Annotated in this window: 50 protein-coding genes, 7 tRNA genes and 1 pseudogene (2 of these 58 only partly in view); 15 read left to right on the forward strand and 43 right to left on the reverse strand. The window is 71.7% G+C overall.

The window, feature by feature from the left end; translation table 11 throughout:
• The 3 genes in view from alaS to ACVV2G_RS13680 are tightly spaced (at most 7 nt apart) and all read right to left on the reverse strand, a layout consistent with a single transcriptional unit that may run on beyond the window.
• Positions 1 to 2,146, reverse strand: the 5' portion of a protein-coding gene (alaS, locus tag ACVV2G_RS13670; RefSeq protein WP_453842948.1) for an alanine--tRNA ligase. Its footprint begins 527 nt before the window's first position; 2,146 of the gene's 2,673 nt are visible here — the first part of the coding sequence; the start codon lies at positions 2,144 to 2,146; the stop codon falls past the left edge of the window.
• Positions 2,146 to 2,502 (reverse strand): hypothetical protein, encoded by a 357-nt coding sequence (locus ACVV2G_RS13675; RefSeq protein WP_453842949.1) that lies wholly within the window; start codon positions 2,500 to 2,502, stop codon positions 2,146 to 2,148. Before ACVV2G_RS13675 ends, alaS begins: the two co-directional genes overlap by 1 nt.
• A gap of 7 nt (positions 2,503 to 2,509) precedes the next feature.
• Positions 2,510 to 2,953, reverse strand: coding sequence for a DUF948 domain-containing protein (locus ACVV2G_RS13680; protein WP_453842950.1), 444 nt, complete (start codon positions 2,951 to 2,953; stop codon positions 2,510 to 2,512).
• 172 nt (positions 2,954 to 3,125) lie between these two features.
• On the opposite strand from ACVV2G_RS13680, the gene ACVV2G_RS13685 reads away from it, so the two are divergent.
• Positions 3,126 to 5,312, forward strand: coding sequence for an ATP-binding protein (locus ACVV2G_RS13685; RefSeq protein ID WP_453842951.1), 2,187 nt, complete (start codon positions 3,126 to 3,128; stop codon positions 5,310 to 5,312).
• A 32-nt stretch (positions 5,313 to 5,344) separates the two neighbouring features.
• On the opposite strand, the gene rpsD is transcribed toward ACVV2G_RS13685, so the two are convergent.
• The 5 genes from rpsD to ACVV2G_RS13710 all read right to left on the reverse strand — a co-directional run bounded on the left by rpsD (position 5,345) and on the right by ACVV2G_RS13710 (position 10,534).
• Entirely contained in the window at positions 5,345 to 5,959 is a 615-nt protein-coding gene (gene rpsD / locus ACVV2G_RS13690; protein ID WP_030185023.1) for a 30S ribosomal protein S4, read from the reverse strand.
• Positions 5,960 to 6,253: 294 nt separating this feature from the next.
• Positions 6,254 to 7,609, reverse strand: a complete 1,356-nt coding sequence (locus ACVV2G_RS13695) for a replication-associated recombination protein A (protein ID WP_453842952.1) — start codon at positions 7,607 to 7,609, stop codon at positions 6,254 to 6,256.
• A gap of 81 nt (positions 7,610 to 7,690) precedes the next feature.
• Positions 7,691 to 8,353, reverse strand: coding sequence for a vitamin K epoxide reductase family protein (locus tag ACVV2G_RS13700; RefSeq protein ID WP_453842953.1), 663 nt, complete (start codon positions 8,351 to 8,353; stop codon positions 7,691 to 7,693).
• A gap of 197 nt (positions 8,354 to 8,550) precedes the next feature.
• Positions 8,551 to 9,813, reverse strand: a complete 1,263-nt coding sequence (gene hisS, locus ACVV2G_RS13705; protein ID WP_453842954.1) for a histidine--tRNA ligase — start codon at positions 9,811 to 9,813, stop codon at positions 8,551 to 8,553.
• A gap of 13 nt (positions 9,814 to 9,826) precedes the next feature.
• Positions 9,827 to 10,534, reverse strand: coding sequence for an MBL fold metallo-hydrolase (locus tag ACVV2G_RS13710; RefSeq protein WP_453842955.1), 708 nt, complete (start codon positions 10,532 to 10,534; stop codon positions 9,827 to 9,829).
• Between the two features lie 183 nt (positions 10,535 to 10,717).
• Here ACVV2G_RS13710 and ACVV2G_RS13715 point away from each other — a divergent pair, with 183 nt between their 5' ends.
• Both ACVV2G_RS13715 and ACVV2G_RS13720 read left to right on the forward strand, forming a co-directional pair.
• The gene (locus ACVV2G_RS13715; protein ID WP_453842956.1) at positions 10,718 to 11,569 is read left to right on the forward strand and encodes a peptidylprolyl isomerase; all 852 of its coding nucleotides are present in this window, start codon (positions 10,718 to 10,720) and stop codon (positions 11,567 to 11,569) included.
• A gap of 135 nt (positions 11,570 to 11,704) precedes the next feature.
• The gene (locus ACVV2G_RS13720) at positions 11,705 to 12,934 is read left to right on the forward strand and encodes a DUF349 domain-containing protein (RefSeq protein WP_453842957.1); all 1,230 of its coding nucleotides are present in this window, start codon (positions 11,705 to 11,707) and stop codon (positions 12,932 to 12,934) included.
• A gap of 125 nt (positions 12,935 to 13,059) precedes the next feature.
• On the opposite strand, the gene relA is transcribed toward ACVV2G_RS13720, so the two are convergent.
• The 15 genes from relA to pgsA form a co-directional block, all read right to left on the reverse strand.
• A complete protein-coding gene (gene relA / locus ACVV2G_RS13725) occupies positions 13,060 to 15,603 on the reverse strand; it encodes a GTP pyrophosphokinase (RefSeq protein ID WP_453842958.1) in 2,544 nt (847 codons plus the stop codon).
• Positions 15,604 to 15,773: 170 nt separating this feature from the next.
• Complete coding sequence (locus ACVV2G_RS13730) at positions 15,774 to 16,322, reverse strand: adenine phosphoribosyltransferase (RefSeq protein WP_453842959.1); 549 nt, start codon at positions 16,320 to 16,322, stop codon at positions 15,774 to 15,776.
• Positions 16,319 to 17,449 (reverse strand): protein translocase subunit SecF, encoded by a 1,131-nt coding sequence (secF, locus tag ACVV2G_RS13735; protein ID WP_453842960.1) that lies wholly within the window; start codon positions 17,447 to 17,449, stop codon positions 16,319 to 16,321. The genes ACVV2G_RS13730 and secF overlap by 4 nt, the downstream gene beginning before the upstream one ends.
• A 1-nt stretch (position 17,450) precedes the next feature.
• Entirely contained in the window at positions 17,451 to 19,262 is a 1,812-nt protein-coding gene (gene secD, locus ACVV2G_RS13740; RefSeq protein ID WP_453842961.1) for a protein translocase subunit SecD, read from the reverse strand.
• Between the two features lie 132 nt (positions 19,263 to 19,394).
• A complete protein-coding gene (gene yajC / locus ACVV2G_RS13745) occupies positions 19,395 to 19,895 on the reverse strand; it encodes a preprotein translocase subunit YajC (protein ID WP_453842962.1) in 501 nt (166 codons plus the stop codon).
• Positions 19,896 to 20,070: 175 nt separating this feature from the next.
• Positions 20,071 to 21,144 (reverse strand): Holliday junction branch migration DNA helicase RuvB, encoded by a 1,074-nt coding sequence (gene ruvB / locus ACVV2G_RS13750; protein WP_453842963.1) that lies wholly within the window; start codon positions 21,142 to 21,144, stop codon positions 20,071 to 20,073.
• Between the two features lie 34 nt (positions 21,145 to 21,178).
• Entirely contained in the window at positions 21,179 to 21,784 is a 606-nt protein-coding gene (gene ruvA, locus ACVV2G_RS13755; protein ID WP_453842964.1) for a Holliday junction branch migration protein RuvA, read from the reverse strand.
• On the reverse strand, positions 21,781 to 22,428 hold the full coding sequence (gene ruvC, locus ACVV2G_RS13760) for a crossover junction endodeoxyribonuclease RuvC (protein ID WP_453842965.1): 648 nt from the start codon (positions 22,426 to 22,428) through the stop codon (positions 21,781 to 21,783). Before ruvC ends, ruvA begins: the two co-directional genes overlap by 4 nt.
• Positions 22,429 to 22,544: 116 nt before the next feature.
• The gene (locus ACVV2G_RS13765; RefSeq protein WP_453842966.1) at positions 22,545 to 23,297 is read right to left on the reverse strand and encodes a YebC/PmpR family DNA-binding transcriptional regulator; all 753 of its coding nucleotides are present in this window, start codon (positions 23,295 to 23,297) and stop codon (positions 22,545 to 22,547) included.
• Between the two features lie 48 nt (positions 23,298 to 23,345).
• Positions 23,346 to 23,954, reverse strand: a complete 609-nt coding sequence (pdxT, locus tag ACVV2G_RS13770) for a pyridoxal 5'-phosphate synthase glutaminase subunit PdxT (protein WP_453842967.1) — start codon at positions 23,952 to 23,954, stop codon at positions 23,346 to 23,348.
• Positions 23,955 to 23,966: 12 nt separating this feature from the next.
• Positions 23,967 to 24,815 carry a pyridoxal 5'-phosphate synthase lyase subunit PdxS gene (gene pdxS, locus ACVV2G_RS13775; RefSeq protein ID WP_453843089.1) on the reverse strand — a complete coding sequence of 283 codons (849 nt, stop codon included), beginning with the start codon at positions 24,813 to 24,815 and terminating at the stop codon, positions 23,967 to 23,969.
• 374 nt (positions 24,816 to 25,189) lie between these two features.
• The gene (locus ACVV2G_RS13780; protein ID WP_453842968.1) at positions 25,190 to 25,732 is read right to left on the reverse strand and encodes a LemA family protein; all 543 of its coding nucleotides are present in this window, start codon (positions 25,730 to 25,732) and stop codon (positions 25,190 to 25,192) included.
• Between the two features lie 351 nt (positions 25,733 to 26,083).
• Positions 26,084 to 27,247 (reverse strand): glycosyltransferase family 4 protein, encoded by a 1,164-nt coding sequence (locus tag ACVV2G_RS13785; RefSeq protein ID WP_453842969.1) that lies wholly within the window; start codon positions 27,245 to 27,247, stop codon positions 26,084 to 26,086.
• Positions 27,244 to 28,173, reverse strand: coding sequence for a phosphatidylinositol mannoside acyltransferase (locus ACVV2G_RS13790; protein WP_453842970.1), 930 nt, complete (start codon positions 28,171 to 28,173; stop codon positions 27,244 to 27,246). The genes ACVV2G_RS13785 and ACVV2G_RS13790 overlap by 4 nt, the downstream gene beginning before the upstream one ends.
• Positions 28,170 to 28,838 carry a phosphatidylinositol phosphate synthase gene (gene pgsA / locus ACVV2G_RS13795; RefSeq protein ID WP_453842971.1) on the reverse strand — a complete coding sequence of 223 codons (669 nt, stop codon included), beginning with the start codon at positions 28,836 to 28,838 and terminating at the stop codon, positions 28,170 to 28,172. The genes ACVV2G_RS13790 and pgsA overlap by 4 nt, the downstream gene beginning before the upstream one ends.
• 254 nt (positions 28,839 to 29,092) lie before the next feature.
• Here pgsA and ACVV2G_RS13800 point away from each other — a divergent pair, with 254 nt between their 5' ends.
• Positions 29,093 to 31,291 carry an elongation factor G-like protein EF-G2 gene (locus ACVV2G_RS13800; RefSeq protein WP_453842972.1) on the forward strand — a complete coding sequence of 733 codons (2,199 nt, stop codon included), beginning with the start codon at positions 29,093 to 29,095 and terminating at the stop codon, positions 31,289 to 31,291.
• A gap of 218 nt (positions 31,292 to 31,509) precedes the next feature.
• Complete coding sequence (locus ACVV2G_RS13805) at positions 31,510 to 33,171, forward strand: hypothetical protein (protein WP_453842973.1); 1,662 nt, start codon at positions 31,510 to 31,512, stop codon at positions 33,169 to 33,171.
• A gap of 129 nt (positions 33,172 to 33,300) precedes the next feature.
• Here ACVV2G_RS13805 and ACVV2G_RS13810 read toward each other — a convergent pair whose 3' ends face one another.
• The 3 genes and pseudogenes from ACVV2G_RS13810 to ACVV2G_RS13820 all read right to left on the reverse strand — a co-directional run.
• Positions 33,301 to 33,849: an HIT family protein gene (locus tag ACVV2G_RS13810; protein ID WP_453842974.1), complete on the reverse strand. Its 549-nt coding sequence runs from the start codon at positions 33,847 to 33,849 to the stop codon at positions 33,301 to 33,303.
• A gap of 78 nt (positions 33,850 to 33,927) precedes the next feature.
• Positions 33,928 to 35,907: a threonine--tRNA ligase gene (gene thrS / locus ACVV2G_RS13815; RefSeq protein ID WP_453842975.1), complete on the reverse strand. Its 1,980-nt coding sequence runs from the start codon at positions 35,905 to 35,907 to the stop codon at positions 33,928 to 33,930.
• 353 nt (positions 35,908 to 36,260) lie between these two features.
• A pseudogene (locus ACVV2G_RS13820) lies at positions 36,261 to 36,410 on the reverse strand (DUF4365 domain-containing protein); the annotation flags it as partial.
• A 159-nt stretch (positions 36,411 to 36,569) separates the two neighbouring features.
• On the opposite strand from ACVV2G_RS13820, the gene ACVV2G_RS13825 reads away from it, so the two are divergent.
• Positions 36,570 to 37,295, forward strand: coding sequence for a 3'-5' exonuclease (locus ACVV2G_RS13825; RefSeq protein WP_453842976.1), 726 nt, complete (start codon positions 36,570 to 36,572; stop codon positions 37,293 to 37,295).
• A gap of 55 nt (positions 37,296 to 37,350) precedes the next feature.
• Here ACVV2G_RS13825 and ACVV2G_RS13830 read toward each other — a convergent pair.
• The 9 genes from ACVV2G_RS13830 to ACVV2G_RS13870 form a co-directional block, all read right to left on the reverse strand.
• Positions 37,351 to 37,422, reverse strand: a tRNA-Val gene (locus ACVV2G_RS13830).
• A gap of 39 nt (positions 37,423 to 37,461) precedes the next feature.
• Positions 37,462 to 37,920, reverse strand: a complete 459-nt coding sequence (locus ACVV2G_RS13835) for an SRPBCC family protein (protein ID WP_453842977.1) — start codon at positions 37,918 to 37,920, stop codon at positions 37,462 to 37,464.
• 40 nt (positions 37,921 to 37,960) lie between these two features.
• A complete protein-coding gene (locus ACVV2G_RS13840; protein ID WP_453842978.1) occupies positions 37,961 to 40,696 on the reverse strand; it encodes an exo-rhamnogalacturonan lyase family protein in 2,736 nt (911 codons plus the stop codon).
• Positions 40,697 to 40,796: 100 nt separating this feature from the next.
• A complete protein-coding gene (locus ACVV2G_RS13845; RefSeq protein WP_453842979.1) occupies positions 40,797 to 41,396 on the reverse strand; it encodes a hypothetical protein in 600 nt (199 codons plus the stop codon).
• 12 nt (positions 41,397 to 41,408) lie between these two features.
• On the reverse strand, positions 41,409 to 42,299 hold the full coding sequence (locus ACVV2G_RS13850) for a carbohydrate ABC transporter permease (RefSeq protein WP_453842980.1): 891 nt from the start codon (positions 42,297 to 42,299) through the stop codon (positions 41,409 to 41,411).
• Positions 42,296 to 43,297 carry a carbohydrate ABC transporter permease gene (locus ACVV2G_RS13855; protein ID WP_453842981.1) on the reverse strand — a complete coding sequence of 334 codons (1,002 nt, stop codon included), beginning with the start codon at positions 43,295 to 43,297 and terminating at the stop codon, positions 42,296 to 42,298. The genes ACVV2G_RS13850 and ACVV2G_RS13855 overlap by 4 nt, the downstream gene beginning before the upstream one ends.
• Positions 43,297 to 44,586, reverse strand: a complete 1,290-nt coding sequence (locus ACVV2G_RS13860) for an ABC transporter substrate-binding protein (RefSeq protein WP_453842982.1) — start codon at positions 44,584 to 44,586, stop codon at positions 43,297 to 43,299. Before ACVV2G_RS13860 ends, ACVV2G_RS13855 begins: the two co-directional genes overlap by 1 nt.
• A 494-nt stretch (positions 44,587 to 45,080) precedes the next feature.
• A tRNA-Val gene (locus tag ACVV2G_RS13865) sits at positions 45,081 to 45,152 on the reverse strand.
• Positions 45,153 to 45,230: 78 nt separating this feature from the next.
• On the reverse strand, positions 45,231 to 45,686 hold the full coding sequence (locus ACVV2G_RS13870) for a TIGR02611 family protein (RefSeq protein WP_453842983.1): 456 nt from the start codon (positions 45,684 to 45,686) through the stop codon (positions 45,231 to 45,233).
• A 191-nt stretch (positions 45,687 to 45,877) separates the two neighbouring features.
• On the opposite strand from ACVV2G_RS13870, the gene ACVV2G_RS13875 reads away from it, so the two are divergent.
• Both ACVV2G_RS13875 and ACVV2G_RS13880 read left to right on the forward strand, forming a co-directional pair.
• Positions 45,878 to 46,291 (forward strand): SsgA family sporulation/cell division regulator, encoded by a 414-nt coding sequence (locus ACVV2G_RS13875; protein ID WP_004002642.1) that lies wholly within the window; start codon positions 45,878 to 45,880, stop codon positions 46,289 to 46,291.
• A 513-nt stretch (positions 46,292 to 46,804) separates the two neighbouring features.
• A complete protein-coding gene (locus ACVV2G_RS13880) occupies positions 46,805 to 47,365 on the forward strand; it encodes a CGNR zinc finger domain-containing protein (protein ID WP_453842984.1) in 561 nt (186 codons plus the stop codon).
• Between the two features lie 93 nt (positions 47,366 to 47,458).
• On the opposite strand, the gene ACVV2G_RS13885 is transcribed toward ACVV2G_RS13880, so the two are convergent.
• Complete coding sequence (locus tag ACVV2G_RS13885) at positions 47,459 to 47,638, reverse strand: hypothetical protein (protein ID WP_356605766.1); 180 nt, start codon at positions 47,636 to 47,638, stop codon at positions 47,459 to 47,461.
• A 181-nt stretch (positions 47,639 to 47,819) separates the two neighbouring features.
• Complete coding sequence (locus ACVV2G_RS13890) at positions 47,820 to 48,272, reverse strand: hypothetical protein (protein ID WP_453843090.1); 453 nt, start codon at positions 48,270 to 48,272, stop codon at positions 47,820 to 47,822.
• A gap of 201 nt (positions 48,273 to 48,473) precedes the next feature.
• Between ACVV2G_RS13890 and ACVV2G_RS13895 the strand changes: the two genes are divergently transcribed.
• Positions 48,474 to 48,998, forward strand: coding sequence for a DsbA family protein (locus ACVV2G_RS13895; RefSeq protein ID WP_453842985.1), 525 nt, complete (start codon positions 48,474 to 48,476; stop codon positions 48,996 to 48,998).
• Between the two features lie 38 nt (positions 48,999 to 49,036).
• On the opposite strand, the gene ACVV2G_RS13900 is transcribed toward ACVV2G_RS13895, so the two are convergent.
• The 3 genes from ACVV2G_RS13900 to ACVV2G_RS13910 all read right to left on the reverse strand — a co-directional run bounded on the left by ACVV2G_RS13900 (position 49,037) and on the right by ACVV2G_RS13910 (position 51,801).
• Positions 49,037 to 49,864 (reverse strand): GNAT family N-acetyltransferase, encoded by an 828-nt coding sequence (locus ACVV2G_RS13900; RefSeq protein ID WP_453842986.1) that lies wholly within the window; start codon positions 49,862 to 49,864, stop codon positions 49,037 to 49,039.
• Positions 49,865 to 49,936: 72 nt separating this feature from the next.
• Positions 49,937 to 50,758, reverse strand: a complete 822-nt coding sequence (locus ACVV2G_RS13905) for an aminotransferase class IV (protein WP_453842987.1) — start codon at positions 50,756 to 50,758, stop codon at positions 49,937 to 49,939.
• Entirely contained in the window at positions 50,755 to 51,801 is a 1,047-nt protein-coding gene (locus ACVV2G_RS13910) for a chorismate-binding protein (protein WP_453842988.1), read from the reverse strand. The genes ACVV2G_RS13905 and ACVV2G_RS13910 overlap by 4 nt, the downstream gene beginning before the upstream one ends.
• Positions 51,802 to 51,978: 177 nt before the next feature.
• On the opposite strand from ACVV2G_RS13910, the gene ACVV2G_RS13915 reads away from it, so the two are divergent.
• The 5 genes from ACVV2G_RS13915 to ACVV2G_RS13935 all read left to right on the forward strand — a co-directional run bounded on the left by ACVV2G_RS13915 (position 51,979) and on the right by ACVV2G_RS13935 (position 52,442).
• Positions 51,979 to 52,051, forward strand: a tRNA-Gly gene (locus ACVV2G_RS13915).
• Positions 52,052 to 52,089: 38 nt separating this feature from the next.
• Positions 52,090 to 52,163, forward strand: a tRNA-Cys gene (locus ACVV2G_RS13920).
• Position 52,164: 1 nt separating this feature from the next.
• Positions 52,165 to 52,236 (forward strand) — tRNA-Val (locus tag ACVV2G_RS13925).
• A 49-nt stretch (positions 52,237 to 52,285) separates the two neighbouring features.
• Positions 52,286 to 52,357 (forward strand) — tRNA-Val (locus ACVV2G_RS13930).
• 13 nt (positions 52,358 to 52,370) lie between these two features.
• A tRNA-Val gene (locus tag ACVV2G_RS13935) sits at positions 52,371 to 52,442 on the forward strand.
• Positions 52,443 to 52,498: 56 nt separating this feature from the next.
• Here the strand turns inward: ACVV2G_RS13935 and ACVV2G_RS13940 are convergent.
• The 3 genes from ACVV2G_RS13940 to ACVV2G_RS13950 form a co-directional block, all read right to left on the reverse strand.
• Positions 52,499 to 52,786, reverse strand: a complete 288-nt coding sequence (locus ACVV2G_RS13940; RefSeq protein ID WP_453842989.1) for a TFIIB-type zinc ribbon-containing protein — start codon at positions 52,784 to 52,786, stop codon at positions 52,499 to 52,501.
• Positions 52,787 to 52,887: 101 nt separating this feature from the next.
• Positions 52,888 to 53,832 carry a phosphotransferase gene (locus ACVV2G_RS13945; protein WP_453842990.1) on the reverse strand — a complete coding sequence of 315 codons (945 nt, stop codon included), beginning with the start codon at positions 53,830 to 53,832 and terminating at the stop codon, positions 52,888 to 52,890.
• 173 nt (positions 53,833 to 54,005) lie between these two features.
• Positions 54,006 to 54,188 (reverse strand): hypothetical protein, encoded by a 183-nt coding sequence (locus tag ACVV2G_RS13950; protein ID WP_453842991.1) that lies wholly within the window; start codon positions 54,186 to 54,188, stop codon positions 54,006 to 54,008.
• 585 nt (positions 54,189 to 54,773) lie between these two features.
• On the opposite strand from ACVV2G_RS13950, the gene ACVV2G_RS13955 reads away from it, so the two are divergent.
• On the forward strand, positions 54,774 to 56,189 hold the 5' portion of the coding sequence (locus ACVV2G_RS13955) for a serine/threonine-protein kinase (protein ID WP_453842992.1). Its footprint extends 30 nt past the window's final position; 1,416 of the gene's 1,446 nt are visible here — the first part of the coding sequence; the start codon lies at positions 54,774 to 54,776; the stop codon falls past the right edge of the window.

Here is a 56,189-nt window from a genome sequence, read left to right on the forward strand (position 1 = left end):
GGAAGTGGTAGGCGTCCACGCCGACCAGGGCCTCGATGCGGCGCACACCGGAACCGATGGAGGACTCGCCGAGCAGCTTGACCAGGCCGAGCTGGGCGGTGTTGTGCACGTGGGTGCCGCCGCACAGCTCCTTGGAGAAGTCGCCGATGGTCACGACGCGAACGCGCTCGCCGTACTTCTCGCCGAACTCGGCGATGGCGCCCTGCTTCCTGGCCTCGTCGATGCCCATGACGTCGGCCCGCACGTCCAGGTCGCGGGCGAGCACCTCGTTGATCTTCTGCTCGACGTCGGTCATCACGGCCGTCGGAACGGCGGACGGCGAACCGAAGTCGAAGCGGAAGCGGCCGGGCTGGTTCTCCGAACCGGCCTGGGCGGCCGTCGGACCGAGGGCGTCGCGCAGGGCCTGGTGGGTGAGGTGGGTGGCCGAGTGGGCGCGGGCGATGGCCTTGCGGCGCCGGTCGTCGATGGAGGCCTGGGCCTTGGCGCCGACGGTGACCTCGCCGACCTGGACGACGCCCTTGTGGACGTACACGCCCGGGACCGGCTTCTGGCAGTCGCGGATCTCGATGACGGCCCCGGTGTCGACCTTGATCCGGCCGGTGTCGCCGATCTGACCGCCGCCCTCGGCGTAGAACGGGGTGCGGTCGAGGACGATCTCTACCTCGTCGCCCTCGGTGGCGGCCGGCGAGGAGGCGCCGTCGACGAGGATGCCGACGATCGTGGACTCGCTCTCGGTGTCGGTGTAGCCGATGAAGTCGGTGGCACCGGCCTGGTCGGCGATCTCGCGGTAGGCGCCGGTGCCGGCGTGGCCGGTCTTCTTGGCCTGGGCGTCGGCCTTGGCGCGCTCCCGCTGCTCCTTCATCAGGCGGCGGAAGCCGTCCTCGTCCACGGACAGGCCCTGCTCGGCGGCCATCTCCAGGGTGAGGTCGATCGGGAAGCCCCAGGTGTCGTGGAGCAGGAAGGCCTTGTCGCCGGCGAGGACGCTGCCGCCGGCGGCCTTGGTGTCGGTGACGGCGGTGTCGAGGATGTTGGTGCCGGCCTTCAGCGTCTTGAGGAAGGCGTTCTCCTCGGCGAGGGCGACCTTCTCGATCCGCTCGCGGTCGGTGATCAGTTCGGGGTACTGCTGCCCCATCATCCCGATCACGACGTCGATCAGGTCCTTGACGACCGGACCGGTGGCGCCGAGCAGGCGCATGTTGCGGATGGCCCGGCGCATGATGCGGCGCAGGACGTAGCCGCGGCCCTCGTTGCCGGGGGTGACGCCGTCGCCGATGAGCATCACGGAGGTGCGCATGTGGTCGGTGACCACGCGCAGGGAGACGTCCGAGGCGTGGGCGTCGCCGTAGGCCACACCGGTCAGCTCGGTGGCCTTCTTGATGACCGCCATGGAGGTGTCGATCTCGTACATGTTCTGCACGCCCTGCAGAATCATGGCGAGCCGCTCCAGGCCGAGCCCGGTGTCGATGTTCCGGCTCGGCAGGTCCCCGAGGATCTCGAAGTCCTCCTTGCCGATGCCCTCGCCCCGCTCGTACTGCATGAAGACGAGGTTCCAGATCTCCACGTACCGCTCGTCGTTGACGGCGGGACCGCCCTCGGCGCCGAACTCGGGGCCTCGGTCGTAGTTGATCTCGGAGCAGGGGCCGCAGGGTCCGGGGACGCCCATGGACCAGTAGTTGTCCTTCTTGCCCAGGCGCTGGATGCGCTCGGAGGGAACGCCGACGACGTCGCGCCAGATGCGCTCGGCCTCGTCGTCGTCCTGGTAGACGGTGATCCACAGGCGCTCGGGATCGAGGCCGTAACCGCCCTTGTCCTGGGGGCTGGTGAGCAGCTCCCAGGCGTACGTGACGGCGCCTTCCTTGAAGTAGTCGCCGAAGGAGAAGTTGCCGCACATCTGGAAGAACGTGCCGTGGCGCGTGGTCTTGCCGACCTCTTCGATGTCCGGCGTGCGCACGCACTTCTGCACGCTCGTGGCGCGGTCGAAGGGCGGCTTGACCTCACCCAGGAAGTACGGCTTGAAGGGCACCATGCCGGCCGGGACCAGCAGCAGAGTCGGGTCGTCCGCGATGAGCGACGCCGAAGGGACGACGGTGTGACCGCGCTCCTCGAAGAAGCTCAACCAGCGGCGACGAATCTCGGCCGACTCCATCAGTGGTCCTCATTCCGGTTGTACGAGTACGTCGTCCTGACGTCGGCGACGGACTTCGGGTTGCTGCGGTTCTCGATGGCGGTGTACCGCCGGGGTGCGGGGAGTTCGCCGTCGACGGGGGCCTTCAGGCCCAGCGCGTCGTCCAGTTCGGCCTCCCGCTGGGCCATGTTCTCGCGGACGTCGAGCGCGAAGCCCACCGCACGGTCCTTGAGCCGGGTGCCCGCGTCGAGCGCCTTGTTCGCCGCGGTCGCGGCGAGGCTCTCGGGGGTCAGCTGCCTGAGCTTCCGGTTGACCTTGGTGGTGGCCCACACACCGGCGGCGACACCGGTGCCGAACCAGAACGTACGGCGGAACATCGCTGGATCAGTCCTTCTTCCGCTTCGTCCGCCGCGCCACCGGGATCGTACGGCCGACGATCACGGTGCGCCGCGGCTGCTTGGCCGGGCCCGCGGGCACGTCCTCCTTGCGACCGCCGAGTGCCCTGCGCACGCCGTACCCGAACGCGGCGACCTTGACCAGGGGTCCGCCGAAGGTGGAGGCCACGGTGGTGGACAGCGCCGAGGCGTTCGACGTGACCTCCTGGACGTCCGAGGCGATCGCGTCGACCCGGTCGATCTGGGTCTGCGCGGAGCGCACCGCCGACGAGGCGTCGGCCAGCAGGGGGACGGCCTGGTCGGTCACGTCCGCCACCAGCTTGGTGGTCGCCCTGAGCGTCTGGGCCAGCCTCGCCAGTGCCACGGCGAGGAAGGAGACCAGGATCGCCCAGAAGACGGCCACCAGGATCCCGGCCACCTCGCCACCGGACACTGCGCACCCGCTCCCTGAAAGACGTGCCTGAACATCGGGAAAGTCGTGCACCGAGCCTATCGCGCCGGGTGCGGGGCTCCGTACCGGATTACCGCCCGCGTCCGGTCGCGTGCGGTGCGGCCCCCCGGGGCGATTGTACGGAGTGAATACGGCTCAGTACGCTCTGTGTTCCATGCGAGACCATCGACACGCCGGCCTCCCGCACGGCAATCTCCCGCTCGAACTCGACGCCTTCGTGGGGAGGACGGCGGAACTCGCCGAGCTGGCCGGTGCGCTGGAGGGCGGCCGACTGGTGACGTTGACCGGGACCGGCGGGGTCGGGAAGTCGCGGCTGGCGGCCAGGGCGGCCGCGCGGTGCGCGCCCCGGGACGGGGTGTGGCGGGTGGAGCTGGCGCCGGTGCGCGACGAGGAGTTCGTCGACTACGCCGTCGTGGAGGCGCTGGGCCTGACCGACCACACGACCCGGCTGCCGCGCGAGACACTTCTCGCGCACCTCGCCGAACGGGACCTGCTGCTGGTCCTGGACGGTGTCGAGCACTTGGTGGACGCCTGCGCCGCGCTGACGGCCGACCTGCTGGGCCGGGCTCCGGGACTGCGGATCCTCGCGGTGGGCCGCAGGCCGCTGGGCGTGCCCGGGGAGCGGCTGGTTCCGCTGGCGCCGCTGCGTCCCGGGGAGGCGGTGGAGCTGTTGACGGTCCGCGCCGGGCAGCGGCACCTGCCGCGCGGGTACGACGCCGGCCGGGACGAGGGCGGGCGGGAGGTGCGCGAGCTGTGCCGGCGCCTGGACGGGATCCCGCTCGCGATCGAGCTGGCGGCGGGACGGCTGGGCGCGCTGTCGCCCGGGCAGGTGCTGCGGCGACTGGACGACCGCTTCCGCCTGCTGACCGGCGGCGACCGCACCGCGCTGCCCCGGCACCGGACGCTGCGCACGGCCATCGGCTGGAGCCACGAGCTGTGCACACCGCGGGAACGGCTGCTGTGGGCGCGTCTGTCGGTTTTCGCGGGTCCGTTCGACCTGGAAGCGGCCGAGTACGTGTGCGGCGGCGAGGGGCTGGCCGCCGCCGACGTGCTGGACGTGCTCTGCGCGCTGCTCGCGCAGTCCGTGCTGACCCGCGAGGAGACCCGGGCCGGGGTGCGCTACCGGATGCTCGACACGGTGCGGGCGTACGGCGCCGACTGGCTGGAGGCCACCGGTGACGCCGCCCGGCTGCGCAGGCGGCACCGGGACTGGTACGTGGGCCTGGCGACCTGGTGCGAGCTGGAGTGGTTCTCACCGCGCCAGCGGGAGGTCGCCGCGCGGGTGGACGCGGAACTGCCGAATCTGCGCGGCGCCCTGGAACACTGCCTCACCGAGCCGGACGAGGCGCACCTGGGCCAGTACCTGGCGGGTGCCCTGTGGTTCCACTGGGTGGGCTGCGGGCGGCTGTCGGAGGGACGGCGCTGGCTGGAGCAGGCGGTACGGCTGGACGCGGAGGGCACCGCGGGCGAGCAGCCCCGGCTGAAGGCGCTGTGGGTGCTCGGCCACGTGGCGATCCTGCAGGGCGACACGGTGCCCGCGCTGGCGGCGCTGCAGGAGTGCCGGGAGGAGGCCGAGCGGTCGGCGAACCCGACGGCGGTGGCGTACGCGGAGCACCGCACCGGCTGCCTGGCGCTGGTCTCGGACGACATGCCGCGGGCGGAAGCGCTGCTGCGCTCCGCGCTGGAGCGTTATCGGGAGATCGGCGAGCTCAACAGCAACGTGCTGATGGGCCAGGTGGAGCTGGCGATGACCCGGGCCTTCCAGGGCGACCTGCCGGACGCCGTGCGGTTGTGCGAGGACGTGCGCCGGGTGTGCGAGGACCACGGCGAACTCTGGGCCCGGGGCTACGCCCTGTACGTGCTGGCCTACGCGGCCTGGAGCGACGGCGATCCGGCACGCGCCCGTGAGCTGCTGGCCGACTGCCTGAACGGCGCCCACCGCTTCCGCGACCAGCTGGGCTCGGTGCTGGCGGTGGAGCTGCTGGCCCTGGTCACCCTGGCACAGGGCGACGCGGCGGAGGCCGCGGTGCTGCAGGGTGCGGCGGCGCGGATGTGGCCGTCGGTGGGGCTGCCGCTGTTCGGCTCGGCGCACTACAACGCGCCGCACGAGCTGTGCGAGGCGGCGGCGCGGGAGCAGCTGGGCGACGAGCGGTACGAGGAGCGCGTGCGGCACGGGGCGCGGCTCGGCCGCCGGGAGGCGGTGTCGCGGGCGCTGCGGCGGCCCGGCGTACCGGTCTCGCCGCCGGTGCCGGGCGGGGCGGGGCGGCGTGCCGCGGCGGGAGCACGTACGGCGAAGCCCGCCGCCCCGCCCACCCTGGAGGGCGGGGAGACGGCGGGCTGAGGTACCTCTGGGGTACTGCGCCGGGGCTGGGGTCAGCGGGCGTAGTACTCGACGACGAGCTGCTCGTCGCAGATCACCGGGATCTCCTTGCGGTTCGGCTCACGGTCCAGGCGGAACGCCAGGGCCTTGAGGTTCACCTGGAGGTAGCGCGGGGTCTCGCCGTCGGGGGCGAAGCCACCCTCACGGGCGATCGTGAAGAGGGTCTTCTCCTTGGAGCGCTCGCGCACCTGCACGACGTCGTCCGGGCGGACACGGAAGGACGGCTTGTCGACCTTCTGGCCGTTGACCTGGATGTGGCCGTGGACGACCATCTGGCGGGCCTGGTAGATCGTGCGGGCGATGCCCGAACGCAGGACCAGCGCGTCGAGACGGCGCTCGAGCTCGATGACCAGGGCCTCGCCGGTCTTCATGTTGGTCTTGGAGGCACGCTCGTAGGCGCGGACGAGCTGGCGCTCGCTGAGGTCGTACTGCGCGCGCAGACGCTGCTTCTCGAGCAGACGGACCTTGTAGTCCGAGTTCTGCTTGCGGCCGCGGCCGTGCTCACCCGGCGGGTAGGGGCGGGCCTCGAAGTACTTGACGGCCTTCGGCGTCAGTGCGATGCCGAGGGCACGCGACTTCTTGACCTTGGGGCGGGACTGGTTCGCCACTGTCTGTGTCTCTTCTCTGGTTTCCGGCTTGTCAGGGGTTGAGGGAGGTCGCATCCGCAGCCGGGGAAACCCGGCTGGTCCGCGGGGGACCTGCCGGGCAGCCGCTCCCTGGTCTGGGCACATACGTGCAGCACGCGAGTGGCCCACCGACCGCTCCCGGGACTCCGGGTGGTGGTGGGCTGCCCGCGACACCTGTCGACGGTGCGCGACGCTCCTGGAACCCCGAGGGGTTCCGGCCGGTTGTCCCGTTCTGACTGCACGGGGCTCGGCACTTCGGGCGATTCTACAGGCTGCTCAGGACCGCCTGCGACCCAGGTGTCCTCGGGTCCACTCCACCGCGTCCGCGTATCTGGCCTCGGCGCCGTGCCGGGTCGGGGTGTAGTAGGTGCGGTCCTTCAGCTCGTCCGGGGCGTACTGCTGGGCGGCGATGCCCTCGGGCAGGTCGTGCGGGTAGACGTATCCCTGCCCGTGTCCGAGCTTGCCCGCCCCCTTGTAGTGGCTGTCCCGCAGGTGCGAGGGCACCGGCCCGGCGAACCCCTTGCGCACGTCGTCCAGGGCGGCGCCGATGGCGGTGGTCGCGGCGTTGGACTTGGGCGCGAGGGCGAGGGCGATGGTGGCGTGGCTCAGGGTGAGCGCGGCCTCCGGGAAGCCGATCATGGCGACGGCCTGGGCGGCGGCGACGGCGGTCGGCAGGGCGTTGGGGTCGGCGAGGCCGATGTCCTCGCTGGCGGAGATCATCAGGCGGCGGGCGATGAAGCGGGGGTCCTCGCCGGCCTCGATCATCCGGGCCAGGTAGTGCAGGGCGGCGTCCACGTCGGAGCCGCGGATGGACTTGATCAGGGCGCTGGCGACGTCGTAGTGCTGGTCGCCGTCGCGGTCGTACTTCACCGCGGCCCGGTCGACCGTCTCCTCCAGCGTGGTCAGGCCGATCTCCGTCTCGCCCTTGTCCAGTGCGGCCCCGGCGGCGGCCTCCAGCGCGGTCAGCGCACGGCGGGCGTCGCCGCCGGCGATGCGCAGCAGGTGGTCCTCGGTGTCCTCGGGGAGCGCCACGGCCTCCCCCAGTCCGCGCTCGTCGGTGAGGGCCCGGCGCAGGAGGTCTCTGACGTCGTCGTCGGTGAGGGGTTCGAGGGTGAGGAGGAGGGAGCGGGAGAGCAGGGGGGAGATCACCGAGAAGTACGGGTTCTCGGTGGTGGCGGCGATCAGGGTGACCCAGCGGTTCTCGACGGCCGGGAGCAGGGAGTCCTGCTGGGCCTTGCTGAAGCGGTGGATCTCGTCGAGGAAGAGGACGGTCTCCTTGCCGTACCCGCCGACCGCACGGCGGGCACCGTCGATGACCGCGCGGACCTCCTTGACGCCCGCGGTGATCGCCGACAGTTCCACGAAGCGCTTGTTGGTCGCCTTGGAGACGACGTACGCCAGGGTGGTCTTGCCGGTACCCGGCGGGCCCCAGAGGATGACCGAGGAGGGCCCGGCGGGGCCGGAGGCGCCCTCGCCGACCAGGCGGCGCAGGGGGGATCCGGGCTTGAGCAGGTGCTGCTGCCCGACGACCTCGTCGAGGGTGCGCGGGCGCATCCGCACGGCGAGGGGGCTGCCGGTCGGGTCCTTCTCCTGGCGTTCTTCTGCTGCGGCGGTGAACAGGTCGGGCTCCACGCCTTGAACCCTAAATCACCGCACCGACAACGCGGCGGGCGCCGGCCTCCCGGGCCGCCGGGCCCGCCCGCCGGGAGGCCGTCAGCTGGTCCAGAAGTCCCACCAGCGGGTCAGGATCATCATGCCGATGATGCCGATGTGCAGCACCGGGAGGACCCAGGTGAACTCGCCGAAGAAACCCTTGAGCCAGTTCGGTGCGGGCAGGAAGCCCTTGCGGACGTTGAAGGACGTCACGTACCAGAACATGATGATCGTGGCGACCCAGGCCAGACAGCACCACAGGCACAGCGCGTTGATCCGGTACAGGGACTGGAACTGCAGCCAGGTGCAGAAGCCGACACCGAAGAGCATGCCCGCGTTCAGGGTGAGCCAGTACCAGCGCGGGAAGCGGGCCCCGGCGAGCAGGCTCATGCCGACGCAGACGACGATGCCGTAGGCGACCAGGCCGAGCATCGGGTTCGGGAAGCCGAAGACGGCGGCCTGGTCGCTCTCCATGACGCTGCCGCAGGAGACGACGGGATTGAGGCTGCACCCGGGCGTGAAGGTCGTGCCCGCCACCTTCGCCTCGAGCAGCTTGAACTTGTCCAGGGTGATGACCCAGGCGGCGAGCACCCCGGCCGCGCCCGTGATCACGAGCAGCAGGGCCAGGGCACGGCTGCCGCCCTGGGTCCGCGGTGCTCCGGTGGTGGGTTCCGGCGCGGGCTCCGCCACGGTGGAGACGTCCTTCACTGTCGTCTTGCTCATCACGCCGATTCCGTCACTTGAGTCGGACCTGCTTCGGGCAGGGCCATTGTGCCGCACGCCCCTGTAGGGCCACTGTTCGATGACCATAAGAACCCACCGGTGATCGCCCCGGAGAGTTGCGTTCCGGCCGATTCCCGTTCCCCGGGGGCACACGCGAACGAACACGCGCCCCCGGAGGCCTCAGGGCGTACCGGCCGCTAGCCGAGCCGCGACTCCAGCTCCGCCACGATCTCGTTGACACCGATCGCGGTCTGCTCGCCGGACTCCATGTCCTTGAGCTGGACGACGCCTTCGGCGAGGTCGCGTTCGCCGAGGACCAGCGCGTAGCGCGCGCCCGAGCGGTTGGCCGCCTTCATGGCGGCCTTCAGGCCCTTGCCACCGTAGGAGAAGTCGGCGGCGACGCCGTTCTTGCGCAGCTCGGTGACCTTCGAGAAGAGGACCCGGCGGGCCTCCTCGCCGAGCGGGACGGCGAAGACGGAGGTGGCGGACGAGATGTCCAGTTCGATGCCCTCCGCCTCCAGGGCGAGGACGGTGCGGTCGACGCCGAGGGCCCAGCCCACGGACGGCAGGGCCGGTCCGCCGATCATCTCGGACAGCCCGTCGTAGCGGCCGCCGCCGCCCACCGCGGACTGGGAGCCCAGCCCGTCGTGGACGAACTCGAAGGTCGTGCGCGTGTAGTAGTCCAGGCCGCGCACCAGCTTCGGGTCGTCCTCGAAGACCACGCCCGCCGCCGTGATCAGCTCGCGCACCTCCTCGTGGTACGCCTTGCAGGCGTCGCACAGGTAGTCGCGCAGCAGCGGGGCGTCGGCGAGCTGCTTCTGCACCTCGGGGCGCTTGTCGTCGAGGACGCGCAGCGGGTTGATGTCGGCGCGCCGCAGCGTCTCCTCGTCCAGGTCCAGGCCGCGCAGGAAGTCCTGGAGCGCGGCGCGGTAGACCGGGCGGCACTCCTTGTCGCCCAGGGAGTTGAGGAGGATGCGGAAGTCCTGCAGGCCCAGCGCGCGGTACGACTGGTCGGCCAGGATGATCAGTTCGGCGTCCAGCGCCGGGTCCTCGGCGCCGATGGCCTCGGCGCCGACCTGGGAGAAGTGGCGGTAACGGCCCTTCTGGGGGCGCTCGTAGCGGTACTGCGAGCCCGAGTACCAGACCTTGACCGGGAGGTTGCCCGCCTTGTGCAGGTTGGCCTCCAGGACGGCGCGCAGCACGGGTGCGGTGGTCTCCGGACGCAGGGCGAGCCTGTCGCCGCCCCGGGTCTCGAAGACGTACATCTCCTTGGTCACGATGTCGGTCGACTCACCGACGCCGCGCGCGAAGAGCTCGACGTTCTCGAAGCCGGGCGTCTCGATGTAGCCGTAGCCCGAGTTGCGCAGCGGGGCGGCGATCGCCTCGCGGACGGCCAGGAACTTCGCGGAGTCCGGCGGCAGCAGGTCGTACGTGCCCTTGGGGGCCTTGAAGGTGCTCACGGAAGGTCTCTCGTCACATTCCTCGTCGGGGCGCCTCGGGAGCGCCCTGGCCGGCCGCCACCTGCCGCAGATACGGGTTGGTGGCGCGTTCCTGGCCGATGGTCGTCTGGGGGCCGTGCCCGGAGAGCACCACGGTCGAGTCGTCGAGCGGCAGGCACACGCGTGCCAGGGACTCGAGCATGTCGTCCATGGAGCCACCGGGGAGGTCGGTGCGTCCGATGGAGCCGGCGAACAGCAGGTCGCCCGAGAACATGACCGGCGGGATGTCCGCCGTCCCGGGCAGGCCGAAGGTCACCGACCCCTTGGTATGGCCCGGCGCGTGCGCGACCGTCAGGTCCATGCCCGCCAGTTCCAGCTTCGTGCCGTCGGTCAGTTCCTTGACGTCGTCCGGCTCCCCGACGGTCAGTTCGCCCATGAGCGGCATGCCGATGGTGCGGCCGATCCCCTTCTCGGGGTCGCTCATCATGTAGCGGTCGTCGGGGTGGATCCACGCGGGCACGTCGTGCGCTCCGCACACCGGGACGACCGAGGCGACGTGGTCGATGTGCCCGTGGGTGAGGACGACGGCGACGGGCTTGAGCCGATGCCTGGCGAGGGCTTCCTCGACTCCCTGGGCGGCCTGGTGGCCGGGGTCGATGATCACGCACTCCTCACCGGCGGCGGGGGCGACGAGATAGCAGTTCGTCCCCCAGGCCCCGGCGGGGAACCCGGCAATGAGCACGATCGTCCTTCGTTTGTGTCGGTTCGGGTGGGCTTGCGAACGGTCCGCGCCCATGGTCAGAGCCTACCGGCGGTGCCGTTTCCTCAGCGAACCCATATACGGTACGGGGCTACACGCCCACGGTCGGCTCATCGCACCCACGCGTACCGGTCGGCACACGAAGACGCACGAGGAGAGAACCCGGTGGTCACCCAGGAGCAGCGGCGGCGTCAGCTCGCCCGGGAGAAGTTCTTGCGGCAGCAGCAGCGACGCACCTCGGCGCGGCGCAGGGCGCGGATGCGCAACGCCGCGATCGCGTCGGTGCTCGGCGTGATCCTGATCGGCAGTGTCGCGCTGTACACGACCGGGGTGGTCCTGGACGACGACGACACCAGGACGAACGCGAACGCGGAGGCCACCCCGAGCGCCTCGGCGAGCAGCAAGGCGCCGGACCCGTGCGACAAGCCGGCCGGGGGCGAGGTCAAGACGCAGACCTGGGAGAAGGAACCTGCGATGACCATCGACAAGTCGGCGAAGTACACGATGAGTCTGGCCACGACCTGCGGCGACATAGACATCGACCTGAAGGCGTCGGCGGCGCCGCACACCGTCAACTCGTTCAGCTTCCTGGCCTCGAAGGGCTACTTCGACCACACCAAGTGCCACCGGCTGACCGACAGCGGCATCTTCGTCCTGCAGTGCGGTGACCCGCAGGGCACCGGCGCGGGCGGCCCCGGCTACACCATTCCCGACGAGAACCTGAAGGACAAGAGCCTCGAGGGCGACGTCTATCCGGCCGGCACGGTCGCGATGGCCAACCAGTACAACCCGCAGACGCAGGAGGGGCGCGACTCGGGAGGCAGCCAGTTCTTCCTGGTCTACCAGGACAGCCAGCTGCCGCCCGACTACACGCCGTTCGGCACCGTGTCCGAGGCGGGGATGAAGGTGCTCGAGAAGATCGCGGCCGCCGGGGCTCAGGCGCCCGACCCCACGACGGGGAACACCGCGCCCAACGCGACGGTCGTGATCGACAAGGCGACCGTCACGAAATCCTGACCCTGATCAGCGGAAGTTCGGTCGCGCGGGATGCGGACAGGCCGCCCGCCGGTCGCCTATGTTGGCCGTGACGAAACTGTGGACGATGCCCGGGGGCAGCGAAGCCCTCCGCCGGCATCATGTGGAGGAGGCGCTGTGAGCAGCGACCCGTGGGGCCGCGTCGACGAGACGGGGACCGTGTACGTGCGTACAGCCGACGGCGAGAAGGTCGTCGGTTCCTGGCAGGCGGGCTCCCCCGAGGAGGCGCTGGCCTATTTCGAGCGCAAGTACGAAGGCCTGGTTGTGGAGATCGGCCTCCTCGAGAAGCGCGTGAAGACCACCGACCTGTCGGCGAAGGACGCCCAGGCGGCCGTCGACCATCTGCGGGAGCAGGTCGACGCACATCACGCGGTGGGCGACCTGGAGGCGCTGCGGGGCCGTCTGGACAAGCTCGTCGCCCTGGTGGAGACGCGGCGCGAGGAGCGCAAGGCGCAGCGGGCGAAGCAGTCCGACGAGGCGCGCTCCGCCAAGGAGGCGCTGGTCGCCGAGGCCGAGGAGCTGGCCCGGTCCGACCAGTGGCGGGCGGCCGGAGAGCGGCTGCGTTCGCTGGTGGACACCTGGAAGGGGCTGCCGCGGCTGGACCGCAAGTCCGACGACGAGCTGTGGCACCGCTTCTCGCACGCGCGCTCGGCGTTCTCCAAGCGCCGCAAGCAGCACTTCGCGCAGCTGGACGCGCAGCGCGAGGAGGCCCGCCGGACCAAGGAGCGGCTGGTCGGCGAGGCCGAGGCACTGTCGAACTCGACGGACTGGGGGCCGACGGCCGCCCGCTACCGCGACCTGATGTCCGAGTGGAAGGCCGCCGGCCGCGCACAGCGCGAGCACGAGGACGACCTGTGGAACCGCTTCCGCGGCGCCCAGGACGTGTTCTTCGCCGCCCGCAGCTCGGTCTTCGCCGAGCGGGACGCCGAGCAGGCGGAGAACCTCAAGCTCAAGGAGGAGCTGGCCGGGGAGGCCGAGAAGCTCCTGCCGGTGACCGACCTGAAGGCGGCCCGCGCCGCGTTCCGCTCGGTGAACGAGCGCTGGGAGGCCGTCGGGCACGTGCCGCGCGACGCCCGGCCGAAGGTCGAGGGCCGGATGCACGCGGTCGAGCGGGCGCTGCAGGAGGCCGAGGAGACCGAGTGGCGCCGGACGAACCCGGAGGCACGCGCGCGGGCCGAGGGCCTGACCGGTCAGCTCCAGGCCGCCGTGGACAAGCTGCGCGCGCAGATCGAGCAGGCGCGCGCCCAGGGCAACGACGCCAGGGCCGACAAGCTCGCGCGCGAGCTGGAGGGCCGGCAGGCGCTGCTGGACCAGGCGCTGAAGGGGCTGCACGAGTTCGGCGGCTGACAGCCGCGGGCCCCGGCGAGGGGCCGGTGCGCGAGGGGCCGGTGGTCCCACCCGGCTTTCACTCGAAAGGGGGCTCCCCGTACGTTCCGTACGGGGAGCCCCCTTTCGAGTGCGCTGTGCGGGTGCTAGGAGGGCCTGCGCGCCGACGTCACCCGGTAGACGTCGTAGACGCCCTCCACGCCCCGTACGGCCTTCAGGACGTGCCCGAGGTGCTTCGGGTCGCCCATCTCGAAGGTGAAGCGGGAGGTGGCGACGCGGTCGCGGGAGGTCTGCACGGCCGCGGAGAGGATGTTGACGTGCTGGTCGGACAGCACCCGAGTGACGTCCGACAGCAGCCGGGAGCGGTCCAGTGCCTCGACCTGGATGGCGACCAGGAAGACGGAGGACTGGCTGGGAGCCCACTCGACCTCGAGGATGCGCTCGGGCTCCCGGGAGAGCGAGTCCACGTTCACACAGTCACTGCGGTGAACGGACACGCCGCTGCCGCGGGTGACGAAACCGATGATGGGGTCCCCGGGGACGGGCGTACAGCAGCGGGCCAGCTTGATCCACACGTCCTCGACGCCCTTGACCACGACGCCCGGGTCGGCGTTGGTCCGGCGTTTGCGGCCGCGACCGTGGGACGGCGGGACCGACTCGTCGATCTCCTCGGTGGCGGCCTCCTCGCCGCCGAGCGCCTGCACCAGCTTCTGCACGATGTTCTGCGCGGAGACGTGGCCCTCGCCGATCGCCGCGTACAGCGCGGAGATGTCCGAGTAGCGCATCTCGTGCGCCAGGGTGACCAGGGAGTCGCCGGTCAGGATGCGCTGGATCGGCAGGTTCTGCTTGCGCATGGCGCGGACGATGGCGTCCTTGCCCTGCTCGATCGCCTCGTCGCGGCGCTCCTTGGAGAACCAGGCACGGATCTTGTTCCGGGCGCGCGGCGACTTCACGAAGCCGAGCCAGTCGCGGGAGGGGCCCGCGCCGGCCGCCTTGGACGTGAAGACCTCCACCAGGTCGCCGTTGTCCAGGGTGGACTCCAGCGGGACGAGGCGGCCGTTGACCCGTGCCCCTATGGTGCGGTGGCCGACCTCCGTGTGCACCGCGTACGCGAAGTCCACGGGAGTGGCACTCGCGGGCAGCGCTATGACGTCGCCCTTGGGAGTGAAGACGAAGACCTCGTTGCGGGAGAGGTCGAAGCGCAGGGACTCCAGGAACTCGCCGGGGTCCTCGGTCTCCTTCTGCCAGTCCAGCAGCTGCCGCAGCCAGGCCATGTCGTTGAGGTGGTCGTCCTTGCCCTTGCCGGACGACCTGGGCGCGTCGGTGCGGACCTTGGACGCGCCGGCCACGGCCTCCTGCTTGTACTTCCAGTGCGCGGCGATGCCGTACTCGGCGCGGCGGTGCATGTCGAAGGTGCGGATCTGCAGCTCGACCGGCTTGCCGTTGGGCCCGATGACCGTCGTGTGCAGCGACTGGTACATGTTGAACTTGGGCATCGCGATGTAGTCCTTGAACCGCCCCGGAACCGGGTTCCAGCGGGCGTGGACCGTACCGAGCGCCGCGTAGCAGTCGCGGACCGTGTCCACCAGGACGCGGATGCCCACCAGGTCGTAGATCTCCGCGAAGTCACGGCCGCGGACGATCATCTTCTGGTAAACGCTGTAGTAGTGCTTGGGGCGCCCGGTGACGGTGGCCTTGATGCGGGCCGCGCGCAGGTCCTGCTGCACCTCGTCGGTGACGACGGCGAGGTACTCGTCGCGCTTGGGGGCGCGCTCGGCGACCAGGCGGACGATCTCGTCGTACATCTTGGGGTAGAGGATCGCGAAGGCGAGGTCCTCCAGCTCCCACTTGATGGTGTTCATGCCCAGGCGGTGGGCGAGCGGCGCGTAGATCTCCAGGGTCTCGCGCGCCTTCTTCTCCTGCTTCTCGCGCTTGAGGTAGCGCATGGTGCGCATGTTGTGCAGGCGGTCGGCGAGCTTGATGACGAGGACGCGTGGGTCCTTCGCCATCGCGACGACCATCTTGCGCACGGTCTCGGCCTGCGCGGCCTCGCCGAACTTGACCTTGTCGAGCTTGGTGACGCCGTCGACGAGGAGGGTGACCACGTCGCCGAAGTCGCGGCGCAGGTCCTCCAGGCCGTACTCGGTGTCCTCGACGGTGTCGTGCAGCAGTCCCGCCATCAGCGTGGCCGGGTCCATGCCCAGCTCGGCGAGGATGGTGGTGACGGCGAGCGGGTGCGTGATGTACGGGTCGCCGCTCTTGCGCTTCTGGCCGCGGTGCCAGCGTTCGGCGACCTGGTAGGCGCGCTCGATCTGGCGCAGCGTCGCCGTCTCGATCTTGGGATCGTTGCTGCGCACTATCCGCAGCAGCGGTTCGAGGACCGGGTTGTACGGGTTGGCGCGCTGCACCCCGAGCCGGGCGAGGCGGGCCCGTACACGGTTGGAGGAGCCGGAGCGGGCCGGCTGCCCGACGGGCGCGCGGACCACCGGTGCGTTCCGGTCGCGCTCGGGCGGGATCGGTTTGGGGCTGGGCTGCTGGTCGGCCGGCTTGTCCACGGGCGCCGAGGGGGCGTGCTGGATCGGCCCGTGCGTGTCGTTCTTCGCCTGCGGCGCGCTCGGTACGGGCTTCGCCGCGGGCGCCGAGGCGGACTCGGGCTTTGCGGCGGTCAGTGGCTGGGCCTCGTCTGGCAAGAGGACTCCTCGTGCGCGGTCCGGGTCCCCCGGTCAGGCTCCGGAATCCCCATGGTAGCGATCCTGCACTCCAGGATCGCCTTCAGGCCACCGTGAGGGCCGTCGGCCCGGCGCACCCGAGGCGGGCGCCGGATTCCTCCGGGCCCGCCTCGGGTGTGCGGTGCGAGCTGTCAGACCGTGAGCAGCGCCTTGAGCGGTGCCCCGGACAGGGCCGGCTCCAGTCGGGCCCGTCCGCCGAGGAAGCCCAGCTCCATCAGGACGGCGAGGCCGGCGACCTGCGCGCCCGCTCGGCGGATGAGCTCCAGTGAGGCCTCGGCGGTGCCGCCGGTGGCGAGGACGTCGTCGACGACCAGCACACGGTCGTCGGCACCGAGGTCCTCGGCGTGCACCTCGATCTCGGCCGACCCGTACTCCAGGTCGTACGCCTGGCTGAGGGTGGCTCCGGGGAGCTTGCCCGCCTTGCGCACGGGGACGAAGCCGAGGCCGGCCCGCAGGGCCACCGGGGCGCCCAGAATGAACCCGCGGGCCTCCAGACCGACGACCTTGGTGGCACGGGTGCGCTCGGCGACCTCGGCGAGCGCGTCGGTCAGCGCGGTGAAGGCCGCCGGGTCGGCCAGGAGCGGGGTGATGTCCTTGAACACCACACCCGGCTCCGGATGGTCGGCCACGTCCCGGATACGGCTGAGCAGCAGCTCGGTGATGTCGGTGGTCCCGGTCATCGGCGCTTCCCCGAGGGCCGGCCACGGCCCCTGACGCGGGAGGCCGGCTGGTTGCGGGGACCGACGACCGCGGCGGCCGCGTCCCCGGGCTCGTCGTCGTCGGCGGCGTCGTACCGCTCCTCGTCGACGGCGTTCTCCGCCGGCTCGCCCTTGGCCGCGGCCTGGGCGCGCTTGGCGAGGACGCGCTTCTTGAGCGCCTTCATCTGCGGCTCGGCCTCCTTGAGGTCGGCGACGAGCGGCGTGGCGATGAAGATCGACGAGTACGCGCCCGCGGCGAGACCGACGAACAGCGACAGCGAGATGTCGTTGAGCATGCCGGCGCCGAGGACACCGCCGCCGATGAACAGCAGCCCCGCCACCGGCAGCAGCGCGACCACGGTGGTGTTGACGGAGCGGACCAGGGTGCTGTTGATCGAGCGGTTGGCGATCTCGCCGTAGGTCCAGCGGGTCTGTTTGGTGATGTCTCTCGTCTGTTCCTTGAGACTGTCGAAGACCACGACCGTGTCGTAGAGCGAGTAACCGAGGATCGTGAGCAGACCGATCACCGTGCCCGGCGTGACCTCGAAGCCCACGAGGGCGTAGATGCCGACCGTGATGGTGATGTCGTGGATCAGCGCGACGAACGCGGCGAGTGCCATGCGCCACTCGAAAGCGATCGCCAGGTAGATCACCACCAGGACCATGAAGATCCAGAGGCCCTGCCACGCCTTGTTGGCGATCTGGTCACCCCAGCTGGGGCCGACCAGGTCGGCGTTGATCTTCTCCGCCGGGACGTCCAGCTCCTTGGAGAGCTCGCCCTTGATCCGGTCGGACGCCCCGGTGTCGGTGCCCGCGATCTGGATGCGCAGGCTGCCGTCGCCGAGCTTCTGGACGATCGCGTCGTGGCCGGAGGCCTCTTCGGCGTAGGTCTCGGCCTGGGAGACCGAGACGCTCATGTTCTTCGGGGTGGTGAAGACCGCGCCGCCCTGGAACTCGATTCCCATGTGCAGGCCGCGCACCGCCAGGCCGACGATGGCCGTGATGGTGATGAGGATGGAGATGCCGTACCAGAGCTTGCGGTTCTTGACGAAGTCGTAGCCGATCTCGCCATGGTGCAGTCGGGCGCCGAGGTTGCCGAGCTTTCCCATCTCACGCCTCCTTCGGGTCGACGGGGCCTGCGGCGGGACGCGCGGGACGGCGGGTGCGGCGCAGCGGCGGCTTGGCACCCAGGCTCTTCGGGTCGAGGCCGGACCACTTGTGGCCGCTCGCGAAGAACCTGCGCCGGGCCATCAGCGTCAGCAGCGGCTTGGTGAAGAGGAACACCACCACCACGTCGAGCAGCGTGGTCAGACCCAGGGTGAACGCGAAGCCCTGCACCTTGCCGACGGTGACGATGAAGAGCACCGCTGCGGCGAGGAAGGACACGAAGTCGGAGACCAGGATGGTGCGCCGGGCGCGCGGCCAGGCCCGCTCGACGGCGGGGCGCAGCGTGCGTCCTTCCCGGATCTCGTCGCGGACGCGTTCGAAGTACACGATGAACGAGTCCGCCGTGATGCCGATGGCGACGATGGCACCGCAGACGGCCGGCAGGTTCAGCGCGAAGCCGATGGCCGGGCCGAGCAGCGACATGATCACGTACGTGAGGGCCGCGGAGATCAGCAGCGAGGCGACGGCGATGAACGACAGGCCGCGGTAGTAGACGAGCAGGTAGAGAATGACCAGGGCGAGGCCGATCGCGCCGGCGATCAGACCGGCTTCGAGCTGCTCACCGCCGAGCGCGGCGGTGACGGTGGTGACGCTGTCCTCCTTGAAGGTCAGCGGCAGCGCGCCGTAGGACAGCATGTTGGCGAGGCCCTGGGCCTCCTCCTGGTCGAAGGTGCCGGAGATCTCCGCGCTGCCGCCGGTGAGCGCCTGGCTGACGTAGGGGTCGGAGACGACCTCGTTGTCCAGGACGATGGCGAACTGGTTCTGCGGGGACGGGTTCTGCGCCAGCTCGCCGGTGATGTCGGCGAACTTCTTGGCGCCGCCGTCCGTGAACTTCATCGTCACGGTCCAGCCGGCGGCGGTCTGCGTGTTGAAGACGGCCTCGGACTTGTCGACGTCGGTGCCGTCGACCGCTGCCGGGCCGAGGATGTACTTCTGCCACTGGCCCTGCGAGTTCTGGCCGCAGGCCACCATCGAGTCGCCCTGCTTGGCGCCGTCGCCCGCCTTGGCCCGGGCCGCCGCGTCGGTGCAGTCCAGTGCCGCGTACTTCTCCTGCAGCGCGGCGGTGGCGTCGTCTCCGGAGGCGTCGGCACTCGGGGAGGCGCTGGCGCTCGGGGAGGCTCCGTCGGAGGCCTCGGCGGACGGGCTGGCGTCGGCCTTCAGGGCGTCGCTGGCCGCGCGGCCCTGCGGACTGGAGCCGGCCGAGGCGGAGCCGGACGGCGCGTCGCTCGCCGTGTCCCCTTCGGTGGCCTCGTCCTGGTCGGCCGCGCCGTCGGTCGCCTCGTCGGTCGCCTCGTCCGAGGCGTTGCCGGTGGCGCTCGGCGAGGGGCTGCCGGTCACTCCCGCGCCGGACAGCTCGGTGGCGAGGACCGGGCGGAAGTAGAGCTTGGCGGTGGTGCCGACCTGCTCCCGGGCTTCCTCCGAGTTCGTGCCCTTGGGGATGTTGACGATGATGTTCCGGTCGCCCTGGGTCTGCACCTCGGCCTCGGAGACACCCAGACCATTGACACGGCGCTCCATGATCTCGACCGCGGTGTCCATGTTGGTCTTGTTGATCGCGGACTCCTGGCCCGCCTCCGGCACCGCGCGGAGCGTGATGCTGGTGCCGCCTGCCAGGTCGATGCCGAGACGCGGAGTCGTGTGGCCGGAGGCGAACATGCCGCCGGTGAGCGCCACGATGGCGATCAGAATCAGGGCCAGCGAGCGCCCGGGCCTACTCGGAGCGCTCGCGGCTCTTCCCTTTTTAGGTGCTACCACCTTTGCGTACTCCCTCTCGGGCCGCTCGCGCCGGGTAGGCGTCGCCGGCGGCCATCACATGGTGTCGGGATCCGTGCGAGCCGCGCGTCACACGGGAGCGCACGGGAACGGCCCGCACGCCCCGGAGCACGGCTACTTCGCCTCGGAACCGCCGTCGGACTTCTTCGCCTGCTCGTCCGTCTTCGCCTCGGCGGGCGCGGTGTCGGCCGTCGGCTCGTCGGCCGCGTCCTTCTTGCCGAGGTCGACGGGCTTGTCGTCGGAAGCGGCGGCGCCGTCGGCGGAGGCGTCGGTCTCGGTGAGGGAGGAGGCATCGTCCGGGACGATGTCGGCGTCGGACTTCAGGTCGTGCTCGATGCCGTGGACGATGCGGTTGTACTCGTCGTCGGTGAGGACGGCACCGATGCTGTTCTTGGCGAAGAGCAGCTCGACACCGGGGCCGGCGTCGAGGAGGACCGTGTCCTCGTTGACCTCCTTGACCGTGGCGTACATGCCCCCGATGGTGCGGACGCCGGAACCGGGCTGCATCTGGTTCCGCATGTCGACGGCCTGCTGCTGCTTCTTCTTCGCCGACCGGGTCATCAGGAACATGGCCCCGATGAGCACGATGAACGGGAGGAGGGTCACGAGACTCACGGGTCGGTACTTCCTTCACACGACCGCGATGGTGAGCGGCCTGATGGTTGGGGGTGTGTGCGCCACCGACATGGGCGGCATCGGCGGAGTCTAAGCGAGTCCGCGCGCATGGAACAACGCTCAGCATGGCACCGGGGTTCCTGCCCGGGCGAATGTCCTCCTCGTGACCGGGTCGTCACGCCCCGAACAGGTTCTGTTGTCCGTTTCCGGAATTCTGCGAACGCGGCGGGGTGAGGCCGAGATGCGCCCATGCCGCCGGAGTCGCGACCCGTCCGCGCGGGGTGCGGGCCAGCAGGCCCTCCCGCACGAGGAACGGTTCGGCCACCTCCTCCACGGTCTCACGCTCCTCCCCCACGGCGACGGCGAGCGTGGACAGGCCGACCGGGCCGCCGCCGAACAGCTTGAGCAGGGCTTCGAGCACGGCCCGGTCCAGACGGTCCAGTCCGCGGGCGTCGACCTCGTAGACCGCGAGGGCGGCGGCGGCGATCTCCTGGGTGATCAGGCCGTCGGCCTTCACCTGGGCGTAGTCGCGGACACGGCGCAGCAGGCGGTTGGCGATGCGGGGCGTGCCGCGGGAGCGGCCCGCGATCTCGGCGGCGCCGACGGTGTCGATCTCGACGTCGAGCAGGCCGGCCGAGCGGTGGATGACACGTTCCAGCTCGGCCGGGCCGTAGAACTCCATGTGCGCGGTGAAGCCGAAGCGGTCGCGCAGCGGGGGCGGCAGCAGCCCCGCGCGCGTGGTGGCACCGACCAGGGTGAAGGGCGGGAGCTCCAGGGGGATGGCGGTGGCGCCCGGCCCCTTGCCGACGATGACGTCGACGCGGAAGTCCTCCATCGCCATGTAGAGCATCTCCTCGGCGGGCCGCGACATGCGGTGGATCTCGTCGAGGAAGAGCACCTCGCCCTCCTGCAGGGAGGAGAGGATCGCCGCGAGGTCGCCGGCGTGCTGGATGGCGGGGCCGGAGGTGATGCGGATCGGGGCCGCCATCTCGGCCGCGATGATCATTGACAGGGTGGTCTTGCCGAGTCCGGGCGCGCCGGAGAGCAGCACGTGGTCGGCGGTCGCCCCCCGCGCGCGTGCGGCCCGCAGTACGAGGTCCAGCTGCTCGCGGACCTTCTCCTGGCCGATGAACTCGCCCAGGTCCTTGGGGCGCAGGGCGGCCTCCACCGCCTGGTCCTCCCCGTCGGCGGACGCACCGACGAGCCGATCGGCGGTGGCGTCGGGGTCGGTCGTGTCGTCCCAGTTCATGTCGGTGTGTGCCTCGGGGGTCGGGGGTGGCGGTTCAGCGGGCGCGGTTCAGGGTCTGCAGTGCCGCCTTCAGCAGCTGTCCCACCTGGGGTGCGCCCTCGGCGGCCTCGGCCTGGGGCGTCACGGCCGACACGGCCTCGTCGGCCTCGCGGGTGGCGTACCCGAGGCCGATCAGGGCCGCGTGCAGCTGGTCGCGCCAGCCGGTGGTGACCGGGGCTCCGACGGCGGGGGCGCCGACGGGCTCGCCCAGGCGGTCCCTCAGCTCCAGGAGCAGTTTCTGCGCGCCCTTCCTGCCGATGCCGGGGACGGCGGTGAGCGCCTTCTCGTCGCCGGTGGAGACGGCTCGGCGCAGGGCGTCGGGGCTGTGCACGGCGAGCATCGCCTGGGCCAGGCGGGGGCCGACGCCGCTGGCCGTCTGGAGCAGCCCGAAGACCTGGCGCTCGTCGTCGTCGGCGAAGCCGTACAGGGTGAGCGAGTCCTCACGGACGACGAGTGAGGTGGCGAGCTTGGCGGGCTTGCCGACACGGAGGGTGGAGAGCGTGTTCGGCGAGCACTGGACGGCCATGCCGACGCCACCGACCTCGATCACCGCGGCGTCGGGAGCGAGGGCGGCGACGGTACCGCTGAGGAAGGCGATCATGCGGTGCGGCCTTTCGGTGCGTGCGGGGCGGTCGGGGGCTGCTGGACGAGCGCGGGCCGCTCGGGCCGTGCGGCCCGCCGGGCGTCCGTGTCCGGCCGGGCGATGGCCGCCTGACGGGCCGGTGAGGTCCGCGAGGCGTGCCGGGCCACGGCCTGCTGGAGCCGGTTCTGCGCGGGGGCGCGCCAGATGTGGCAGATGGCGAGGGCGAGGGCGTCGGCGGCGTCGGCCGGTTTCGGGGGCGCGGCGAGCCGCAGCAGGCGGGTGACCATGGCGCCGACCTGTGCCTTGTCGGCGCGTCCGCTGCCGGTGACGGCGGCCTTGACCTCGCTCGGGGTGTGCAGGGCGACCGGGATGCCCCGGCGGGAGGCGCACAGGATGGCCACGGCGCTGGCCTGGGCGGTGCCCATGACCGTACGGACGTTGTGCTGGCTGAAGACGCGCTCCACCGCGACGTACTCCGGCCGGTGTTCGTCCAGCCACTGCTCGATGCCCTGCTCGACGGCGACGAGGCGGTGGCCGAGATCGGCGTCCGCGGACGTGCGGACGACACCGACGCCGACCATGGTGAGCGGTCGGCCCGCGACGCCCTCCACGACACCGACCCCGCATCGGGTCAGTCCCGGGTCCACCCCCAGTACGCGCACGTGCCCTCCCGTTCGATCGCCTGTTTGTGCAGGCTATCGGGTGCCACCGACAACGGCGGCGGGCCGGGGGGACGTGTCCCTCCGGCCCGCCGGAACCGTTCGTGCGCGCGGTGGCGCTACGCGTCGACCTTCTCCATGACCTCGTCGCTCACGTCGAAGTTGGCGAAGACGTTCTGCACGTCGTCGCTGTCCTCCAGGGCGTCGATGAGCTTGAAGATCTTCCGGGCGCCCTCCTCGTCCAGCTCGACCTGCATGGTCGGGACGAAGTTGGCGTCGGCGGACTCGTAGTCGATGCCCGCGTCCTGCAGGGCCGTGCGGACGGCGACCAGGTCGGTGGCCTCGCTGAGCACCTCGAAGGTCTCGCCGAGGTCGTTGACCTCCTCGGCGCCCGCCTCCAGGACGGCGGCGAGGACGTCGTCCTCGCCCAGGTCGCCCTTGGGGACGATGACGACGCCCTTGCGGTGGAACAGGTACGACACCGAGCCCGGGTCCGCCATGGAGCCGCCGTTGCGGGTCATGGCGACGCGGACGTCCGAGGCGGCGCGGTTGCGGTTGTCGGTGAGGCACTCGATGAGCACCGCGACACCGTTCGGGCCGTAACCCTCGTACATGATCGTCTCGTAGTCGGCGCCGCCGGCCTCGAGGCCACCGCCCCGCTTGACCGCGGAGTCGATGTTCTTGTTCGGGACCGACTGCTTCTTCGCCTTCTGGATGGCGTCGTAGAGCGTCGGGTTGCCGTCGACGTCGACGCCGCCCATGCGCGCCGCGACCTCGATGTTCTTGATCAGCTTCGCGAAGAGCTTGCCGCGCTTGGCGTCGATCACGGCCTTCTTGTGCTTCGTCGTAGCCCATTTAGAGTGGCCGGACATCTGCCTGTCTCCTTCGCGTAACCCATCTCTGCAACGAACGCAGGAATCCTACAAGGACCGAGCCGCGCGGTTCGCGCGCACCATGTCCGCGAAGAGCCGGTGCACGCGGTGGTCGCCGGTCAGCTCCGGGTGGAACGACGTGGCCAGCGCGTTGCCCTGGCGGACCGCGACGATGTGGCCGTCGTGCTCGGCGAGCACCTCGGCGGCCCCGCCCACGGACTCCACCCAGGGAGCGCGGATGAAGACGCCTTCCACGGGGTCGCCCTCGACGCCCCTGATGCCGACGGCCGCCTCGAAGGACTCGTTCTGCCGTCCGAAGGCGTTGCGGCGCACGATCATGTCGATGCCGCCGACCGTCTCCTGCCCGGAGCGCGGGTCGAGGATCTTGTCGGCCAGCATGATCATGCCGGCGCAGGTGCCGTAGACGGGCATGCCGTCCCGCACACGCGCGCGCAGGGGCTCCATCACTCCGAAGAGGACGGCCAGCTTGGAGATGGTGGTGGACTCGCCGCCGGGGATGACCAGGCCGTCGACCTCGGCGAGTTCTTCGGGGCGCCGCACCGGCCCGGCCGCGGCGCCGGCCGCGGCCAGGGCGACGAGGTGCTCCCGTACGTCGCCCTGGAGGGCCAGGACGCCGATGACCGGGGTGTCGCTCATGGATCCGGTGCCCTACCAGCCGCGGTTGGCGTAGCGCTCGGTCTCGGGGAGGGTGTCGCAGTTGATGCCGACCATGGCCTCGCCGAGGTTGCGGGACGCGTCCGCGATGATCTTCGGGTCGTCGTAGAAGGTGGTCGCCTTCACGATGGCGGCGGCGCGCCGTGCCGGGTCGCCGGACTTGAAGATGCCGGAGCCGACGAAGACGCCCTCGGCGCCGAGCTGGCGCATCAGCGCGGCGTCGGCCGGGGTGGCTACGCCGCCGGCGGAGAAGAGGACGACCGGGAGCTTGCCCAGCTCGGCGACCTCCCGGACCAGCTCGTACGGGGCGCGCAGCTCCTTGGCGGCGGCGTACAGCTCGTTGTTGTCGTAGCCGCGCAGGCGGGCGATCCCGCTCTTGATCTGGCGCAGGTGGCGGACGGCCTCGACGACGTTGCCGGTGCCCGCCTCGCCCTTGGAGCGGATCATCGCGGCGCCCTCCGCGATGCGGCGCAGGGCCTCGCCCAGGTTGGTGGCACCGCAGACGAACGGGGTGGTGAAGGCGAACTTGTCGGAGTGGTTGACCTCGTCGGCCGGGGTGAGGACCTCGGACTCGTCGATGTAGTCGACGCCGAGGGACTGCAGGACCTGGGCCTCGACGAAGTGGCCGATGCGGGACTTGGCCATCACGGGGATGGAGACCGCGCCGATGATGCCCTCGATCATGTCCGGGTCGGACATCCGGGCCACTCCGCCGTCCTTGCGGATGTCGGCCGGGACCCGCTCCAGGGCCATGACGGCGACGGCGCCCGCGTCCTCGGCGATCTTCGCCTGCTCCGGCGTGACGACGTCCATGATCACGCCGCCCTTGAGCTGCTCGGCCATGCCGCGCTTCACGCGGGCGGTGCCGGTCTCGGGGGCCTGGTGTGCGGAGAGCGTGCTGGACACGGGTACCTCGCTGAGGGAAGGGGGCTTCTGCAGTTCCGAGGAAACGCGACGCGACCAGGCCACAGCAAGGGCCAATGAGAAGGCGGTGGATCGTTTTCGGCGCACGGTGGGCGACGGCCGCCAGGGCCTGCCTGACCGTTCCCGTCTCGCCCGAAGGGCGGCTCCACGGCGTCAGGTGCGTGCTCACGGTGCGCCGGCCCCTGGCCGCGTACGGGAGGTACTCGGGTCAGGGGCCGGTGCGGCGAGAGTGCGTGCACGGCGCCGCGGAGCAGACGGGAATGGTCAGACAGGCCCTGCTGGGCGGTCCGCTCCTAGGCCGCCCGCTCCACCAGGGCCGTCGGCGTCTCGTCGTCCATCTCGAAGGCCAGCGGGAAGGGGGCGTGGCCGGCGAGGCGGAACCAGCGGACCTTGCGGTGCTCGCGGAGCCTGCGCGCCGCTCCCACCGCGTCGTTGTGGAACCGCCGGGCCATCGGCACGCGCCGCACGGCCTCGGCCAGCTCGTCGGCGGCCTCCTCTCCCCCGGGTGCCTCGCGCAGGACGTCCACCTGCTGGGGGTCGGCGAACACGGCCCGCAGGGCCTGGCTCAGGTCGCTCTCGGCGACCTCCCGCTGCTCCTCCTCGGCCTGACGCGCGGCGTGCGCGGCCTCGTACAGGACGATGGAGGCGGCGGGGTCGAGGACGCCCGAGGTGGCCAGTTCCTGGGCCACGGACGCCCTGCGCAGCAGTTGGGCGTCGAGTGCGGCGCGGGCGGCGTCGATCCGGGCGTGCAGCCGGTCCAGCCTCCCCGCCGTCCAGCTCAGGTACAGGCCGATCGCGACGAGGACGACCAGGATCCAGATCAGGGTTGCGGTCACGGGCCGCAAGCCTACGGGGGCGCTCGGCCGCGCGGGCGGGGACCTCGGCGCGGGCGCCGCCCAGGAGGCCGGGAGCCAAGCCCCTGACGGCCGCGGGCCTCACCGGAGCCCCCGGAAAGCGCACCCCCCGACGACCGCCGGCCTCACCAAAACCCCCGGAAAGCGCACCCCCCGACGACCGCCGGCCTCACCAAAACCCCCGGAAAGCGCACCCCCCGACGACCGCCGGCCTCACCAAAACCCCCGGGAACCGCACCATCCGCGGGGCTTCACCCCTGGCGCCCTCGCCCTCGGACACCGGACACCGGACGGGCCGGCAACCGGGGCCTCCTGGAGCGTGGCCCCCGGTCCTCAGTCCCTTGCCAGGCCGAAGCGCGCCCGCAGTCCCGTGGCCCGGTCGTCCGTCGCCACCGCCGCCGCGCCCGCCGTGACCGTCTCGTAGACGGAGAGGATGTCGGCACCGACGGTCGACCAGTCGAAGCGCCGTACGTGCGCGCTGCCCCGCGCCCGCAGCTCGGCCCGGCGTTCCGGGTCCGCCAGCAGCCGTACCGCCGCGCCGGCGAGCGCGTCGGCGTCCTCGTTGGGGAACAGCTCGCCGGCCGCTCCCCGGTCGAGGACCTGGGCGAAGGCATCGAGGTCGGAGGCGAGCACCGGGGCACCGGCCGACATGGCCTCGACGAGGATGATGCCGAAGCTCTCGCCGCCGGTGTTGGGCGCCACGTACACGTCGACGCTGCGCAGCAGGCGTGCCTTGTCCTCGTCGCTGACCATGCCGAGGAACTCCACCCGGGAGCGCAGCTCCGGCGGCAGGCTCTCCACGGCCTCCTCCTCGTCACCGCGCCCGGCGACCAGCAGACGGGTCCGCGGGCGGGCGGCGAGGATCTTCGGCAGCGCCCGCATCAGCACCGGCAGGCCCTTGCGGGGTTCGTCGATGCGGCCGACGAAACCGATCGTGTCCCCCTGCCACTCGGGCTTGGGCTCGGCACCGGCGAAGAAGTCGACGTCGACGCCGTTGGGGATGACGACCGCGTCGCCGCCGAGGTGTTCGACGAGCGTGCGGCGGGCGTACTCGCTCACCGCGATCCGGGCGCTGATCTTCTCCAGGGCGGCCTGCAGGATCGAGTACGCGGCGATCATCGCGCGGGAACGCGGGTTGGACGTGTGGAAGGTCGCCACGATCGGGCCCTGCGCCGCCCAGCAGGTGAGCAGGCCGAGCGAGGGCGAGGTCGGCTCGTGGATGTGGACGACGTCGAAGGCGCCGTCGTGCAGCCAGCGCCGTACCCGCGCCGCCGACAGGAAGCCGAAGTTGAGCCGGGCCACCGAGCCGTTGTACGGAACCGGCACCGCGCGGCCGGCCGAGACGACGTACGGGGGCAGCGGGGTGTCGTCGTCGGCGGGGGCGAGGACGGACACCTCGTGGCCGAGGCGGACGAAGTACTCGGCCAGGTCCCGGATGTGGAACTGGACGCCACCGGGCACGTCCCAGGAGTACGGGCAGACGATGCCGATCCTCACGAGGCACCCCGTTCGCGGTCCGCGGGTGCCTTCGCCGGGTCGAGGTCCTTCAGCCACAAGCGCTGGAGCATGTGCCAGTCCTCCGGGTGGTCGGCGATTCCCGTGGCGAAGGCGTCGGCCAGCGCCTGTGTCATGGCGGAGGTCTTCTCGGCGCGGGTGCCCGACTCGGGAACCTCGACCGGCGGATGGACCCGGCCCCGCATGACGGGCGAGTCGTCGTACCAGAGCGTCGCCGGCAGCAGGCGTGCGCCGGTGTGCAGCGCCAGGAGGGCCGGTCCCGCGGGCATCCGGGCCGTCTCGCCGAAGAAGTCGACCTCCGTGCCCGAGGCGGACAGGTCGCGGTCGGCGACCAGGCAGACCAGGCCGCCGTCGCGCAGCCGCCGGGCCAGGGTGCCGAAGGCCGAGCCGCCGCTGTGCGGCAGCACCTCCATGCCGAGGCCCTCGCGGTAGGCGACGAAGCGGTCGTAGAGGGTCTCCGGCCTGAGGCGCTCGGCGACCGTCGTGAAGGGGATGCCGAGCCCGGTGGTGAGCCAGGCGCCGGCGAGGTCCCAGTTGGCCAGGTGCGGCAGGGCCAGGACGACGCCCTTGCCCGCGTCCAGGCCGTCGGTGAGGTGGTGCAGGTCCTTGACGGTCACTCCGGCCCTGATCCGCTCCTCGCTCCACGCCGGGAGCCGGAAGGACTCCATCCAGTAGCGCAGGTACGAACGCATGCCCGTGCGCGAGAGCGCGGCGAGCCGCTCGGGGCCCGCGTCCGGCACCACGCGCGCGTAGTTGCTCTCCAGCCGCCGTACACCCGGGCCGCGCCGCTTCCAGGCGAGGTCCGCGATGCCGCGGCCCAGCCGCACGGCGACCGGCTCGGGGAGCTTCCTCACGGTGCTCCAGCCGGCGCCGTACAGGGCGTCGGTCAACCGGTCCCGAGCGCTCACGTGGCCGCCTCGGTGCCCTGGCTCCGCTGCGCGGCGGCGTCCGCCTCGGCGGCTTCCCGGCGCACCGTGACGACGCGCTGGACCAGCGTGACGAGGCTGCCGACGGCGACGATCCACAGGGCGATCGGCAGCAGGTACTGGATGCCCGGCACACCGAACGCGTGCAGCCCGGCGAGACCCGCGGCGACCAGCGAGACGACGAGCCGTTCGGCGCGCTCGACCAGTCCGTTGACGGCGACCGGCAGGCCGATGGACTCGCCGCGCGCCTTGGTGTACGACACCACCTGGCCGCTGGCCAGGCAGAAGATCGACACGGCGCACAGCACGTTGTCGTCACCGGCGCCCGCGTACCAGAGGGCGAATCCGCCGAAGATCGCGCCGTCGGCCACCCGGTCCAGCGTGGAGTCCAGGAACGCGCCCCAGCGGCTGGAGCGGCCGAGCTGGCGTGCCATGTTGCCGTCGACGAGGTCGGAGAAGACGAAGAGCGTGATCACGACCGTGCCCCAGAAGAACTCACCCATGGGGTAGAAGACCAGCGCTCCCGCGACCACACCGGCGGTGCCGATCAGCGTGACCGTGTCCGGACTCACGCCCCGGCGGATGAGAAACGCGGCGAACGGTGTGAGGACACGCGTAAAAAATGCACGCGCGTACTTGTTCAGCATGGCCTTCCCGACGGTCGGTGTGGCCGCGGCCCCTGCTGGCCACCGGCTGGCCCATCGTAGCCACGCGCGCGGGGGGACGACGGCCGGGCACCCTGACCCCCGGCGGGCGGGCGGCGGGATCGCGCCGCTCGTATGGACGGCGCGGGACGGGAGTGGAAAGCTCGAAGGACCGCGGGCGTCGCCGGAGCCGCCAGTGCACGCGGTCCCGCGTGTCCGCGCCCACGGCGACCTCACCGTGCACGGGAGGCTAGGACATGGGCGACAAGGCACACACCCACCCCGGAGCCGCCGGAAGGGCGTCGGCGGCCGACCGTCCCGCGTCCGTACGGAACGTGGTGCTGGTCGGCCCCTCGGGAGCGGGCAAGACGACTCTGGTGGAGGCTCTCGCGCTGACCGCGGGGGCGCTGAACCGGGCGGGCCGCGTGGAGGACGGCGGCTGTGTCTCGGACTACGACGAGATGGAGCACCGGCAGCACCGCTCCGTGCAGCTCTCGCTGGTGCCGGTCGAATGGGAGGGCATCAAGGTCAACCTCCTGGACACGCCCGGGTACGCCGACTTCGTCGGTGAGCTGAGGGCCGGTCTGCGCGCGGCGGACGCGGCCCTCTTCGTCGTCTCGGCCTCCGACGGGGTGGACGGCTCGACCCGCATGCTGTGGGAGGAGTGCGCCGCGGTCGGCATGCCCCGGGCCATCGTGGTCACGCACCTGGAGGCCGCCCGCGCGGACTTCGAGGAGATGACGCGGATCTGCGCGGAGGCGTTCGGCGGGGACGACCCCGACGCCGTGCTCCCGCTGTACCTGCCGCTGCACGGGCCGCAGGCGCCCGACGGGCACGCGCCCGTGACGGGACTCGTGGGGCTGCTGTCGCGGAAGCTTTTCGACTACGCGTCCGGCGGGCGCGAGGAGTCCGAGCCGGGCGAGGACCGGCTGCCGCTGATCGACGAGGCCCGCTCCATGCTGATCGAGGGGATCATCTCGCAGAGCGAGGACGAGACCCTCATGGAGCACTACCTCGGTGGTGAGCAGGTCGACCTGAAGACGTTGGTCGAGGACCTGGAACGCGCCGTGGCGCGCGGGGTGTTCTTCCCCGTCCTGGCCGCCGCCCCGGCGGCCGAGGGCGCCCGCCAGGGGCTCGGCACGGTCGAGCTGCTGGAGCTGGTCACGCGCGGCTTCCCGACGCCCCCGGAGCGCGCGGCCCCGCGGGTCACCACGCCCGACGGCACCCCCCGCGAGCTGCGGACGTGCGATCCCGACGAGTCGCTGGTCGCCGAGGTCGTCAAGACGTCCTCCGACCCGTATGCCGGCCGGATCTCGCTGGTCCGCGTCTTCTCCGGCACCCTGCGCGCCGACCAGACGGTGCACGTCTGCGGGCACGGGCCGGCCGACCGCGGCCACGAGGACCACGACGTCGACGAACGGATCGGCGCCCTGTCGACGCCCTTCGGCAAGCAGCAGCGACCGGTCCCGCACGTGATCGCGGGCGACCTGGCGTGTGTGGCCAGGCTGAGCCGGGCGGAGACCGGGGACACGCTGTCGGCCAAGGACGACCCGCTGCTGATGGCCCCGTGGGAGATGCCGGACCCGCTGCTGCCGGTGGCCGTCGAGGCGCACGGCAAGGCCGACGAGGACAAGCTCACCCAGGGGCTCGCCCGGCTGGTCGCCGAGGACCCGACGATGCGCCTGGAGCAGAACCGGGACACGCACCAGGTGGTCCTGTGGTGCCTGGGCGAGGCCCACGCCGACGTGGCGCTCGAACGGCTGCGCGGCCGGTACGGCGTCCAGGTCGACGTCGTCTCCCGCCGGGTCCCCCTGCGGGAGACGTTCGGGAGCAGGGCGGCCGGGCGCGGCCGGCACGTCAAGCAGTCCGGTGGGCACGGGCAGTACGCCGTCTGCGAGATCGAGGTGGAGCCGCTGCCGAACGGTTCGGGCATCGAGTTCGTGGACGAGGTGGTCGGCGGTGCGGTGCCCCGGCAGTTCGTCCCGTCCGTCGAGAAGGGCGTGCGCGCGCAGGCCGCCAAGGGGGTCGCCGCGGGTCACCCGCTGGTCGACGTGCGGGTGACGCTGCTCGACGGCAAGGCGCACTCGGTCGACTCCTCCGACGCCGCGTTCCAGACGGCCGGCGCGCTGGCGCTGCGGGAGGCCGCGGCCGACGCGACGATCCACCTGCTGGAACCGGTCGCCGAGGTGAGCGTCCTGGTCGGCGACGCGTACGTGGGCGCCGTCATGGGCGACCTGTCCGGGCGCCGCGGCAAGGTGCTCGGCACCGAGCAGACCAGCGGCGGGCGGACCGTGGTCCGGGCCGAGGTGCCCGAGATCGAGCTCGGCCGGTACGTCGTGGCCCTGCGCGCCCTCTCGCACGGCACCGCGCGCTTCGACCGCCGCTACGCGCGACACGAACCGATGCCGCAGCAGGTCGCAGAACGTCTGCGGGAGGAGGCGCGGGCCGCGTCGTAGCGCCGCCGGGGCCCGCGCGGGCCCCTCCGCTCCGGCGGTGCCGCCCCGGCGCACGACGGCGCGTACCAGGGGCCAACCCGCGCGCCCGAAAACGCCTTTGGGCGTCCGGTGACGCATGCCGGTGCCGACGGATACGCTGATGACCTGATCAACAGGTGTGCGGGGCGGGGAAGTCGGGAAGGCCGCAGGACGACAGTGGTGGGCGATCGGGGGCGGGAATGACCGTTGACGGCGGTTACGCGGACTTCTTCGGGCCGCAGGTGCCGCGTACGGACGGCGGGGGGCAGACGGCCACCTTCGCGCTGGCCTCGGCCGCCTACCGGGACAGCCCGATGGAGGAGATCAAGAAGGCCGACAACGAGTGGCACCAGACGGCCGTCAACGCGGGCCGGTCCTGGGCCACCATCTTCCGCCCCAACCTCGGCGAGGCGTTCGCCCGCGCGGTGGCCGACCGGATGCTGGGCGGCGGACGCAAACCCCTCATCCAGTCCTTCGGGGCCGAGCCGCAGGTGGTCGTCGAGCACTGTCTGGCCGCCAACGGCATACGCAAGGCCCGCGACGCCCGGTTGTCCACGGTGATCGTGCTGTGCGGGCTGCTGTTCCTGCCCGGCATGCTGGTCTGGCTGCTCGGCTTCCAGATCCGCACCACCGTCGCCAAGGCGGAGAGCAGGCAGGCCGGGGCGCTGGGCACCGCGGTGCTCGTGGCCATCGCGGCGCTGGCCGTGCTGTTCCTCGTCAAGATGCCCTTCTCCGGCTTCTGGGGCTGGTACGCGCGCGCGGCGGTGGTCATGCCGGTCGTCGGCTGGTTCTGGGCCAAGCGGATCTGCGAGGGCACGGCGCGGGACCTGCGGGAGCGCTGGGCCGGCCTCCTCTCGGGCAGCGGCGTCGGCGCCAAGATCCCGGAGGCGGTGCCCAGCAACCCGGGCGAGACGGCGGCCGAGCAACTGCGCCAGTCCCTGGCCCAGCTCGGTGCCGAGCAGCAGTCCAACTCGGCCTTCTACGCCGGCCCCAAGGGCATACTCGGCATGGGCACCCGCTGGGGCAGCTGGCAGCTCGCCGAGAACCTGGTGCCGGCCGACCCGACCCGGGAGATCCACCCCTTCCGCAGCTGGGACGTCGTCCGGTCCATCCACGACCAGCTGCGCATGCTGGAGCGCGGTCCGCTGAACACGGGCGGTTTCCCGAAGCCGTCCATCCGGCACTGGGTCGTGACGCCGATCGGCGAGAACGCCAAGGCGGTGTCCCGTCCGGGGGGCACGGACGTCGAGGCGTACCAGGTCAAGCCGCATGCGATACAGGACATCTGCAACAAGCAGCAGTTCGGGGCGGGCGACCGGCACTACCTGGGCGTCCAGTGGACCCTGTGGGACGGCCAGCTGGTCATCACCATGCTGATCACGGTGACGGTGCTGCACGAGACGCTGCGCGTCGAGGTCACGGGACACGCCCTGGGCCCGGTGAACCCGCTCTTCACCACCAAGCCGGAGGCCCCCTCCAAGGAGGTCGCCAAGTCGTTCAAGCCGTGGGAGACCCGCAAGGTGATGCTCCCGCTGGTCACCGCGAACGAGGTGGTACGGCTCGCGGTCCGCGCCCCGCTCACCTGGTATCCGCCGCTGCTGAACTGGCTGGGCGGCACGATCGGGCTGCCGGAGCCCTTCGGACTGCGGCACGCGTGGGCGGACCAGCCGTGGCGGCACCGCTTCATGGCCGACGACGCCCTGCGTGCGGCCGCGCCGGTGCTGCGCGTGGTGCACTCGGCGGCGATCAAGGTGCTGGAGGAGAACGGCGTGGACACGGAGAAGTTCGGGTCGCGGTCGGCGTTCCTCAGCACTGCTGTGCAGGACCCGTCGCCGGGGAAGGCGGACCTGTACAACGCGTAGGCCACGGGGCGGGCCGGGTACCGCACCGTGGGCGTCCCGGGGGTTCGGGGCGCCCACGGGCCCGGCTGCCCGAACGGCGCCTCGGCCCGGAGCGCCGGACGGTCCGGACGACGCGGCCGTCGACGGGGATCAGCCCGCCGGCCACGCCTTCGCCAGCATCGTGCGGGTGTCCCCGAGCAACTGCGGCAGCACCTTCGTGTGGCCGACGACCGGCATGAAGTTCGTGTCCCCGCCCCAGCGGGGCACGACGTGCTGGTGGAGGTGGGCGGCGATGCCCGCGCCGGCCACGGAGCCCTGGTTCATGCCGATGTTGAAACCGTGGGCGCCCGAGGCGGTGCGCAGGGCCGTCATCGCCTGCTTGGTCAGCTCGGCGAGTTCCGCGGTCTCCACGTCGGTCAGGCCGGTGTAGTCGGCGACGTGCCGGTACGGCACGGTCATCAGGTGGCCGCCGTTGTACGGGTACAGGTTGAGCACCGCGTAGACGTGCTCGCCGCGCCGGACGACCAGGCCGTCCTCGTCGGACTTGGCCGGGATCGAGCAGAAGGGGCAGCCGTCGTCGGCCCCCGGGCCGCTCGGCTTGTTCTCCCCCTGGATGTAGGCCATCCGGTGGGGCGTCCACAGGCGCTGGAACGCGTCCTGCGTCCCCACTCCGATCTGCTGCTCCGGCTCACTCGTCATGCGTGCAGCATATGGCGTCGCGCGCGGCGGCAGGGAAAGGCCCCCGGGATCTCCCCCGGGGGCCCTGGGAGCCTCGGATCAGACCTGCGCCCGGTCCTCGACGACCTTCGCGATCTTCGCGAGGGCCTCGTCGACGGGGATGCCGTTCTCCTGGGAGCCGTCGCGGTAGCGGAAGGAGACGGCGCCGTGCTCCATGTCCTCGTCGCCCGCGATGACCATGAAGGGCACCTTCTGCTTCTGGGCGTTGCGGATCTTCTTCTGCATCCGGTCGGAGGACGCGTCCACGTCCACCCGCAGCCCGGCGGCGCGCGCCTTCTCGGCGAATTCCTGCAGGTAGGGCACGTGCGCGTCGCCGATCGGGATGCCGAGCGCCTGGACGGGCGCCAGCCAGGCCGGGAAGGCGCCGGCGTAGTGCTCCAGCAGGACGCCGAAGAAGCGCTCGATGGAGCCGAACAGCGCCCGGTGGATCATGACGGGCTGCTGACGGGAGCCGTCGGCGGCCGTGTACTCCAGGCCGAACCGCTTGGGCTGGTTGAAGTCGACCTGGATGGTCGACATCTGCCAGGACCGGCCGATGGCGTCCTTGGCCTGGACGGAGATCTTCGGCCCGTAGTACGCGGCGCCGCCCGGGTCCGGGACGAGCGGCAGGTTCTGCTTCTCGGCGGCCTGGCGGAGGGCCTCGGTGGCCTCCGCCCAGTCCTCGTCGGTGCCGATGAACTTGTCGGACTCGTCCCGGGTCGACAGTTCCAGCTCGAACTCGTTCAGACCGTAGTCGCGCAGCAGGTCGAGGACGAAGGTCAGGAGCGTGTCCAGCTCCGTCGGCATCTGCTCCTTGGTGCAGTAGATGTGCGAGTCGTCCTGGGTGAAGCCGCGTGAACGGGTCAGGCCGTGCACCACGCCCGACTTCTCGTACCGGTACACGGTCCCGAACTCGAAGAGCCGCAGCGGCAGTTCACGGTAGGAACGCCCGCGAGACCTGAAGATCAGGTTGTGCATCGGGCAGTTCATCGCCTTGAGGCGGTAGTTCTGCTCGTCGAACTGGATGGGCGGGAACATGCCCTCCGCGTAGTGCGGCAGGTGCCCGGAGACCTCGAAGAGGTGCTCCTTCGAGATGTGCGGGGTGTTCACGAACTCGTAGCCGGAGACCTCGTGCCGGCGGCGCGAGTAGTCCTCCATGACCTTGCGGATCACTCCGCCCTTGGGGTGGAACACCGCGAGGCCGGGGCCCAGCTCGTCGGGGAAGGAGAACAGGTCCAGCTCGGACCCGAGCTTGCGGTGGTCCCGCTTCTCCGCCTCGGCGAGGAAGTCGAGGTGCGCCTTCAGCTCGTCCTTGGACGGCCAGGCGGTGCCGTAGATCCGCTGCAGCTGCGGGTTCTTCTCGCTGCCGCGCCAGTAGGCGGCGGCCGAGCGCATCAGCTTGAAGGCCGGGATGTTCCGCGTGGTCGGCAGGTGCGGACCGCGGCACAGGTCCTTCCAGCACACATCACCGGTCTTGGCGTCGAGGTTGTCGTAGATGGTCAGCTCGCCGCTGCCCACCTCGGCGTCGGCACCGTCGGCGGCCTGCGCCGCGTTGCCCTTGAGGCCGATCAGCTCCAGCTTGTACGGCTCGTCCGCCAGCTCCTCGCGGGCCGCGTCGTCGCTGGTGACACGGCGGGAGAAGCGCTGGCCCCGCTTCTGGATCTCCTGCATCTTCTTCTCGACGCGCTTGAGGTCCTCGGGGGTGAAGGGCTCCTCGACGTCGAAGTCGTAGTAGAAGCCGTCCCGGACGGGCGGGCCGATGCCCAGCTTGGCCTCGGGGAACAGCTCCTGCACGGCCTGCGCCATGACGTGCGCGGTGGAGTGCCGCAGGATGTTCAGGCCGTCCTCGGAGGAGATCTCGACGCCCTCGACGGTCTCGCCGTCCTCGACCTCGTGGGCGAGGTCCTTCAGCTCGCCGCCCACCCGGGCGGCCACGACCGAGCGCTCGCCGGCGAAGAGGTCGGCCGCCGTGGTGCCCGTCGTCACCACGCGTTCTTCCCGCTCGGAATCGCGTTGGATGATCACACGGACGTCTGACACCGGTCTCTCCTGACTGAAGGTGGGGCCGCGGCGCCATACCGGAGCGCACGCGTGAGGGCGATCTTACCGACCCGGGCCCGTGCACCGCGAAACCAGTACCGGCGGCCGGCCCCCGCGGCCCCTCCCCGCCGCCGGCCTCCGTCGCCCGGCTGCGGCGCGCCGGTGCCGGGCGCCCTGGCGGCCCGCCCGCGCGCGTGGCGAGGGCTCCGGCGAGCGGCATCCCGCGGACGGCGGAGCGCAGCCGCTCCCGCGCGGTCCGCGAGGCGGCGCCACCGGACCCGGCCGGCACGTCGCGCCCGGCGGATCTCGTCGCAGGGCGCGGCGCGGGAGAGCAGCATCCCGCGGGCGGCGGGGCGGGCGGGCTTCGCCAGGTGGTCCCCGTCGAGCGTGAAGGAGAAGAAGCGGCCCGGTGGGCGCTGCGGGATCCGGTACGTCGCCTTGAGCTGCGCCTTGAGGGCGACCGCGTCGTCGACCGTGTGCCCGGGGGCGCTGTGGCTGACGTGTCCAGAACCGGCGTGTTCCCGCTGCGGGCCTGTGAACTGCGAAGATCCTCGATCCTGTGGTGTTCTTCCGGCGTACGGCGCAAACAGCCCGGGTATCACCGAACCGGGACAGCGGACGGCGCGTCAGCCACCGTTCCCGGACGAGGAGTTGAGTGCCCTATGACGAGCTGGTTCGAGGGGCCCCTGGCCGCTTTCGACACGGAGACGACGGGTGTGGACGCCGAGACCGACCGGATCGTGTCGGCCGCCCTCGTCGTCCAGGACGCCCCGGGCCTCAGGCCTCGGGTGACCCGGTGGCTGGTGAATCCGGGCGTGCCGGTGCCGGAGGCGGCGACGGCGGTGCACGGACTGACGGAGCAGCATCTGCAGCGCCACGGCCGCTGGCCCGCGCCGGTGCTGTACGAGATGGCGGAGGCGCTGAGCGAGCAGGCCCGCGCGGGGCGTCCGCTCGTGGTGATGAACGCGCCGTTCTGCCTGACGCTGCTGGACCGGGAGCTGCGCCGGCACCGCGCCTCGTCGCTGGGCCGCTGGCTGGAGCGGACGTCCCTGCACGTCCTGGACCCGCTCGTGCTCGACAAGCACCTGGACCGCTGCCGCACGGGCCGCCGCACCCTCACCGAGCTGTGCGCGCACTACGGCGTCGAGGCGGCGGGCGCGCACGAGGCGGTGGCCGACGCACAAGCCGCGCTGGAGGTCGTACGTGCGGTGGGGCGACGCTTCCCGGCACGGCTGGAACGCCTCTCGGCGGCCGAGTTGCACACGCTGCAGGCGGTGTGGCACGCGGGGCAGGCGCGCGGGCAGGTGTGGTTCGCGCTCAACGGGGCGGAAGAGGCGGTCGACCCGGCCTGGCCGCTGCGGCCCGGCCTGCCGGCGGCGGCGGCGTGACGGCGCGCGCACACGAAGAAGCCGGTCCGTCGTGCGACGGACCGGCTTTTCCCGGTGGGCGATACTGGGTTCGAACCAGTGACCTCTTCGGTGTGAACGAAGCGCTCTCCCACTGAGCTAATCGCCCGGGAACGCACTGAACCATACAGGCCCCGGCACGTTTCCTTCAAACCGCCGGGCGGCCGCCTTCCAGGTGGGCGGCCAGTCCGCGCCGGCCCGCCCGCATCATCAGCCGGTGGTTGGCCCGGAACAGGGGCCGTCCCGGCACGGCCAGGCGGCGCAGCAGCGGCTTGCGCACGTGGACCTCCTGGTCGTAGCGGGCGAGGGTGCCGGAGCCGTGCGGGCCGACCGTCCAGCGCGCCCAGCCCTCCATGTCGCCGCTCATCGCGACCTCCAGCACTCCCGCGGCCGGGTCGCGCCGTTCCTCGCGCAGGGTCGCCGTCAGGTCGTACGGGAGGAGGGAGCGGAAGCGGACGACTCCGCCGGTGTCGTCGAGCCGGGTGACCTCGCGCACCTGGGGCCACCAGCGGGGATAGTCGTCGATCCGCTCCAGCTCCCGGTAGACGGCCGGGACGGGCGCGGGCAGGGGCCACAGGCTGCGGAATCGGTGATGGTTCCAGTCCACGTACCGGAGTGTGCCCGTACCCGCGTCCGTCACGTGCGGGCTACGGCATCCTGTCGCCCAGAAGTGCCAGGTTCTCGATGGCGGCGAGCCCGTAGAGCGCGGTTTCGTTGGTGGACACCCAGCTCGCCTCGCTGCCCGGGACCAGCGCGGCCGGACCGCTCAGCTTCTCGGTCCGCCAGGGCGCCGACTCCTTGTAGCCGTCGGAGTCGTAGAACTTCTGCCAGGCGCGCGCGGCGAGCTTCTCGTCCCCGGTCTGCACCGCGGCGTAGGCGTCGAGGCGCGAGTGGCCCTGGAAGAGGATGAGGCTGCCGAAGTTGCTGCCGTACCGGGCCGCCTGCTCCGTCTTCGAGGCGTTGAAGTAGCGGCAGTAGTCGTAGTACGCCTCGTCGAACTCCGGCATGTCGACCAGGTCGATCAGCTCGGCGCACAGTTCGTTGAGGCCGAAGACGGCCGACAGGTGGGAGACCCCGACCTTGGGGGTGTCGGCGATCGCGAACCTGCCGGTGTCGAGGTCGTACAGGCCGCTGCCCTGGACGAAGCCGTTGGGCTGGGCGGCGATGGTCTCCATCGTGGACAGGACGCGGTCCCTGGCCTTCTCCCACTTGGGGCCCTTGCGTTCCCACTCGGTCAGCCAGGCCGAGACCAGGCCGCTCCAGTCGGTGCCGAAGCCGACCGACAGGGCGTTGCGGTCGGGGGTGTAGGGCTCGGTGCGGATCTTGCGGAGCGGGTCGAGGGCGAGGAAGGTCTCGTCGGAGTCGACGTTGGCGTGCATGAGGTCGCCGACGCGTTCGTCGGCGGTGAGGAAGTAGTAGAAGCGGCGGTACGTGGTGTTGGCGATGCGCTGCTGCTTGGCGCTGTCGGCGTAGTGCTGGACGCCGTGCCGGGTGCCGAGCCCGGCCCATTGGCCCAGGTGGTAGACGTCCACCTCGCCGGTGTGCCGGGTCATGGCCTCGGCGAAGCGGAAGATGTCGGCGCGGCCGGAGCGCAGGTAGGCGTACCAGAGCCAGAGGTCCGGGGAGAGTTCGGAGTTGTCCCAGGCGTAGCCGCCGACGTCGTAGCGCCACTGGTGCCGGACGGCGTCATAGGTGTGCATGATGTCGCCGTAATCCCAGAAGCCGTACCAGCGGCGCTGCTCCACCTGGTCCTTGTAGTAGGTGAAGAGGAAGTCGAGGTGGTCCTCGATCTTCGCCTTGGCGGGCGTGGAGCGGTCGGGCTCGGAGTAGAGGCCGGGACCGAAGACCTTGGACTTGATGAGCTGCGCCGGCGGTGCGGCGAGCTGCGGCAGGACGCGCACCGCCTCGACCTGCTCGGCGAGCTTCTCGGCGCTCGGGGTGGCGGCGTTGGCCCAGAACAGCAGTTCCGAGGTGCGGGCGATGCCGTAGGGGGTGCCGAAGCCGGGCTCGTAGTCCTCGTAGGTGATGTTGAGGCCCTCGATCTGCTCGGGGAAGGTGTCCTGGCCCAGGCCGTCGTGGTAGAAGCGCAGGTCCATCGGCTGTGCCTCGGGCGACCAGAGCCAGAGGGTGACCTCGGCCTCGTCGGTCTGGGCGTCGCGGATGTCGAGCTGGGCGGGGTACTTCTCCCAGAAGTCGCGCAGTCCGAAGGAGAGTCCGCCGCTCGTTCCGCCGACGTAGCCGAAACCGGAGGCTCGCCGTCCGCCGCCGGCACCGATCCAGCCGTGTCCCTTCTTGGTGCGCTTGCGCAGGGTGAAGCCGTCGGCGGACAGCTGGGAGAGGGTGTAGTCGCCCCACTCGGGGATGTACTGGAGGCGGGTGGTGACGCGCTGGTCCCAGGTGGCGGGGTCGGGGAGCTTCTCCCCCGCGAACTGCGCCGCCTGTACGGCAGCTCCGGGGTCGCGGCGCAGGCCGGTGATGCCCTTGACGGCCTCGCGCAGCAGGCCGGTGCCCTCTCCGCCGATGCGGATGTGCCGGTCGTAGGACGCGTCGCGCATCGGCACGCTGAAGCGGACGCCGAGGCCGCGGATGAAGTCGCCGCTCGCCTTCCCGGGCTCCTGCTTCCCGTCGAACGTGATGGTGTGCACCATGCGGAAGGAGTCGGCTCCCGCGTAGAAGTAGAGGCGGAGGGAGAAGGGCAGCCAGCCGCGGTTCCCCTTGCGGTGCTTGCCGTCGATGCGGACGACGGCGCGGACGGGGCCCTCCTGCTCGACCTTCACCTCGTCGATCGCGCCGTCGAAGCGCTCGTGCTTCACGGTGCCCTGGTCGCCGTCCTCGATCTCGGGCTGGCGCAGCAGGACGAGGCGGCCGTTCTTCGCGATCTCGGTGGAGCCTCTGGTGACCGACTTGATCAGGGTCGATCCCGATGTGCCGATTCTCGCGGTGATGACGCCGGTCGATATGTCGATGGTGCCGCCGCGCCGGTCGACGGTGACCTTCCGGGCGGGCGCGGCGGGGGTGCCGGCGGACAGCGTCAGCTCGCCGTTGCCCGTGCCGACGGCGTGCGCGGTCCACTTGAGGGAGCCGTCCGGCCAGTACGCCAGCGGCCAGGACTGCGCCGGTACGGCCTTGCCGTCCGCGTCCGTGACGGCGAACGACTGGTCCGCCCGGTAGGTGCCCCTGGGCCAGGGGACGCCGACGGTGGAGCCGGGGGCGGCGCCCAGGCCGCCGCCCTCCAGCCAGGTCAGGGTGACGGGGTCGGCGTCGCCGGCCGCGGCGACGGGTGCGGCCTGGGCGTTCCTCGCGCCCAGGGCCCAGCTGAACTGGGCGGCGGCTCCGGCGACTGCGGCCGCCTTGAGAAGGGACCTGCGGGGGATGGGGGACATGGCCTTTCCTTTCCGTTCCGTGCGTATGCCGGGGGTGTCAAGGGCATGACAGGTAGAGCTGCGGCGCCGGGGGCGCCGGTCCGGGGCGTGGGCGCCGCCGTCAGCGGCTGCGGTAGCGCTCCTCCACGGCAACGGCCGCCGCCGCGACGGCGCCCAGGACGGCGACCGCCAGCGGTGCGCTGAACCAGGCGGAGCAGACCACCACGGCCAGCCCGCCGACGATCAGGAAGGAGCCCGCGGGGTCGAGCACGGTGCGGCGGCCGGCCTGTGCGAGCAGCGACCGCCAGGAGGCGCCGGGCCGCCAGGACGCCGCCGCGCGCAGCCCCGCCACGGCCGCGCCGATCAGGGCGAGCACGCCGACGGCGCCCACCAGGGGCCCGCCCGGCAGACCGTCGCGCACGGCCCGCACGTCCACCCACACCGCGGCCAGGGCGGCCCACCCGGCGAGCCCGACGATCCACCCGTGCCGCAGCGCCGCCCGGAAGTCGGCAGCGAACTCCCGCCAGCCGCCCCGCTCGTGGGCGAGCCGGCGTCCGAGGTGCCGCGCACCGGCCGCGAACGCCGCGGGGTAGGTGACCAGCGGCAGCGCGGCCACCGCGATCCACACGCCGGTGAGCAGGCACTCCGCGAACAGGGCGAAACCCTGGGCGAACCGCGACTCCCCACGCTCCGTCCGGGCCCGCGCACGCGCCTCGGTCATGATCGGTTCACCTCAACCCTTCAGACCGGACGTCGCCATGCCGTCGATCAGATAGCGCTGGAAGGCCAGGAAGAAGGCGAGGACGGGCAGCAGGGCGACGAGCGACATGGCGATCATGCCCCCGTAGTTCGCCAGCCCCTCCTGGTCGACGAACATCTTCAGACCGAGGGAGACGGTGTACTTGCCGGGCTCGTTGAGGTAGATCAGCGGGCCCATGAAGTCGTTCCAGGAGTTGATGAAGGTGAAGATCGCGCTGGTGATGAGGGCCGGCCGGCACAGCGGGAGCACGATCGACCAGTAGATGCGGAAGTGCCCGCAGCCGTCGAGGCGGGCCGCCTCGTCGAGTTCCCTGGGCAGGTTGCGCATGAACTGCACCATCAGGAAGACGAAGAACGCCTCCGTGGCCAGGTACTTCCCCAGCAGCAGCGGGGTGTACGTGTTGATCATGTCCATGTTGCGGAACAGCACGTACTGCGGGATCAGCAGCACATGGTACGGCAGCAGCAGCGTGCCGATCATCAGGGCGAAGAGCAGATTGCGCCCCGCGAACCGGATCCTCGAGAAGGCGTACGCCGTCAGCGAGCAGGACACCACGATCCCGATCACCGAACCCACCGCGAGGAAGAGCGAGTTGAAGAAGAACGTGGAGATCGGGATGTCGGCGATGCCGTCGGCGAGACTCCGGTAGTTGGAGAGGATCGGGTCGCCCGGGAAGAGGTCCAGGCTGCCGACGATGTCCCCGCTCTCCTTGAAGGAGCCGCCGATGACCCAGACCACCGGGTAGAGGATCACCGCCAGGATCAGAAGCGACCCGAGGTGCCAGGCGAGCGAGCCCGGCAGCCTGCGCCGCAGGGCGCCCTTGGTGGACGGGACCGGCGTGACGTCGGTGGCCTGCGCGCTCATCGGCCGCCCTCCTCGTAGTGCACCCAGCGCTTCTGGGACCAGAACAGCACCGCGGTGACCAGGGCGACCGCGACCAGCAGCATCCACGCCATGGCGGAGGCCAGGCCCATGCGGCTGTTCTCGAAGCCCTGGACGTACAGATAACAGGTGTAGACCATGGAGCCGTCGGCCGGCCCGCAGGCGTTGCCTCCGGCGCCGCCGCCGACGATGTAGGCGGAGCTGAAGATCTGGAAGGAGTGGATGGTCTCCAGCAGGACGTTGAAGAAGAGGACCGGGGAGATCATCGGCAGCGTGATGTTCCAGAACTGCCGCAGCTTGCTCGCCCCGTCGACGTCGGCCGCCTCGTACAGTTCGCGCGGCACCTGCTTCAGGCCGGCCAGGAAGATGACCATGGGCGCGCCGAACTGCCAGACGGTGAGCGCCACCAGGCTGTAGATGATCAGATCCGGGTCGCCGGTCCAGCCCCCGGCGCCGATCCCGAAGAACTGCTGCGTGCGGTCGACGACCGCGTCGTCCTGGAAGATCGCCTTCCACACGATGGCGATGGACACGCTCGCGCCGATCAGCGACGGGGCGTAGAAGGCGGCCCGGTAGAAGGCCTGCCCGCGCCGCTTCTGCGCCAGGAGCAGCGCGACGCCCAGCGCGGCGACGAGCTTGATCGGCGTACCGACGACGACGTACCACAGGGTGATCTGCACCGAGTGGCGCCAGCGGGGGTCGCCGAACATCTCGGAGAAGTTGTCCAGGCCGATCCACTCGGGGGCGTCGAAGAGGTTGTAGTCGGTGAACGCGAGGTAGAGCGAGGCGATCATCGGTCCCGCGGTCAGCAGCAGGAACCCGGCGATCCAGGGGGACATGAAGAGGTAACCGGCCAGGTTCTCCCGGCGGCCCCGCCGCTTCAGCTCGGCGGGGCGCGGGGGCTTGACCGGACCGTGCCGCGGCTCGGAGTCCTTGGCCAGGTCCTCCCTCGCAGGGGCGTGTGTCACGGCGCTTCCCATCAGCCGGCGAGAGCCGTCTTCGACTCGGTGAAGAACTGCTTGACGGCCTCCGCGACGGAGCGCTCGCCGAGCGCCATCTCCTCGGCGATGCGCGAGAAGGCGGACTCGCAGATGTCGGCGCCGTTCGGGTGCGGGGTGATGGTCTCCAGGACGCCCGCATCGACGAGGGACTGCTCGTAGGCGGCGATCGACTTGTTGACCGGGTCGGTCGGCTGGAAGGCGTCGTACTGCGCCTGCGTCGCGGGGACCCCGCGGTCGTAGCCCATGATCTTGGCGACCTCGGGGTCGTGCACCATGAAGTCGATGAACTGGGCGACCTCCTCGGGATGCTGGGTGCGCTTGTAGGCACTGAGCATCAGCGAGCCGAGGTACTGGCCGGTCTTCTTGCCGTCCGTGGTCGGGATGGGGGCGAGACCGTACTCGCTCTTGCCCTCGGAGGTGTAGCGGACGGTGAAGTTGTCCCAGGTGTACTCACTGCCGGCCAGCTCGGCGGAGAGCGCCGACTTGGGCTTGACCTGCACGACCTTCTTCGGGTCGGCGAACAGGCCAGTCTTCACGCCCTTCTCCGCCTTCGTCCACCAGGCGGTCAGGTCCGCCTCGGAGAAGCCGAGCCCGTCCTCGGTGAAGAAGGCCTTGCCGTTCTGCCGCAGATACAGGTCGTAGAGGTACATGACGCCGTACATGCCGCTGTCGCCGGCTCGGCCCGTCCTGTCGCGGATGCTCGCCATCGCCGCGTCGAAGTCGTCCCAGGTCCAGCCCTGTTCGGGCTTGACGCCGGCCCGGGTGTAGACGGACTTGTCGATGACGAGGGCCATCGAGTTGGAACCGACGGGCACGCCGAGGAGTTTGCCGTCGACCTCGCCGAACTTCTCCAGGCCCGCCCGGAAGCCGTCCGTCGAGAGATTGCCCGCCTTCACCTGCTCACTCAGGTCGAGCAGCACATTCTTGGCGTCGTATTTGCGGAGAAATCCGATGGCATTCTGGAAGACGTCCGGCGGATTCCCCCCGGAGGCCTGGGTGTTGAACTTCTTCCAGAAGTCGGGGTACTGCTGGAAGTCGGTCTTGACCTTGATCTTCGGGTACTTCTTCTCGAAGAGGGCGATGGTCTTGTTGATGCGTTCGGCCCGGTCCTCCGCACCCCACCAGGAGTAACGGATCGTCACCGTCCCGTCTCCCGACCCACTGTCGCCGCCGCATGCGGTGGCGGTCGCGCCCAGCCCCGCGACGGCCAGCGAAGCCCCCGCCGCCTTGAGGATCGTCCGCCTCTCCATTTTGCTGCTCTGCTGCATATGAGCCTCCCCGCGACGTCGCGTCCGCCTCATGAATCGTTTCAAGAAAGCGCTTGCTGGCACAAGGTACGAAGGACCCGGGGGCCCGTCAATGAGTCGGACGGGAATTGATGGGGCGGGGGTGGAGCACGGTGGCACCCCGCGCCCCGCCCGGCCGCCGGACAGACGGGAGATTCCCCAGGTCGGCGCGGCGTGACCGACGGGCCGAACATCGTCGACCCCGCCGGAGCGGGCGGTGCCGAAGGTCACGGTTGGGTGACGCCGGGCGAGAACGGAACGGGCCGGCGTCCGACGGGACACACCCCGGACCCCTCGGACGCGCGCCCGGCCGACGCGGTGCCCGACGCGCCCTACGACCGCCCCGGGGCCCGCGCGGCCACCACCTGCCGTGAAGCGGCCACCTGTCCGTGAAGGCGCCGCGTCGGCGGGCGCGGCACCCCGCACGACGAGGCGGCCCGGCTCACGATCGTGAGCCGGGCCGCCTGATGATCCGGTGGGCGATACTGGGTTCGAACCAGTGACCTCTTCGGTGTGAACGAAGCGCTCTCCCACTGAGCTAATCGCCCGGACGCAGGAAGAACATTACCCCATGTCAGGGGATGCCCGTGACCGGCGGAGACGGTTCGCCGCACCCCCGCCGCGGCTCACTGGTCCTTGATCTTCCACGGCATCTCGAGGCCGAACTCGTACAGGTAGATCCCGGCCAGCACGGCCACGATCGCCACGCCGACCGCGGTCAGGATGATGTTCCGGCGCCGCACCTTGGGATCGAGGGCGCGCTGCGCCGCCTCGGTGACCTTGCGCTTGGTCCAGCGCAGGACGAGCTGGGCCCAGACGAACTCGGTCGCCCAGATGGCCATGCCCCCGAAGATCACGACCCAGCCCGGCCCGGGCAGCACCAGCATGGCGATGCCGGCCATCACCACCGCGAGGCCGACGATGAAGACGCCGACCTGCCAGCTCAGGTGCAGGGCACGGCGCGCCCTGACGAATTCCGGTGCCCTCGAACCGAGGGCGCGCGCGGCCACGACTTCGTCGTCCGTCCCCGTACGGTCCTCCGCCACGGCCACTTCGCCGGACTTGTTACTCCCCGTGTTCATACAGCCAAACACTACCGGAGCGAATCCTGTCACCGGAATGGGCGCAGGACCCGAACGGCCTCTCGGCCGGAAGAGTTACCTAAACACCCGCAAAACGCTCAGAGGGGTTTACAACGGCACCGTAGGTGGCATGTCGATTTGGCCGACGTGCGAATCCCCGAGCGCACACTGAGCGAAAGGCCCTGGCGCTTATGAACACCACGGTCAGCTGCGAGCTGCACCTGCGCCTCGTTGTGTCGAGCGAGTCCTCCCTGCCTGTCCCCGCAGGCCTGCGGTACGACACGGCCGACCCCTACGCCGTGCACGCCACCTTCCACACCGGAGCCGAGGAAACCGTCGAGTGGGTGTTCGCCCGCGACCTCCTCGCCGAAGGTCTCCACCGTCCCACCGGCACCGGCGACGTCCGTGTCTGGCCGTCGCGCAGTCATGGTCAGGGCGTCGTGTGCATCGCCCTGAGTTCCCCGGAGGGCGAGGCCCTGCTCGAGGCCCCGGCGCGGGCTCTCGAGTCCTTTCTGAAGCGCACAGACGCCGCCGTGCCGCCCGGCACGGAACACCGGCACTTCGATCTCGATCAGGAGCTCTCGCACATCCTGGCGGAAAGCTAGGGCGAGGCTCCGTGAAGCCGCCCGTCGCCGTCGACTCGGGGTGACGGCACGGGCCCGGACAACCGCATACGGCACAGACCGGCGTCCGTCGCCGCGGTTCTCCGCGGAGGCGGCGCCGGCGTGCGTGTGCGCCTGTGCGGGTGCCTGCGCACGGGCCGGGCCGCCGGGCCGCGCCACGTCGCGCCGGGCCGGGCCGGGCCGCGCCACGTCGCGGTGCGTCGCTTCGCGCCGGGCCGTTCTGAGCCGTGCCACCGTGACCACGGGATCTCACCTGGCCCGCCTGTAGTCCCTCAGTACACCGCTCCGCCCGGCCTGCCCCGCTCGGCCCTTCGCAGTCCCTCACGGTCCTTGCCGCCCCTCGCGGCCCCTCGGGGAACGAAGACCGGTCGGCCGCCGTTGTACGGGCAGCCGGAGCCCGGGACCGGAATCCGAGCCGGTCCGCCCGCCGCGGAAGCCACTACCATCGGCCAGCATCGGCGGGCGCCCGCCCGACCCCAGGCCAGGGAGCGAAATGTGCTGATCACCCACGACACCCGGTGCGCCCTCGGCACCGTGGTGGATCTGGTGAACACCGTGCCGGAGGACGATGCGGCGCCGGACGGGCTGCCGGATGTCGCGGCCCTCCAGGAATTCGTGGGAACGCACGAGATCAGCGACATCGGCGTGCTCTCTGAGCCGGACCTCTCGGCGGTGCGCGCGATCCGCGGCCGGTTCGCGGCGGTCTTCGCGGCCCCCGAGGCCCGCACCGCGGCGGGGCTGATCAACGATCTGGTCGCCGGCGCCGGGACCACGCCCCGGCTCACCGACCACGACGGCTACGACTGGCACATCCACTACTTCGCACCCGGCGCCTCCGTCGCCGACCACCTGGCCGCCGACTGCGGCATGGCCCTGGCCTTCTTCGTGGTCGCCGGGGAGCAGGAGCGACTGCGCCGGTGCGAGGCCCCCGACTGCCGACGCGCCTTCGTCGACCTCTCGCGGAACCGCTCCCGGCGGTACTGCGACAGCCGCACCTGCGGCAACCGTCTGCACGTGGCCGCGTACCGGGCACGGCGCAAGGAGGCCGCGGGCTGACGTCGCCCGGGAGGCCCAGCTGTCCGGGTCCGGGGCGGTGTGCCGGTGGCGACGCGATCCCCGGCGGGTGGCGCCGGGGAACGCGGGTACGGCTCACAGCAACAGCAGATCGTGCAACGCAGCCATGAGCAGCAGACACCCGATCACCGCAAGGAAGATCATGAGCGGTGGCTGGGAAAGGGCGAAGAGGCAGCCGCGCGGTTCACTCTGCGTGGGCGCGGTTTCGCTCTGTCTCGTGTCCAGCTGGGGATCCAGCTGAGTGGTGTCCGGCATCTCGCCGCGATGATGACGCAGGGGGCGGGCCCCACGCGATCAACACGCCCGTGAAGACCAGGTGTTCATCTGATCCGCAACGTCGGGATCGGAACCTGATCATTCCGGAGCAGCCGCTGACGGCCTCGGACCGCTGTGTCGTTTCAGTGCGCGCCGACCCTTCCGTGCGGGTCGGCGAGGCTCATATGCCGTGCTTCTTCAGGATGGCCTCGATGTCGCTGAAGTCGTCCTCGCCCCGGGAGGCGTTCGCCGGCCGGGAGGCGGCAGGCCGGGCGGTGGGGCGGGTCCCCGGGCCGAGGGACGGTTCCGAGGCCGCCGGGGCCACCGCGTCGCCCCGTGCCGCCGCCCGGGCCTCCTTGCGCTCCTTGCGGGTGCCGCCGCGGCGGCGCTCCACGGCGCGCGTGGTCATGAAGAGCACCCAGGAGACGCCCAGCACACCGAAGCCCGCCCAGGCCACCGGACTGAAGGCCGTGTCGGCCAGCCACTCGACGACCCCGGCCATCACCAGTCCGAGGGGGACGAGCGAGTAGGCGGCGACGCGGGCCGCGGTCAGGAAACGCCTGCGGTACGCGGTGACGGCCGCGATGCCCAGGCCCGCCGCGGACACCGCGGAGCAGACGGTCTCGGCAATCATCCGGTCCTCCAGGCTGGGCTCGGTCGGGCAGGAGCACTTCGTCCCTTCCATCCTGCACCGTCCGGACCCCGTGGGGCCACGTTCCTGCCGGAGATCAGGGAGATCTCGGGGTCGGCTCCTCCCCGGGTGCCGGTGACCGCGCCGTACGACGGTGGCCGGGGCGGCGTCCCGCGGACTGGGAGAACGGGGAGAATGGGGTCCATGAGCGACCTCTCCCCCGCCCTCCCCGCCACGCCCGTCCTCGACGTCTGGTGCGAGCTCCAGTGTCCGGACTGCCACATCGCGCTGGAGGACGTCCGCGCCCTGCGCGCCCGCTACGGCGACCGCCTTGAGCTGCGGCTGCGGCACTTCCCCCTGGAGAAGCACAAGCACTCCTTCGCCGCCGCGCAGGCCGCCGAGGAGGCCGTGGCGCAGGGACGGGGATGGCCGTACGCCGAGGCGGTGCTGGACCGGGTCGCGGAACTGGACCGCAAGGGGGAGCCCTTCCTGGTCGAGGTGGCCCGGGACCTCGGACTGGACGCGGAGGAGTTCGACACGGCCCTGATCGACGGCCGGCACATCCTCGTCGTCGACGCCGACCAGGCCGAGGGCAAGGCGATCGGCGTGACGGGCACCCCCACGTACGTGATCGGCGGTGAGCGGCTCGACGGCGGCAAGAGCCAGGAGGGACTGCGCGAGCGCGTCGAGGAGATCGCGGACCGGCTGCTGGCCGAGCGGCGGGACTGAACCGGCGGATCACCGGGGCGTGGTCGTCCCCGCCGCCGCTAGAGCAGCGGTTTGTAGAAGCTGTACCGCGTGGTCGTGTAGCCGAGCGACTCGTAGAGCCGCTCGGCCGGCGTGTTCCCGGCGAAGACGTTCAGGCCGATCAGTGGCCGTCCGGCCGCGATCGCCCGTGCCTCGGCCACCCGCATCAGCGTACGGCCGTGCCCCCGGCCCCGGTGGGCCGCGTCGGCCTCGACGCTGTACACGAAGGCCCGGTCCTCGAGCAGCGCCAGCCACAGGACGCCGACCCGCACGCCGTCCTGCTCCAACACGCTGAGCAGCACGTTCTCGGTGTCCGGTCCATCCGGCAGGAGCCGCTCGTGATCGCTGCGCGCCTTGGCGTGCGCCTCGGCCTCGGGCACCCCCCGCTCGATCCAGGTACGGGCGTAGCGCTCCGACTCGTGGACCCGCCAGGTGCCGAACTCGTCCCGCGTCATGGCCCGTGCGCGGCTGCCCGCCGGCAGGACGGGCGGGGTGTCGCCGAGCGGCTTGGTCATGCCGCGGTTGCGCAGCACGTAGCCGAGCGCCCGGGCGAGCCCCAGTCCGGCCCCGGCCTCCGTCCCACCGGTCACGGAGGCCTCGATCCGCCGGCAGCCCCAGCCCCGCGCGACCTCCTCGGCGGCGAGCGCGGCGATCGTGCCGCGGCCGCGCCGGCGGTCCGGTTCGTCGATGCGCAGCTTGTCGATCACGGCGACCGAGTCGCCGTGTGCCGAGGTGCCGAGGTGTACCGCGCCGACGGGACGACCGTTCACGCAGACCTGGTACCGGCGTGAGCGCGTCCCGTCGGCGGCGTGCTGGAGCGGCTCGGTCGGCCGCAGGGTGGTGGTCATCAAGGGTGTTCTACCCGGCCGCAGACCTGGCGTCAGCCCCTTTTCCCGAGGCCTTCCCGGATTTCCGGGGGCTCACGGATCCAGGTCGTCCCCGGACCGCTCCTCGAAGATCCGCACGGCCTTCGCGGTCACCGGCCCCGGGGCGCCCGGCAGTTCACGGTCGTCGACGCGGTGCACGGCCTGCACGTCCCGCAGCGTGGAGGTCAGGAACACCCCGTCGGCGCGGTCCAGGACGTCCAGCGGGAGGTCGGTCTCGCGGGCGCCGGTCCACTCGACGGCGAGGGCGCGGGTGATGCCGGCGAGGCAGCCGGAGGCGACCGGCGGGGTGTGGATCTCGCCGTCGAGGACCACGAAGACGTTCGACCCGGTGCCCTCGCAGAGCTGTCCCACCGTGTTGCCGAACAGTGCCTCCGAGGCGCCTTGTTCGCGGGCGCGGGCGAGGGCTACGACGTTCTCGGCGTAGGAGGTGGTCTTCAGTCCGGTGAGCGCGCCGCGCTCGTTGCGGGTCCAGGGCACCGTGATGACGGCCGTGGAGTCGGGGCGGCGGCCCGTCTCACCGAGGGCGACGACGAGGGTCGGGCCGTGCTCGCCGCGGTCGGAGCCGAGCGGGCCGTGACCGCCGGTGTAGGTGACGCGCAGCCGGCCCAGCTTCACCGGGTTGGCCTCCAGGACGGCCGTGCAGGCACGCCGGACCTCGTCGAGGTCGGGGTCGGGCAGGCCCAGGCCGCGCGCCGAGCGGGTCAGCCGGTCCAGATGCCGGGTCAGGGCGAACGGCCTGCCGTCCACCGCCTTCACCGTCTCGAAGATGCCGTCGCCCACGGTCAGCCCGTGGTCGAAGACGGAGACGCGGGCGGAGTCGTCGTCCTGCAGCCCGCCGTCGAGCCAGATCTTCACGTCGGTCGTCCCTCTCCACTCGCCTCGTACGCCCCCGACGCTACCGCGAGCAGCCGGGACGCCTTCAGTTCCGTCTCCCGCCACTCCCCCTCGGGGTCGGACCCCCAGGTGATGCCGGCGCCGGTGCCGAAGCGCAGCAGCCCCGCCTGCCGGTCGATCCAGAAGGTGCGGATGCCGACGGCCAGCTCGCCGGTGCCCCGGTCGGCGTCGACCCAGCCGACGCCCCCGCAGTAGGGGCCCCGGGGCGCGGCCTCCAGCGCTTCGATGATCCGCAGGGCGCTCGACTTGGGCGCGCCGGTCACCGACCCTGGTGGGAAGGCCGCGGCGAGCAGCTCCGGCCAGCCGGCGTCCGCGCGCAGCTCGCCGCGCACCGTCGACACCAGGTGCACGAGCCCCGGGTGCTTCTCCACGGCGCACAGGTCGGGCACCGTCACGCTGCCCGTGGCGCAGACCCGCCCGATGTCGTTGCGGACCAGGTCCACGATCATCACGTTCTCGGCGTAGTCCTTCTCCAGGAGGTCGGCCTCCGTCCGCCCGGTCCCCTTGATCGGCCCGGACTCGACGGTCCGGCCGTCCCGGCGCAGGAACAGCTCGGGCGACGCGGTGGCGATCTCGACGCCGTGCCCCGGCAGCCGGATCGTGCCGGCGTACGGCGCCGGGTTGCCGCGGGCCAGCAGGGCGGTGAGGGCGTCCACGTCGGCGCCCGGGGCGACGGGCGCGGAGAGCACCCGGCAGAGGTTGGCCTGGTAGACCTCGCCCGCGGCGATGTGCGCGCGTATCCGACGCACGGCCGCCGTGTACGCGGCGCGGTCGAGGGAGGACGCCCAGTCACCGACCGCCGGCCCCCGCCACCCGCCCGGCACGGGGGCCGGCACCGGTGCTGTCCGTACGTCCGCGAAACGGGCGCAGGTCAGACGGCCCTCGAAGTCCGCGGCGACAACCCAGAAGCCCTCGGACGCGAGGGCGGCGGGATCGCTCGTGACGTCGAGGAGGCCGGTGGCGAGCCGGTCGCCGAAGCGGGCGAGGGGAGGCAGGTCGAGCACGTGACCGAGTCTAGGCCGGTGTCACCCGGGTGACCCGAACGTGTCCTTCCGGGTGCCCTGACCAGGCCCGCGAGCGGGGGCACCGCAGCACGCTGCACAAACGCGTTTTTGTACTGGCTCCGGAATCCGCTAGAGTTCATCACGTCACCGGGACGCGCAAGCGGACCGAACCGACAGGCGGACGTAGCTCAGTTGGTAGAGCGCAACCTTGCCAAGGTTGAGGTCGCGAGTTCGAACCTCGTCGTCCGCTCGCAGGAACAGGGGGTCTCCCGGGCCTCCTGCACTCCTGGTGGAGTGGCCGAGAGGCGAGGCAACGGCCTGCAAAGCCGTCTACACGGGTTCAAATCCCGTCTCCACCTCCACGGACGATTAGCTCAGCGGGAGAGCGCTTCCCTGACACGGAAGAGGTCACTGGTTCAATCCCAGTATCGTCCACTGGATCTTCGAGTCCTCGATCCACGGATCCTGGACGGCCGGATCCCCCGCGCGATTAGCTCAGCGGGAGAGCGCTTCCCTGACACGGAAGAGGTCACTGGTTCAATCCCAGTATCGCGCACGCAGCACTTCCCGGACGATTAGCTCAGCGGGAGAGCGCTTCCCTGACACGGAAGAGGTCACTGGTTCAATCCCAGTATCGTCCACACCCACCGGAGCCCCCGGCCGTCTCGTACGGTCGGGGGCTCCGTCGTGTCCGGGTTCAGCTGGAGAACAGCATGCGGCCGAAGCCCTTCTGACGGTGGTGCCCGTGGTGGCCGTGGTGGCCGGCGTGCGGGGCGCCCCAGGCGGGGGCCGGAGCTGCCGGGTAGGCCTGCGGGGCCGCGGGCGGGGGCGGCGGAGCGGGCTGGGACCACTGGGCCTCCAGGCGGGTCAGCGACTCCAGCTCGCCGTAGTCGAGGAAGATCCCCCGGCAGCCGCTGCACTGCTCGATCTGAACGCCATTGCGGTTGTAGGTGTGCATCGGTGCGTGGCACTTGGGGCACTGCATGGTCGGCTCAACTCCTCGCCGGTCGGTCCTGATTCGCGTGTCGCCAGGACAGACTCTGTCCGGCCGCGGGTCGGTTGCACCCTACGTCGCGCGACTTCGCCTCAACCGCGTGGGTCTCGGGGGCGGACCGGCGCCATCCGCGCACAGGCGTCGACCAGGGACTGCTCCACCTCGTCCAGGGGCCGGCCCGCCGCCACCGCCTTGGTGAGCGCGCGGGCTGCGGTCTGCACGGTGAGGGCGCGGGCCGGGACGTCCAGCGCGGTCCAGGGGTCCGCGTGGGAGGGGACGGCCGGGCCGCCGGCCACGCGGTAGGCGGTCAGGAAGCGGTGCCAGTCGTCGGGCGGCAGGAGCCCGCAGGCGTACCAGGCCGCCGGCCGGGCCAGGTCCCAGGCGGGGACGCCGGTGCCGAGGTCGTCGACGTCTATGAGCAGCCAGGGGCCTTCGGGGACGGGGTGGCGTACGAGCTGGCCGAGATGCAGGTCGCCGTGGCAGAGCGTGGTCGTGTCCGGCAGGGCGGCCTCACCCCGCGCCCAGGCGGGGAGCGTGCCCCAGGCGCGCAGGACGGGGGCGGTGGCGGCGTGGCGGGAGGCGGCGGCCCGGAGCCGGGCGACGGCCCGGGCCGCCTTGGCCGGGCCGCGCATCGGCGGTACGGCGGCGGGGGCCGGGGACCGGTGGAGGCGGGCGAGGAGAGTGGCCGCGGCCTCCCACGGCGCCGCGTCCGGGTCCTCGGGGTCGACCGGGGAGCCGTACGGCCAGAAGGTGACGGGTCGCCCGTGCAGGGTGACGGGCGTCCGGCCGAGCGGGGGCAGGAGAATGCCGGGGAGGTGGGCGGCGACGGTGACACGGCGGGCCAGCTCGGCGGGGTCGGTGTCCGGTGCGTGGGCCTTGGCGACCGTGCCGGCGTGCCGGACGACGGTCGCGTCGGAGCGGTCGGCGAGGGTGGTTTCGGCGCGGGTGACCGTGCCGCAGGGGCAGACCGGGGTGCGGGCGTGGGCCGCGTCCCTGGCACGGGCGGTCAGGGAGGGGAGGAGGGCGTCCGTTGTCACGGGGGTGAGGGTACGCAGGCGTCCCGCCGCCCCGGCCGCGGAGGGCGAGGGCGATGCCGGCGCAGCTCCCCAGCTGCGCCGGCACTCTGCCGTCCGCCGCACCCCCGTCCCCACGGGGTTTCATGGGTGGGTGTCCCCGCCCGGACCGCTCTTCCGGGCCTGGGGGTCGCCTTTCAGCGCCCCAGCACCACACCCACGGACGACGCTTGTGTGGCCACTGTCTCCCACCCGTCGAAGACGAGGAGGAGCAGAGCCGCCAGGGGCAGGGCCATGAGCGTCGCCACCGCCGGGTGACGCCGCGCCGGACGGCGGTCCTGCCGCGTGCGGACCAGCGTCCGCGGTGCCGTCTGGGCCATGGTCCCTCTCCTGACCGTTCGGTTGTCCTCTGACGGCGGCGGGCGTCCGGCCTCGGGGGACGAGTACCGCACCCGCCGCTTGTCATCGAATCTAGGCGTCCGGCGGCCGCCGGGCGTCATGCCCTCGTACCGATTGCCGGGCCTCCCGGAGGATGAGCCACGACCCGGGTCGTACTCCCCTGGGTGGAGACCGGGGCCGCGGTCTCGGGGTCTTCCCGGAGGGGGCCCTCCGAGCCCCGGTGCCTTCGCGCCGTCCGGTGACATCGCTCACTTCCCCCGCACCCCGGCGCGCCCCGTCCCCGCCCGGCGCATGCCCCGCCCCTGGCCGGCCGTGGACGCGGGGACGCCTCGCCGGTGTGCCGCCCCCTCCCCGCGCGATCGCGCCCGCCCGGTCCAATCCCCCCGTCACGACGAGTGGTTGGGGTCATGGACGGACCGCGGCCGGTCCGCTCACCTGTTCCCCGACCGCCCCTCAACTCTCCCACCGGGCACTGACAATCCGTCGCGCGCGGAGGGCGCGGCCTCTGCGCGCGGGCGGCCGTGGAAACGTAAGCTGTGGCTCGTCACAGGGACCGGGCAGCGGGGATGAACATGGCGATGATGCGCCTGAGGCGCGAGGACCCGCGCGTCGTCGGCTCGTTCAGGCTTCACAGGCGGCTCGGCGCGGGTGGGATGGGCGTGGTCTACCTGGGCTCCGACAAGAAGGGGCAGCGGGTCGCGCTGAAGGTCATCCGGCCGGATCTGGCGGAGGATCAGGAGTTCCGTTCGCGGTTCGCCCGGGAGGTGTCGGCGGCTCGGCGTATCCGCGGGGGCTGCACCGCGCGGCTGGTCGCGGCGGACCTGGAGGCGGAGCGCCCCTGGTTCGCGACGCAGTACGTGCCCGGCCCCTCCCTGCACGACAAGGTGGTCGACGGGGGACCGCTCGGCGCGGCGGACGTCGCCGCCGTGGGCGCCGCCCTGTCCGAGGGGCTGGTCGCCGTGCACGAGGCCGGGGTGGTGCACCGGGACCTGAAGCCGTCCAACATCCTGCTGTCCCCGAAGGGGCCGCGGATCATCGACTTCGGCATCGCCTGGGCGACGGGTGCCTCCACGCTCACGCACGTCGGCACCGCGGTCGGCTCCCCCGGGTTCCTCGCGCCGGAGCAGGTGCGCGGGGCGGCGGTCACTCCGGCCACGGACGTCTTCTCGCTCGGCGCCACGCTGGCGTACGCCTCGATGGGCGACTCGCCGTTCGGGCACGGCAGTTCCGAGGTGATGCTGTACCGCGTGGTCCACGAGGAGGCTCAGCTGCACGGCGTCCCCGACGCCCTCGCCCCGCTGGTGCGGGCGTGTCTGGCCAAGGACCCCGAGGAACGTCCGAGCACGCTGCAACTGTCGCTGCGGCTCAAGGAGATCGCCGCCCGGGAGGCCCAGGGGCTGGCCGACGTACGGCCGCCCGCGCCGCGCAGCGGGGAGGCGGACCTGCCCACGGGACGGCTCGCCGACACCTACCCGGAGCGTGCCCAGCGGCGTCCGCAGAGCCGGCCGGGCGCGCCGGGCACGCCCGCCCCGCGGAACACGACGGGAACCCGTGGGCCGGCGCCCTCGCGCGGCGGCGACCCCGCGCGAGGCGGCGCGCCCTCCCGCGTAGGCACACCCGCGCGGGGCGGGTCCGCCGCACGGGGCGGCGGTACGTCGCGCGGCGGCGGTGCGGGGCCGGTCGCCCGGTCCGGGTCGCGGCCCACGCCCGCCTCCCGCAGCAACACCGGCCGGAACGCCTCCCGCCACGACAGCGGCGGCCGACCCGCGCCGCGCGGTGGCCCCGGCCGTACGGCACCGAGGACGACGGGGACCCGTTGGCGGGGGCCGGCCAATCCGCGGCTGCTGCGCCAGCGTCTGTTCGTCTTCGTGGTGGTGACGTTGCTCGTCGCTCTGGGCATCGCCGCGGCGCAGGGCTGCCAGGGGCCGTCGAACGGGCTCGGCGACGACCGGGGCGGTGTGCGGGCGCAGCAGGGACAGGTG

The sequence above is a fragment of the Streptomyces sp. JK94 genome, assembly GCF_053613315.1.

Coding starts and splice junctions, on each gene's coding strand:
- ACVV2G_RS13675 (WP_453842949.1), bottom strand. CDS start 2,502: ATGTTCCGCCGTACGTTCTGGTTCGGCACCGGTGTCGCCGCCGGTGTG.
- ACVV2G_RS13685 (WP_453842951.1), top strand. CDS start 3,126: ATGCGAGACCATCGACACGCCGGCCTCCCGCACGGCAATCTCCCGCTC.
- ACVV2G_RS13700 (WP_453842953.1), bottom strand. CDS start 8,353: ATGAGCAAGACGACAGTGAAGGACGTCTCCACCGTGGCGGAGCCCGCG.
- ACVV2G_RS13730 (WP_453842959.1), bottom strand. CDS start 16,322: ATGACCGGGACCACCGACATCACCGAGCTGCTGCTCAGCCGTATCCGG.
- secF (WP_453842960.1), bottom strand. CDS start 17,449: ATGGGAAAGCTCGGCAACCTCGGCGCCCGACTGCACCATGGCGAGATC.
- ruvB (WP_453842963.1), bottom strand. CDS start 21,144: ATGAACTGGGACGACACGACCGACCCCGACGCCACCGCCGATCGGCTC.
- ruvA (WP_453842964.1), bottom strand. CDS start 21,784: ATGATCGCCTTCCTCAGCGGTACCGTCGCCGCCCTCGCTCCCGACGCC.
- ACVV2G_RS13765 (WP_453842966.1), bottom strand. CDS start 23,297: ATGTCCGGCCACTCTAAATGGGCTACGACGAAGCACAAGAAGGCCGTG.
- pdxT (WP_453842967.1), bottom strand. CDS start 23,954: ATGAGCGACACCCCGGTCATCGGCGTCCTGGCCCTCCAGGGCGACGTA.
- pdxS (WP_453843089.1), bottom strand. CDS start 24,815: ATGGCCGAGCAGCTCAAGGGCGGCGTGATCATGGACGTCGTCACGCCG.
- pgsA (WP_453842971.1), bottom strand. CDS start 28,838: ATGCTGAACAAGTACGCGCGTGCATTTTTTACGCGTGTCCTCACACCG.
- ACVV2G_RS13800 (WP_453842972.1), top strand. CDS start 29,093: ATGGGCGACAAGGCACACACCCACCCCGGAGCCGCCGGAAGGGCGTCG.
- ACVV2G_RS13805 (WP_453842973.1), top strand. CDS start 31,510: ATGACCGTTGACGGCGGTTACGCGGACTTCTTCGGGCCGCAGGTGCCG.
- ACVV2G_RS13810 (WP_453842974.1), bottom strand. CDS start 33,849: ATGACGAGTGAGCCGGAGCAGCAGATCGGAGTGGGGACGCAGGACGCG.
- ACVV2G_RS13825 (WP_453842976.1), top strand. CDS start 36,570: ATGACGAGCTGGTTCGAGGGGCCCCTGGCCGCTTTCGACACGGAGACG.
- ACVV2G_RS13840 (WP_453842978.1), bottom strand. CDS start 40,696: ATGTCCCCCATCCCCCGCAGGTCCCTTCTCAAGGCGGCCGCAGTCGCC.
- ACVV2G_RS13845 (WP_453842979.1), bottom strand. CDS start 41,396: ATGACCGAGGCGCGTGCGCGGGCCCGGACGGAGCGTGGGGAGTCGCGG.
- ACVV2G_RS13850 (WP_453842980.1), bottom strand. CDS start 42,299: ATGAGCGCGCAGGCCACCGACGTCACGCCGGTCCCGTCCACCAAGGGC.
- ACVV2G_RS13855 (WP_453842981.1), bottom strand. CDS start 43,297: ATGGGAAGCGCCGTGACACACGCCCCTGCGAGGGAGGACCTGGCCAAG.
- ACVV2G_RS13860 (WP_453842982.1), bottom strand. CDS start 44,586: ATGCAGCAGAGCAGCAAAATGGAGAGGCGGACGATCCTCAAGGCGGCG.
- ACVV2G_RS13870 (WP_453842983.1), bottom strand. CDS start 45,686: ATGAACACGGGGAGTAACAAGTCCGGCGAAGTGGCCGTGGCGGAGGAC.
- ACVV2G_RS13875 (WP_004002642.1), top strand. CDS start 45,878: ATGAACACCACGGTCAGCTGCGAGCTGCACCTGCGCCTCGTTGTGTCG.
- ACVV2G_RS13885 (WP_356605766.1), bottom strand. CDS start 47,638: ATGCCGGACACCACTCAGCTGGATCCCCAGCTGGACACGAGACAGAGC.
- ACVV2G_RS13890 (WP_453843090.1), bottom strand. CDS start 48,272: ATGATTGCCGAGACCGTCTGCTCCGCGGTGTCCGCGGCGGGCCTGGGC.
- ACVV2G_RS13895 (WP_453842985.1), top strand. CDS start 48,474: ATGAGCGACCTCTCCCCCGCCCTCCCCGCCACGCCCGTCCTCGACGTC.
- ACVV2G_RS13900 (WP_453842986.1), bottom strand. CDS start 49,864: ATGACCACCACCCTGCGGCCGACCGAGCCGCTCCAGCACGCCGCCGAC.
- ACVV2G_RS13940 (WP_453842989.1), bottom strand. CDS start 52,786: ATGCAGTGCCCCAAGTGCCACGCACCGATGCACACCTACAACCGCAAT.
- ACVV2G_RS13950 (WP_453842991.1), bottom strand. CDS start 54,188: ATGGCCCAGACGGCACCGCGGACGCTGGTCCGCACGCGGCAGGACCGC.